Source organism: Saccharomonospora sp. CUA-673 (assembly GCF_001942305.1).
GTDB lineage: Bacteria > Actinomycetota > Actinomycetes > Mycobacteriales > Pseudonocardiaceae > Prauserella.
Genome location: NZ_MKKE01000003.1, coordinates 1 through 57,671, shown reverse-complemented (window position 1 = coordinate 57,671; position 57,671 = coordinate 1). Strand labels below are relative to the sequence as shown.

Below are 57,671 nucleotides of genomic sequence, written 5' to 3'. Positions count from 1 at the left end.
GGACGAGGGTGCGGGCGGTGTCGAGGTCGTCGGCGACGACCAGCACGGCGAACCCGTCGGCGATCAGCTTGCGCAGTCGCGTCGCGGTCCCGCCGTGGTGGACGACCGGGTCGGGCAGGAACGAACCGAGCAACGCGTTGCCGTGCTGCGGCGCCACGATCGGCGAATCGTCGTAAACGTACGGCTCGGCCATCCGACCGCTGTTGACCCGGTCGCGGGCCGCGCCGACGCTGTGGGCGAGCGCGAGCAGCAGCGCCCGCGTCCACCGGCGAATCCGGCTGGGCGGGACCATGAACCGGATCGTCGCCTCGGTGACGCGGAGGTTCTCCTTCGCCGCCGCATACCGTTCTGCGTGATAGGTCTCGACGAGCTGCGCCGGGGACTGTCCGTTGAGGACGGCGCCGATCTTCCACGCCAGGTTGTCGGCGTCCTGGATGCCGCTGTTCATCCCGCGCGAGCCGTAGGGCGGAAGCGCGTGCGCCGCGTCGCCGGCGAACAGGACGCGGCCGACGACGAGCTGATCGACGACCCGCTGGTGGAAACGGTAGGTGCTGACCCAGTCGATCTCGTACTCGACGTCCCCGATCACGGCGCGCACGCGCGCGTCGAACGTCCCGTCGCGGCGTTCGGCCTCGATGTCGGCGTCGGGGGGAAGCTGCCAGTCGATGCGCCACACGTCGTCGGGCTGCGGGTGCATGACCAGCTGCCGGCCCGGGTTGAACGACGGGTCGTAATGGAAGTGCCGTTCCTTGGCGAGCGGCAGGTCGGCCTTGATGTCGGTGATCAGGAACCGGTCGGAGTGCGTGTACCCCGTCCATTCGACCCCGAGGAGCTCGCGCATCGTGCTACGCACCCCGTCCGCGGCGACGACGTAGGCGAACCGCAGATCGTCGGCCGTCTCCTCCGGACCGTGGGCCCGCAACGTGACCGAATCCGCGTCCTGGTCCACCGCGACGACCTCGTGCCCCCACCGGAGTTCGCACAGCGGATGCCGCTCGACGGCCTCGGCCAGCACCTGCTCGATGCGGTACTGCGAGATGTTGACGAACGGTCCGAAGCCGGGGCCGCGCGGATAGGTCGTGCTGCGCATGACCTTGTCGCGGACATAGGTCCGGCCGATCGTCCAGGTCACGCCCTCGTCGGCGATCGGCTGTGCGCACCCCGCGCGTTCCAGCACCTCGAGGACGTCTCCCTGGATCAGGCACGCCTTCGACCCCTGTTTCACGAGGTAGGGCTTGCTGTCGAGCAGCACGCTCGACACGCCGGCGTCCGCGAGTCGCAGCGCCGCGATCATGCCGACCGGGCCCGCGCCGACGATCCCCACCTGCGCCGTGTGGACACTCATGACAGCTTCGCCGTCCTCTCGTCGGTGGCGGATTCGTCGGAGACGGTGTGGAACACCGGGATCTCGCGCACCGCGTTCAGGTACGGCGTGCCCTCGGTGTAGCCGGTACCCGTGGCCTCGCCCAACATCCGCACCGCGAGCCGGTAATGGGTGTTGCGCCAGCGCAGCAGCGTGTGGGCGAAGGAGGACATGGCGTCGCGGATGCGTTCCAGGCCGGCCGCGTCGACGTCCCCGGACGTCGCGATCTCCCGGTGCGCCTCGTCCAATGTGTACTGACCGTCGAGCACCCGCTGCCGTACGGCGGGCACCGAGAGATAGGCGGCCGAGTCCCGGCGTTCCGAGTCCGGGACACGGCACAGCGATTCGACGATCTTGTAGTTGTGCGACTGGATGGCGCTGGCGCCCTCGGTGAACTCGCGGAACGTGCGGAACGACTCGACCTGCATGGTCGCGAGCATCGAGAACAGCGGCGCCGATTCGCCGAGGGCCGTACTCGACTCGTTCAGGAAGTGCACCGCCCGCTCGACGTCCCGGCCGGCGAGCGCCTCGATCACCGCGCGCAGCTGCACGGTCAGCAACGCGAACGTGGTCTCGAACGACTGCAGCACCCGCAGGAACATGTACTCGTCGTGCGCCGTGTACACCGGCAGCACACTCAGCTCGATCGTGAGCCGTTCGACCTCGGAGCGGTCCACCAGCACGGCGTCGCTCGCCTGTCTGGCCAGCTCGGCGGGGCTGCTCGCGGTGAGCACGTGTTTGAGGTTCATGCGCTGCAACTTCGGCCGCAGCGCCCGGAGTCCGTGCTTGTAGCGCTTGGTCACCAGCTCCGGTTCGGGGCGCATGGCGGGCAACAACGTCGCGCCCGCCTCGGTCGCCTTCAGCTCGAAGGCGAGCACGTCGGCGAGCAGCTGGGCACCGACCCGGTCGCACCGGGTGCGGGCGAACGGCGCCTGGGCCACCGGGTCGTCCACGGTGGGCACCTGCAGCAGGGGAAGGCCGATGTACGAGGTGTAGTCGTACGTGCCGTCCTGTTTGTCCAACGCGGTGTCGAGGAACGCCGCAAGCGTCTGCACGAGGGGCCACGGCCCCGGGATCGTCGGCAACAGCGTGCGTGCCTGCTCCAGCAGCCGCAGCATCTCCTCGTCGACGAAGTGCTTGCCGACCTCGTGGTAATGGCTGCGCACGTGGTCGTACGGGAAGGTGTGAATCTGGGGACTGCGTAACCAATGTCTCAACTCATGGGCGCACATGGTTCCTCACCGTCGGGTTGTCCTGGCCGGTGACGGCGACGCGGAGTCGCGGAGTTCGGCCAGTGCCGAACACAGCGCATCGACGTCATCGGCGTTGTTGTAGTAGTGCAGGGCGATGCGTACGACCTCGCCGCGTGGAGCGACGGAGATCCCGCGTTCCTCCAGGGCGAGGCCGAGTTTGGCCGGATCGTGGGCACGGAGCCCGAGGTGCGCCCCACGCGAGGGGCGGGGCAGGATCTCGACGTCCTCGCCGTGGGCGCGCAGCCGGTCGGCGGCCAGCTCGGCGAGGTCGTGCACGTGGTCACGGACCTGCTCGGGGTCGGTCTCGGACAGCAGCCGCAGACCGGCGCACGCCGCGTAGGCGGCCGGTACGGACGCGGTGCCGACGCGGTACCGGTCCGCGCCGTCGGCGAAGTCCAGGGTGGTGGGGTCGAACGCGAACGGATCGCGACGCCCGAACCAGCCCGTCAATCGCGGATCCCGGGCCGCGCCCGCAGGGTCGCGGACGTAGAGGAACGCGATCCCCGGGAGGCCGAGCAGGTACTTCATCGTGCCCATGACGAGGAAGTCGCAGTCCAGGGTCGACACGTCGACCGGTCCGCAGGAACCTGCCTGGTAGGCGTCGACGAACACCCGGGCGCTGCGGCCCTGGCGACCGCGACGATGTCCTCCACCGGCAGGCGCCTGCCCGCGCGATAGTCGACGAGCGGAACCGAGACCAGTCCCGTCGTGCGATCGATCGACGCGGCGTACTCGTCCACGCCGGCGTCGGCGGCGACGTGGCCGACCTCGGCCTCCGGGCGTTGGGCGAGCCAGACGTGGGAGATCGAGGGGAACTCGGCCATCGTGGACACGATCCGCCGCCGTGCGCCCCAGTCCATTGTGGAGGCCACCTGGAAGGCGCCGGTGGAGGCGTCGGGCACGATGGCGATCTGATCCTCGCGCGCACCCACGAACGCGGCGAACAACCGCCGCGCCTCGGCGATGCGTTCCTCGAACCGCTGCCACGGCGCACCGTGCGCCGCCATGTCGGCGAGCATGCACGTCAGCGCCGCGTCGAGGTCGGCCGACCGCGGGCCGAGGCTGCACCCGGCCAGATGCACCTGCTCACGCAGCACCGGGAACCGGGCACGGAAGGCCGCGGCGTCGAGAGGGGCCCGGGGACCGCGGGCCCCCGGATGCTCCCGCGTGCCCGTCGGGGGCGTCACCGGAGCCGTCATGAGTCCGCGAGGTGGTAGTCGCCCATCGGACCGGTGGCCGTCAGCTCGGTGCGGACCTCCCACAGCTGCGGGAAGAACTTGTACTCGATGAGCTTGGCCAGCGTGTCGACCTGGGTTCCCTGCGTGCCGATCGACTGGTTCCCGAGAACCCGGGTCAACACCTTGTAGTGGCGGACGCGCCAGATCGAGACGCGCTCGTCCCATTCGATCATCGCCTCGACCAGCTGGAGCTCCGGCGTCGCCCGCCGCGCCCGGTACAGCTCGGCCACGTCGAGCCCGCGGCTCTCGGCGAACACGGCGAAGGCGCGTGCCATGCCGTGGCCGGCCTTGTGCAGCGAACGCCAGCCGGGGGAGTCGGCACCGGAACCGTGCCCCAGGATCGTGCGAATCGTCTGGAAGTCCCACGGCGACAGGTGCCGCAACATCTCCAGGTGCTCCGTGATCACGTGGATCGCCAGCGCGGAGCGCTGGAGCAGTTCCGCCGCGGGGAGGAGATCGCCGTCCGGTACGCGCGCGGTGGCCTCGGTCAGGTCCGACACGGCGAGCTTCAACCACAGCTCGGTCGACTGGTGGACGATCTGGAACAGCAACTCGTCCCGATGGACGACCTCCTCCGGGGTGCGTTGCAGGGCGAGCAGGGCGTCGGTGCGCATGTAGCGCGCGTAGTCGTCCTTGCCCTCCCCGTCGAGGATCTGCTTCTCGTAGTTCCTCATGTCGCCGGCACCGCCTCGACCTGCTCGGCCCGCACCCGGAACGCGGTGGCCGTGGCGGTCAACGCCGTCACGACCTCGTCGCTCGAGGCGCCCCGGAACCGGAAGCGGCCGCCGACGTGCTCGTAGTAGGCGTCGGCGTCGGGAAGCACGGCACCCGGTTCGAGGACGACCTCGGCGTAGGGGCCGGGAGTGCGGCCGACCATCGGGGTCACGTCGGTGATGACACAGGGCCGCGTGGCCGGCGCCGGGACGAGCAGCCAGCCACCCACCCGGTCGCCGGACCCGGCCGGTGTCGCGGGGGGCGTCGGTGTTCGGCCGAGCTGCAGGTCGAACGCCGCGCGCATCAGGTCCCAGCCGTGCAGTTCGCGCCACAGCAAGGGGATCTCCGCGCCGCCGACCCGGGCGCGACCTCGAGGAAGGAACACGACACGCCCGCCTCGCCGGTGGAGACGAAGACCTCGAGGTGGAACGGGACCGACGAGCGGGTCAACGCGCCGAGGAAGTCCGTCGCGGCGGCCTCGACGGCCGCGACGACCTCGGGATCGTCCTCCTCGACGGAGCCGAGGAACGTGCCCTCGCGGAACCCGAGACAGGTGTTGACGTAGCGCGAGACCTTGCACGCGAGCAGACCGGACGGGGTGAAGACCCCGTCCACGTGGTGGATCGGGTGCGGGTTGAACTCCTGGACGAGCATCGGGACGGTCGGCGGGGCGAGCGCGTCGAGCTCCGCCGGTCCCGACAGCACGGTGACCCCGGCGCTCGAGCTGCCGATGCGTGGTTTGAGCACGAGCGGCCAGCCGACCCGTTCACCCATGGCACGGATGTCGAAGAGATCGGCGGCCACGGTGAAGCGCGGCACCGGCAATCCCGCTTCGGCGATCGCGCGGCACATCGCCAGCTTGTCGCGGAAGACGAGCAGATTCTCGGGCCGGTCGCCGACGACCCCGTAGTCCACCCGCAGCTGCGCGCCGACGAGCAGGTCGTCCTCCTTGAGCGCCACGATGCGGTCCGGGATCCCGTGCCGGCCGACCAGCGCCGCGGCGGCGGTGCGCACCTGGTCGAGATCGTCGGTGGCGTCGACGATCTCGACGTCGGTGGCGGTCGCGGGCACCGACCCCAGGCCGACCTCGGTGCTGATGTAGGTGACGTGATGGCTCGCGTGGTCGAGGTACTCGGCGTACTCGGCATAGTGCTCGCGCCATCGGTTGATGACGATGACGTGAGCCGGTGCCGTGACCGGGTCTGGTCTGGACATGAGGTGGGACGGTCCCCTCGGATGACGGCACAGCCGGGCGGCTGTGGGTGGCGGCTCGGGGTAGTGATGCGGCTCGGGGCGGGCGGCGGGGTTCGTGGGTCGGGGCCGGTCAGGACGGGGTGGTGAAGACGCAGGTTCCGCGGGTCTCCTTGTTGGAGTACGAGACGATCGCGCCGTGCTCGGGCCGCAGCGCACGGACGAAGCCGCCCGCATGGCCGTCGGGGTCGACGAACAGACCCCAGTTGGCGACCCATTCGGACGGCTCGCCGGTGTCGGCGTCCAGCACCGTCTCGGTGGCCGGGCGCACGCGCCGCTGCACGACGAGATCGCCCCTGCCACCCGCGGTGGCGTCGTGCAGGACGGCGGCCCACTCGTCGTCGGACACGTCGTGGCCGACGACCGTGCCGACACCGCCGTAGCCGGTGCCCGGCTTGACGACGAGGTCCTCGCGTTCGCTGCGGCAGCGTTCGACAAGCTCGTCGAGGTCACCCGGGTCCGTGCCGCTCTCGACGCCGGGTGACAGCATCCGGGTCCAGGGCACGATGCGGTCGACCAGCGCGCGTTCGGTCGAGGACAGACCGCTGCTCCGGACCGCCGGATCGTGCAGCAGTCCCAACGCGGCCTTGCTCGCGAACGCCGCGGCGGACAACGGGGTGAACAGGGCGGTGCCCTCGGCGTCGAGGATCAGCTCGAGCGCTCGCCTGCCCGACGCGTCGGACACCAGCTCGCCGGCCACGAAGTAGCGGAGGATGACGTCGACGGGCTCGTCCCGCAGCGTCACCTTCCCGCCGCGGCTGCCGAGGTCGTCGAGCTCACCGAGCAGCAGCCGGATGCCGACGGTGGCCATGGCTTCCTGGATCGCCGCGAACACGTGCTCGTGGGCGGCCAGACCGCCGTTGCATTCGATGAGCGCGACCGTCGGCTCGGCGTCCGTGACGGCGGCGCCCGCGCTTCGCAGCAGGTCGGCGACGCGGGGCAGCGGATCGACGAACGTGAGGTCGTGGGCCGCGGCGAACTCGGCGAATGCGGGAACCTCGAGGTACGCGCGGTTCAGCTGGGCGGTGTCGATGCCGCCGACCTCACTGCCGACGTTGAGCTCGAGGACGCGGAAACCCTCACCGTCGTGATAGGCGTCGGCACGGCCGTAGCGGGGCAACGGCTGTTCGGCGCCCTTGGTGACCAACTCGGCCAGGTCGGGGTGCATGCCGATCCGGGTGCAGAAGGCGGCGAGGTCGCCGCCGACCAGTCGGCCGGGCAGGTCGACGAGCAGGTCGAGGAGTGCACGGAGGTCGTCGCCGAAGCGGGAGGCCTCGGCCTCGGTGACCAGCATCGGACGGTCCAGCTGGAGCCCGCCGTACGACGCCCCGTACACGTCCGGAAGCTGCAGATTCCGTGCCGCCCGGCGCAGCGCGGAATCGTCGTGGCAGGCGGTCACGTAGCCGCGAGTCGCACCGTTCGCGGCCGCTTCCTTCACAGGGGAAAATTTCACGAGGTTTCCGTTCAGCAGGGTTCCGTTCACGAGGACTCAACCCCAGTAGTAGTCCGCGTTTTCCGGTGATTCAGGGCCGCGCCGCTTGTGGCGGAATGGCCCGTGATCGCCGTCGACTCGTTCTTAGCACCACGTTCCGGGCGTTCGCCAGAAACCCGATCAAATCACTCCGAATGGCCCATCCGGGCGGCTTTCGGGTCGCGCATCCCCTGGTCCGGGGCGGTCCGGTGGGCGAGGTGTGAACGGGGATTTCGCCGGAGAGCAACGAAACCGTGCTGCTCAACGGGGCCGGGTTCGGGTATGCGCGCCCGCCCGTGGAAATGGTGCTACCAATAATTCGCTGAAAGTAGTGCGCCGAACGGTCCAGTCGTTTCGTCGCACGCCGAGATTTGCGGATTAGTCGACTTTGTGGGATTTCCTTGTGCGCGTTAGTTCGTTCTTGGTGGTTTCGGTGAATATCGATCGAAGTGGCACCGTTTCGTTACCGATTGTGTCATCTCGATTCAGACCTTGTGGGGTGGTGCGGTTCGACATTCCACTGGTATCCGCACCGTGTCAGCACCTTGCGTCGCCGTGTTGGCACCTCGCGTCGCCGTGTTGGTATCTGGCGTGGCCGTGTTGGCACCTCGCGCGGGCGTGTCAGCAACTCGCGTGGTCGTGTTGGCGCCTGGCGTGGCCGTGTCAGCACGTCGTGTCGCCGTGTCAGCAACTCGTGTCGCCGTGTCAGCAGTTCACGTGGCTGTGTTGGCATCCCACGGGGCTGTGTTGGCAGCTCGTGGTGCTGTGTTGGGGTTTTGGGGGTTGGGGTAGGTGCCTCGCCGGCGGGCAGGTCTCCGGGATGGTGGGGCGGCTTTGCCGCTGGGCGAAGTGTTATCCCGTCGACTTCCGGTTTTGGGTATCACACTGCAGTCAGGGCGCAAGGGTTTCGGGTTTCGCTGCGGTTTCGTTTTGGGTTGCGCCCTGACTGCAGTGTGATGGTTGCTTTTTAGGTCGACGGGATGACACTTCGCTGGGGCGGATTTGTGTGTGGGGTCTGGGGTGGTTGGCGGGGTTGCCTTGCTTCGCTTCGGCGGGTTCGGTATTTGGGGTGGGGTGGTGGGGTTACTTTGCGTGGTGATTTTTTGTCATGCTTGTAGGTGGTGGTTCTCGATCAGTTGTTCGGTAACATTGGTTGCGTGACGGATGTTGAGGGGATCGTTGAGTCGGCTCGCGGGGTTCTTGCGCTGCGGGCTCGGGCTGATGCTGCTGAGGTGGAGTTTCTTGCTTCGCTCGATGACGGTGCGTCGTCGGATTCGGTGGAGCGGCGGTCGTTGGCTGAGGCGTTGGCGCCTGAGCTTCGACTGTCGCCGCAGGGCGTGTTAGATCGGATTCATACCGCGCTTGCTTTGACTTATCGGATGCCTCGGCTGCTTTCCGCTATGCGGGAGGGGCAGGTTGATCGGTATTGCGCCGAGCGGGTGTTGAATACTGTTGCTCCGGTTTCTGATTCTGATGCTCTTGAGGTTGATCGGTTGCTGGAGGAGAAGCTTTCTCGGCTGTCTCTTACTGCGTGGCAGCCTCGGAATATGGCTTGGCATGCGTCGCAGATCGTCAAGCAAGTCGATCCCGGTGCCGAGACTGCTGCCGCTCGCATGGCCCACTCAGGGCGGAAGGTCACGCTCGACCACGGGGTCTACGCCCAGTCACGCCTGTCGGCCGATCTGCCGTCCGACGTTGCCTCCGCCGCGTACGCCCGCGTTGATGCGATGGCTCGCAAGCTTCGGCTCTCGGTCTCGTCGCGCAATCTCGACCAGCTTCGCGCCGACGTGTTCGCCGACCTGCTCCTGGGCAACGATCCCGGCGTCACCGTGCCCCAGTCGGCGGCGATGGTTTACCTGCACATGCCGATCGACACCGCCCTCTCGATGTCCGAGACCGGGGCGTCCATCGATGGAATCGGACCCGTCCCCGCCGCGTACGCGCGGGAGATCATGACGAACCCGAAGTCGGTGTGGCGGAAGGTGCTGTGCGACCCGGCCACCGGCAACCCCGTTGACCTTGGCCGCTCGTCGTATCGCCCGAACTCGACGATCCGCAAGGTCGTCGAAGTCCGCGACCGCATGTGCGTCGTGCCATGGTGTCGGCGGCCCGCACGGCACTGCGACTTCGACCACCAGCAGCAATGGGCACGGGACGGTGGCTCGACCTCCACGGACAACGCGGCACCCCAGTGCCGCAAACACCACCGGCTCAAGAACGCACCCGGCTGGATCCACACCTACGATCCCACCCGCGGCACGTCCTCGATCACCACACCCCTCGGCGCCACCTACACCGACAAACGCGAAACCGTCCTCCCACCCCGATCGCCCGAGCCCGACGACCCACCGCCACCCTCCTGAACCGGGCCCGCCGCCACCGACCCGACACGACACGTCTCGCGTGGCGGCTTAGTCTTCAACCATGTCTCGTGCGTCGCTGGACAAGGATCCTCGCGAGGTCGCCGCCATGTTCGACGGCGTTGCGGCCGGGTACGACCGTGCCAACTCCGTGATGACGTTCGGCTTCGACCGGCGATGGCGGGCCACCACGGCCGGGGCGCTGGACGCGCGCGAAGGGGAACGGGTCCTCGACCTGGCCGCCGGCACCGGCGTGTCCACCGAGGAGTATGCGCGCGACGGGGCCTGGTGCGTGGCCGCCGACTTCTCCCTGGAAATGCTGCGCAACGGGCGCAACCGAGGCGTGCCCATGATCGCCGCGGACGCGCTGCGGCTGCCGTTCACCGACGAAGCCTTCGACGCGGTGACCGTGTCGTTCGGGCTGCGGAACTTCGTCGACACCAAGGCGGCGCTCGTGGAGGCCATGCGCGTGGTCAAACCCGGCGGGCGACTCGTGATCTGCGAGGTGTCGACACCGACGTTCGCGCCCATCCGCTTCGTCTACCGGCGCATCGTGCTGCGCATCCTCACCTGGCTCGGCAAACGCGCCGCATCCAACCCCGACGCCTACGGCTACCTCACCGAATCCATGCTGACCTGGCACGACCAACGCACCCTCGGCGAAATCATCGCCTCCGCGGGCTGGACCAAGGTCGAATGGCTCAACCTCATGTTCGGCGCCGTCGCCATCCACCGCGCCCGCAAACCCGAAGCCGACACCACGGAACAGCACACGGAACAGCACACGGAACAGCCACAGGCCGACACCTGAGAGACCGGACACCACTGCTCAGCGGCCCGGCAACGTCCTGGGAGACTGGACCCATGAGTCAGGATGCCGAGGTCATCGTCGTCGGGGCCGGTCCCGCAGGTGCGACCGTCGCCACGTACCTCGCCCGCGCGGCGTCGACGTGCTGCTGCTCGAGAAAACCACCTTCCCCCGCGACAAGGTGTGCGGCGACGGGCTGACCCCGCGCGGCGTCAAACAGCTCATCGACCTCGGCCTCGACATGAGCCCCGAAGCGGGCTGGACGTACAGCAAGGGCCTGCGGATCATCACCGGCGACCTGCACCTGCAGCTCGACTGGCCCGACCTCACCAGCTACCCGCCCTACGGCATCTCCCGCACCCGCCACGACTTCGACGAACTCATCGCCCACACCGCCGTCAAAGCCGGCGCGCGACTGCAGGAACGCACCACCATCACCGGCGCGATCACCGACGAACGCACCGGCCGCGTCATCGGCGTCGAAGGCAAACACGGCCCCGACAAACAACCCGTCCGCTACCACGCACCCCTCGTGCTGGCCTGCGACGGCGTGTCCGCCCGCCTGGCCCTGTCCGTCGGCATCGACAAGAACGAGAAACGCCCCATGGGCGTCGCCGTCCGCCGCTACTACGAGAGCCCGCGGCACGACGAGGAATACATCGAGGGCCACCTCGAACTGTGGGACCGCGCCGACCCCGCCAACCCCAAGCTGCTGCCCGGCTACGGCTGGGCGTTCCCCCTCGGCGACGGCACCGTCAACGTCGGCCTCGGCATGCTGTCGACGTCCTCGTCGTTCCGCAACATCGACTACCGCCAGCTGCTGCGCTCCTGGCTCGACGGCACCCCCGAGGAATGGGGCTACCGCGAGGAGAACGCCGTCGGCAAGATCGGCGGCGCCGGCCTGCCCATGGGCTTCAACCGCACCCCGCACTACCGCGACGGGATGCTGCTGCTCGGCGACGCGGGCGGCATGGTCAGCCCCTTCAACGGCGAAGGCATCTCCGCCGCCATGGAATCGGCCCAGCTCGCCGCCGAACACGTCATGCAGGCCCTCGCGCGCCCCGAGGGCCCCTCCCGCGAACGCGCACTCGCCGGCTACCCGCGCGCCGTCGCCGACCTCATGGGCGGCTACTACCGCCTCGGCAACGCCTTCGCCACGCTCATCGGCAAACCCAAGATCATGCGCGCAGCCACCAAATACGGCCTGCGGATCAACCCGATCATCCCGCTCGTCTACAAGGGACTGTCCGGCTGCTACGACGCGAAGGGCGGCGACCTCGTCGACCGCATCATCGCCGCCGCCGCACGCGCCACCCCGAGCGCGTAACTCCGGACCCGCAACCCGACCCCCGCCCGCGCGGGGGAGGCCTCGCGTCGGCCAGAACCCGACGAAACGCCCTGCGTGGGATAGATCACGTCGCTTTTCATGATCCACATCGCGACTGTCCTCGCGATCAGTTTTGCGCTGGTAGTGGGCCATTCGGCGGCGTCGGACCCCTGCTGACCTGGCTGTCAACTTAGGTCGTCCTTAGAAAGAAGGGGCTAGCGACAGCCTGTGACTCGAGTCCTACACTGGCCCCATGCTTTGTGAAGCGCTTCACAACCGCCTAGGAGAGCTTGTGAAGGATTTCACGACGTCAGGGGACGGGTCGTCACGAACCGCGCTCGCGCGGCCACGGACAAGGCTGTGACCTGCATCCCTGACGAAGCTGTCCGGGTGTAGCGCGAGTCACGACCCGGACCCACGCAGCACACACAAGTCCGAACGCAACGACGCGGAAAGGATGGTGCCCGCAGTGAACGTCACGTTCGCGTCGGCCGGTCTCGCCTCGGCGAGTCACGCCCCGGCCGAGCACGTGCAGGCCGCCATCGGGTCCATCGGACCCACCCAGGCCCAGGTGCTGGCTCAGGAAGGGGCCGCCAGCATCGGGATCTACCTGCCCCTGGTGTTGCTGCTCGTCCTCGCCGCCGCGTTCGGCGTCGTCTCCGTGCTGCTGGGTCCGCTCGTCGGCCCGAGTCGCTACAACAAGGCCAAGACGGCCGCCTACGAATGCGGGATCGAACCGTCGCCGCAGCCCGTCGCGGGCGCGGGCCGGATGCCGGTCGCCTACTACATCACGGCGATGCTGTTCATCCTCTTCGACATCGAGATGGTCTTCCTCTTCCCGTACGCGGTGGCCGCGGACGCGCTGGGCCTGTGGGGCCTCGGTGCGGTCGCGCTGTTCATCGCGACCTTCTTCATCGCGGACTTCTACGTGTGGCGCCGCGGCGGCTTCGATTGGAACTGATGCGCCATGGGTCTTGAGGAAAAGCTCCCCAACGGAATCCTGCTCGCGAGCCTGGAGGGCGTCGTCAACTGGGCGCGCAAGAACTCCATGTGGCCCGCGACGTTCGGTCTCGCGTGCTGCGCCATCGAGATGATGACCAGCGGCGGGTCCCGCTACGACATCGCCCGGTTCGGCATGGAGCGCTTCAGCGCCACCCCGCGCCAGGCCGACCTGATGATCGTCGCCGGCCGGGTCACGCAGAAGATGGCGCCCGTCCTGCGCCAGATCTACGACCAGATGCCCGAGCCGCGCTGGGTCCTGGCGATGGGCGTGTGCGCCTCGTCGGGCGGCATGTTCAACAACTACGCGGTCGTGCAGGGCGTCGACCACATCGTGCCCGTCGACATGTACCTGCCCGGTTGTCCGCCGCGGCCCGAGATGCTGCTCGACGCGATCCTCAAGCTGCACGCCAAGGTCCAGGACGAACCGCTGAACGCCCGCCGTGCGCAGCTGCGCGCCGAGAGCGGCGCGAAGACCGAGATCGTCCCGTCGTCCATCAAGTACGCGAAGAAGTAGGCCGGCGATGTCGAAACCCGAACCCGACCAGAATCCCACCACCGACCAGAACCCCGTCACCGGCGGCGAGAACTCCAGTGCCGAACGCCCCGAGGGCGGTCTCGAGCCGCACGGCGCAGAACCGGCCCGTCTCGTCGCGGGCCGCGAGCGCAGCGGCATGTTCGGCGTCTCCGGCAGCGGTGACACCTCCGGCTACGGCGGATTGCGCCTGCCCGCCTACTCGCCGCCGCCCGCGGAACGGCCCTACGGCGGCTGGTTCGACGACTTCGTCGACGAGTTCCTCGCCGCGCTGCGCGAGAACGGCGTCCCCGCCGAGGCGATCCTGCAGATCACGGTCGACCGCGGCGAGATCACCTTCTACCTCGCCCGCGAGCACCTCGTGGCGACGTGCCGGGTGCTCCGCGACGACGAGGGCCTGCGGTTCGAACTGTGCAGCTCGGTGTCCGGTGTGGACTACGGCGAGGACGTGCCGCAGCGGTTGCACTCGGTGTACCACCTGCTGTCGATGACCTACCGCAGGCGCATCCGCCTCGAGGTGGCCGTCGACGTGGACGACCCGCACATCCCGTCCATTGTGGAGGTCCACCCGACCGCCGACTGGCACGAGCGGGAGGCCTACGACATGTTCGGCATCGTCTACGACGGCCACCCCGCGCTCACCCGAATCCTCATGCCCGACGACTGGGAGGGGCATCCGCAGCGCAAGGACTACCCGCTCGGCGGAATCCCGGTCGAGTACAAGGGCGCGGAGATCCCGCCGCCGGACACGCGGAGGTCGTACTCGTGACTACCAACCCCACCGAACAGCACCGCACCGAACAGCCCCAGCCCGCCGAGGCGCGCGAGACCACCGAGGGTCCGGTGTACACGGTCAGCGGCGGCGACTGGGACGACGTGCTGACCGACGCCAGCCACGACGAGCGCATGGTCATCAACATGGGCCCGCAGCACCCGTCGACGCACGGCGTGCTGCGGCTGGTCCTGGAGATGGAGGGTGAGACCGTCACCCAGCTCCGCTCGGTCATCGGCTACCTGCACACGGGGATCGAGAAGAACTGCGAGTACCGCACGTGGACGCAGGGCGTCACGTTCGTGACCCGCATGGACTACCTGTCGCCGCTGTTCAACGAGATGGGCTACTGCCTGGCGGTGGAGAAGCTCCTCGACCTCGAGGTGCCGCGCCGGGCGCAGCTGTTGCGGGTGCTGCTGATGGAGATCAACCGCATCGGCTCGCACTTCGTCTACATCGCCACCGGCGGCATGGAGCTCGGCTCGACGACGGCGATGACCCTCGGCTTCCGCGAGCGCGAAGAGGTGCTGCACCTGCTCGAGCACCTCACCGGTCTGCGGATGAACCACGCGTTCATCCGGCCCGGCGGGCTCGCGCAGGACATGCCCGACGACTTCGTCGAGAAGGTCACCGAGTTCTGCAAGACCATCGACGAACGGCTGCCGTCCTACGACAAGCTGTTCACGGGCCAGCCGATCTGGCGCAACCGGCTCAAGGGGGTCGGCTACCTGCCCGTCGACGCGTGCCTCGCGCTCGGCGTCACCGGGCCGGTGCTGCGGTCGGCGGGCGTGGCGTGGGATCTGCGCAAGACCGACCCGTACTCCTGCTACGACGAGTTCGACTTCGAGGTGCCGACCTCGACCGACGCGGACTGCTGGGCGCGGTACCTGCTGCGCATCGAGGAGATGCGCCAGTCGCTGCGGATCATCCGGCAGGTGCTGGACAAGCTCGAGCCGGGACCGGTGATGGTCGAGGACCGCAAGGTCGCCTGGCCGGCGCAGCTGTCGATCTCCGCGGACGGCATGGGCAACTCGCTCGACCACGTCCGCAAGATCATGGGCCAGTCGATGGAATCGCTGATCCACCACTTCAAGCTCGTCACCGAGGGCTTCCGCGTGCCGCCGGGCCAGGTCTACTCGACGGTCGAGTCGCCGCGCGGGGAGCTCGGTTTCCACCTCGTCTCCGACGGCGGGACGCGGCCGTTGCGCGTCCACGTGCGCGAGCCCAGTTTCGTGAACCTGCAGTCGATGCCCGCGATGTCGGAGGGCGGCCTGGTCGCCGACGTCATCGCGGCCGTCGCCTCGATCGACCCGGTGATGGGGGGAGTGGACCGATGAGCACCGAACCCTTCGGTGAGGACACCGTCGCCGACGCCAGGGAGCTGATCGCGCGGTATCCGGAGTCGCGGTCGGCGCTGCTGCCGCTGCTGCACCTCGTGCAGTCGGTGCAGGGCTACGTGAGCCAGGAAGGCATCGCGTTCTGCGCGCAGCAGCTGGGACTGTCGGAGGCCGAGGTGTCGGCCGTCGCGACGTTCTACACGATGTACAAGCGCAAGCCGTGCGGTGAGCACCTGGTGAGCGTCTGCACGAACACGCTGTGCGCGGCGATGGGCGGCGACGCGGTCTACCAGAAGCTGCAACGGCACCTCGGTTCCGACGACGAACCGCTCGGCCACGAGCAGGTCGCCGGAACGCCCGGCGAGCCCGGCTCGATCATGCTCGAACACGCCGAATGCCTCGCCGCCTGCGACCTGGCACCGGTGCTGCAGGTCAACTACGAGTACTTCGACAACCAGACCGAGCAGAGCGCCGTCGAGCTGGTCGACGCGTTGCAGCGCGGCGACAAGCCGGCCCCCACGCGCGGGGCGCCGCTGTCGGACTTCAAGACGGTCGAGCGTCGCCTCGCCGGGCTGCTGCCCGACGCCGACGACGAGTACTGGTCCGATGTGGACGGTCCGTCGCAGGCCGTGGAGACGGTGCGCGGCGCGCAACTGGCCGCGGATCGGGGTTGGACGGCGCCGGCGATGTCGGACGACGTCCCCCTGCCGGAGGTGGAGGCGAAATGAACGACCATCGCGCTCTTTCCGTTCGTGGAGCCGACCGGGTGCGGGTGTCCCGCAGGACTCAGGTGGAGGCGAAATGAGTGACCTGGAGGAGACCGACCCGGTGACGCCGGTGCTGACGAAGCGGTGGTTGTCGCCGCAGTCGTGGCGGCTGGCGACCTACGAGAAGCTCGAGGGTTACACCGCGGTGCGCAAGGCCCTGGCGGGTACGCCGGAGCAGGTCGTGCAGATGGTGAAGGACTCCGGGCTGCGCGGCCGTGGCGGTGCGGGTTTCCCGGCGGGCGTGAAGTGGGGCTTCATGCCGCAGAACGAGGACAAGCCGCACTACCTGGTCATCAACGCCGACGAGGGTGAACCGGGCACGTGCAAGGACATCCCGCTGATGATGGCCGATCCGCATTCGCTGATCGAGGGCTGCATCATCGCGGCGTACGCGATGCGCTCGCACCACTGCTTCATCTACATCCGCGGTGAGGCGTTGCATCCGATGCGGCGGATGTACGCGGCGGTGCGGGAGGCCAAGGAGGCGGGCTACCTGGGCCGCGACATCCTCGGTTCGGGTTTCGACCTGGAGATCACGGTGCACGCGGGCGCGGGCGCCTACATCTGCGGTGAGGAGACGGCGCTGCTGGACTCGCTCGAGGGCAGGCGGGGGCAGCCGCGGTTGAAGCCGCCGTTCCCCGCGGCCGCCGGTCTGTACGCCGCGCCGACGACGGTGAACAACGTCGAGACGATCGCGACGGTGCCGTTCGTCATCAACGGCGGTTCGGACTGGTTCCGGCAGATGGGCAGCGAGAAGTCGCCGGGTCCGAAGATCTACTCGATCTCCGGGCACGTCGAGCGGCCCGGTCAGTACGAGGCCCCGCTCGGTACGACGCTGCGGGAACTGCTCGAGATGTGCGGCGGCATGTCCGATGGCATTCCGCTGAAGTTCTGGACGCCGGGCGGTTCGTCGACGCCGCTGTTCACGGCCGAGCACCTCGACGTGCCGCTGGACTTCGAGGGCGCCGCGGAGGCCGGGTCGATGCTCGGCACCACCGCGGTGCAGATCTTCAACGAGACGGTGTCCGTGCCGTGGGCGGTCATGAAGTGGACGCAGTTCTACGAGCACGAGTCGTGCGGCAAGTGCACGCCGTGCCGGGAGGGCACGTTCTGGTTGGCCCAGATCCTCGAGCGGATGGTCGCGGGCAAGGGCACCGAGGCCGACATCGACACGTTGCTCGACGTCTGCGACAACATCGGCGGCCGCTCGTTCTGCGCGCTGGGCGACGCCGCGGTGAGTCCGATCCAGAGCGGCATCAAGTACTTCCGTGACGAGTTCCTCGCGTTGTGCGAGTCGAACAAGCGTGAGTTGGTTGGAGCACAGGCATGACCACGGCGCCGGAATCCCGACAGGCACCGACCCCCGCCGAGGTGGTGGTGCCGGAGGGGCACGTCAAGCTCGTCGTGGACGGCCAGGAGGTCGTCGCGCCGAAGGGCGAACTGCTGATCCGCACGGCCGAACGACTGGGCACGGTGATCCCGCGGTTCTGCGACCACCCGCTGCTCGACCCGGCCGGTGCGTGCCGGCAGTGTCTCGTCGAGGTCGAGGTGAACGGCCGGCCGATGCCGAAGCCGCAGGCTCGTGCACGATGACGGTCGCCGACGGCATGGTCGTCAAGACGCAGGAGACCTCCGCGGTCGCGGACAAGGCCCAGCAGGGTGTCATGGAGCTGCTGCTCATCAACCACCCGCTGGACTGTCCGATCTGCGACAAGGGCGGCGAGTGTCCGCTGCAGAACCAGGCGATGGAGCACGGTCGTGCCGAATCGCGGTTCGTCGACAAGAAGCGCACCTTCCCGAAGCCGTTGCCGATCTCGTCGCAGGTGCTGCTCGACCGCGAACGGTGCGTGTTGTGCCAGCGGTGCACCCGGTTCTCCGAGCAGATCGCGGGGGATCCGTTCATCGAGCTGCTCGAACGCGGGGCGCACCAGCAGATCGGTACCGCGGAGACGGCCGACGTGCTCGACGCCGCGTCGCGAACGTCGGGCGGGCAGCCGTTCCAGTCGTACTTCTCGGGCAACACGATCCAGATCTGCCCGGTGGGGGCGCTCACCAGCGCCCAGTACCGCTTCCGGTCGCGGCCGTTCGACCTGGTGTCGAAGCCGAGCGTGTGCGAGCACTGCTCGTCGGGCTGCGCGGAGCGCACGGACTACCGGCGCGGCAAGGTGATGCGCAAGCTCGCCGGCGACGACCCCGAGGTCAACGAGGAGTGGATCTGCGACAAGGGCCGGTTCGCGTTCCGCTACGAGGCGGCCGAGCAGCGCATCCGCAGGCCGCTCGTGCGCGACGCCGACAGCGGTGAGCTCGTCGAGGCGTCGTGGACCGACGCGCTGCGTGCCGCGGCCGCCGGACTGGCGAAGGCCCGCGACGGCAAGGGTGTCGGCGTGCTGCCGGGCGGCCGGCTGACCGTCGAGGACGCCTACGCCTACAGCAAGTTCGCGCGCGTCGCGCTGGGCACCCACGACATCGACCACCGTGCCCGCGCGCATTCGGCGGAGGAGCTGGACTTCCTCGCCGCACACGTCGCAGGCGGCCCGCGGGTCGACGACGGCGGCGTGACGTTCACCGACCTCGAGAACGCGCCGCTCGCGCTGTGCGTCGCGTTCGAACCCGAGGAGGAGGCGCCGGCGGTCTTCCTACGCCTGCGCAAGGGCGCCCGCGCGAAGAACATCCAGGTGTTCCACATCGGACAGTGGAGCTCGCCCGCGGTGTCGAAGACGTTCGGCGAACTGCTCGCGTGCCCGCCGGGCGGAGAGGCCGGTGCCGTCGACGGCATCCCGGAGCACGCGCCCGACGTCGACGAGGGACTGCGTACCGACGGGGCCGTCGTGCTCGTCGGCGAACGCGCCGCCGAGGTCCCGGGGCTGCTGACCGCGGTGCACCGGCTGGCCGAACGCACCGGCGCGCGGATCGCGTGGATCCCGCGCAGGGCGGGCGAACGCGGTGCCGTCGAGGTCGGCGCGCTGCCGGCGCTGCTGCCCGGCGGCAGGCCCGTCACCGACGCCGCGGCCCGCGCCGCCGTCGAGTCCCACTGGGGCCTGGAGGCGGGCGCGCTGCCCGCCGCGCCCGGCCGGGACACCACGGGCATGTTGAACGCCCTGGTCACCCGCGACCTCGACGGTCTGCTCGTCGGCGGCGTCGACCTGGACGACCTGCCCGACCCGGCGCTCGCGCGGAAGGCACTGGACGCGGCGTCGTTCGTGGTGTCGCTGGAGATGCTGCCCAGCACCGTCACCGCGTACGCGGACGTGGTGCTGCCGGTCGCGCCGGTCGACGAGAAGAACGGCACGTTCGTCAACTGGGAGGGCAGGCGCCGGCCGTTCACCGTGACCCTCGAGGGCACGGGCGCGCTGCCGGACTGCCGCGTGCTCGACACCCTCGGCGTCGAGATGGACGCCGACCTGTTCACCCAGACCCCGGCCGCCGCGCTCGGCGACCTCGACCGTCTGCCGGTCGACCCGGCGCGGGCCGCCGCACCGGACCACCCGGCGGGCGAACCGCCGAAACCCGGTGAGGGGCAGGCGTTGCTGGCCACATGGCGCCAGCTCATCGACGACGGATCGCTGCTCATCGACGAACCCGCCCTGGCCGGCACGGCCCGCCGGGTCGTCGCGCGCATGTCGCAGGCGACCGCCGACGGACTCGGTGAGCACGTGACCGTCTCGACCGACCGCGGTTCGGTGACCCTGCCGATCGAGGTGGCCGACGTGCCCGACGGCGTCGTGTGGCTGCCGGGCAACGCGCCCGATTCGAAGGTGCGCGCCACGCTCGGCGCGGGCCACGGCGCGCTCGTCGACATCGCAGGAGGCACGCGGTGACCCTCAGTTCACACCTGCCGCTGCTGGCCGAGGCAACGCAGGAACCGATCAACCGGGCGGAACTGCTCGCCGACGACCCGTGGTGGCTGATCCTGCTCAAAGCGGTCGTGATCATGCTGATCGGGCCGGTCTTCACGGTCGTGCTGATCGTGGGCGAGCGCAAGATCGTCGGCCGCATGCAGAACCGGCCCGGCCCGAACCGGGTGGGCCCGGCGGGCATGCTGCAGTCGCTCGCGGACGCCATCAAGCTGCCGTTCAAGGAACAGGTCATCCCCGACACGGCCGACCGGAAGATCTACTTCCTCGCGCCGGTGATCGCGGTGGTGCCCGCGTTGGTCGGCCTCGCCGCCATCCCCTTCGGCGGCGAGGTGACGATCTTCGGCGAACGCACGGTGCTGCAGCTCGTGGAGCTTCCGGTCAGCGTGCTGCTCGTGCTCGCGGGCGCTCGATCGGCGTGTACGGCATCGTGCTCGCCGGCTGGGCCTCCGGTTCGCCGTACCCGCTGCTCGGCGGGCTGCGGTCGGCGGCGCAGGTCATCTCGTACGAGATCGCGATGGGCCTGTCGATCATCGGCGTGGTGCTGTACGCGCAGTCGATGGCCACCAGCGGCATCGTCGCGGCGCAGGCCGAGAGCGGCTGGTACTTCTACCTGCTGCTGCCGAGCTTCGTCATCTACATCATCTCGATGGTCGGCGAGACCAACCGCGCCCCGTTCGACCTGCCGGAGGCCGAGTCCGAGCTCGTCGGCGGCTTCCACACCGAGTACAGCTCGATGAAGTTCGCGATGTTCTTCCTCGCCGAGTACACGAACATGGTGATCGTCTCGGCGTTCGCGACCACGCTGTTCCTGGGCGGCGGCATGTTCCCGTTCTTCGGGCCCGACGCCGCGATCAACCAGGCTGGTGGCCGCTGCTGTGGTTCTTCGCGAAGATGTGCATCCTGCTGTTCGGCTTCATCTGGCTACGCGGCACGCTCCCACGGTTCCGCTACGACCAGTTCATGAAGCTCGGCTGGAAGGTCCTCGTACCCGCCGCGCTCGTGTGGCTGCTGCTGATCGCCGCGGTGCGCGCCCTGCGCAACGCCGAGGGCATCTCGACGGGCCAGCTGCTCATGATCGGCGGCGTCGTCATCGTCGTGATCGTCCTGCTGACCCTGTTGATCCCCGAGAAGCAGCCGCCCGAGGACGAGGGCCTGGTCACCACCACCGGCGGCGGGCACCCCGTGCCACCGCTCGACCTGAAGGTCCCCGAGTCCACGCCACGGCAGAAGGCGCTCGAGGCACGGCGCCGGTCCGAGGGCACGAAACAGACGGAGCTGAGCTCATCGGGCTCGGGCTCGTCCGAACGCTCGAAGGAAGGAGAGCCCGATGGGAATCTTTGATCCGCTGAAGGGCTTCGGCGTCACCTTCGGGATGATGTTCAAGAAGGTCGCCACCGAGGAGTACCCGGAGATCGGCGCCCCCGCCGCACCGCGGTACCACGGCAGGCACCAGCTGAACCGGCATCCCGACGGTCTGGAGAAGTGCGTCGGCTGCGAGCTGTGCGCGTGGGCGTGCCCCGCGGACGCGATCTTCGTCGAGGGTGGCGACAACACCGAGGAGGCCCGGTACTCGCCGGGCGAGCGGTACGGCGCGGACTACCAGATCAACTACCTGCGCTGCATCGGTTGCGGTCTGTGTGTCGAGGCGTGCCCGACGCGGTCGCTCACGATGATCAACTTCTACGAGCTCGCCGACGACAACCGCCAGGACCTCATCTGGACCAAGGAGGACCTGCTGGCCCCGCTGCTGCCCGGCATGGAGCAGCCGCCGCACCCGATGCGTCTCGGTGACGACGAGCAGGACTACTACGTGGGCGGTCCCGAGCTCGCTCGCGGGCGCGGGGTTCCCGAGCAGTCCACTGTGGAGACGGACACCGAGGAGGCCGTCCGGTGACGACATTTCTCGCTCAGGCGGGCGCCGACGCGACCGTCTCCACCGGCGAGGCCGTCGCGTTCTGGGTGCTCGGCCCGATCGCGGTCGCCGGCGCCTGGGCATGATCTTCATGCGCAACGCCGTGCACTCGGCGTTGTGGCTCGTGCTCACGATGCTGTCGCTGGGCATGCTCTACATGGTTCAGCAGGCGCCGTTCCTCGGCTTCACGCAGATCATCGTCTACACCGGCGCGATCATGATGCTGTTCCTGTTCGTGCTGATGATGGTGGGCCGGGAGTCGTCCGACTCGGTGATCGAGGTCCTCAGAGGACAGCGGCTCATGGCGGCGCTGCTCGGCGTCGGCATCGCCGGCGTGCTCGCGGGCGCGTTGACCCGCGCGCTGTCGGAGGTTCCGCCCGCCCAGCCGATGAACCCGTGGGAACCCGACGGCGGCGGCGCGGGCGGACTGGCCCGCGTGATCTTCCAGGACTACCTGTTCCCGTTCGAGCTCACCTCGGCGCTGCTGATCACGGCCGCAATGGGCGCGATGGTGCTGGCCTTCACCGACCGGCACTCCAAGCAGGGCAGGCGCAGCAGCGTGATCTCGTCGAGGCGCGGTTCCGCGGCGAGTACGAACGGCCCTCGCCGAAGCCGGGGCCCGGTGTGTTCGCGACGTCGAACTCGGTCGCCACACCCGCGTTGTTGCCGGACGGGTCGATCGCGCCGGAGTCGCTCTCGGACCTCATCGAGTCGACCCCGACCGCGCAGCTGCAGGCCCACCGGGAGCACCTCGCCGCGGTCGAGCACCGCGCGGCCATCGACGCGGACACCGCCGGCAGCGACTCGGCCGACCCGGACTCCGGTGAGGCTGCCGACGCGGACGCCGGTACCGACACCGCCACGGACGCCGACGGCTCCGAGCGCGGCGGGGAGGGCAAGGCATGACCCCGACGTACTACCTGCTGCTGTCGGCGCTGCTGTTCACGATCGGCGCGGTCGGCGTGCTGGTGCGGCGCAACGCGATCGTCGTGTTCATGTGCATCGAGCTGATGCTCAACGCCGTGAACCTCTCGCTCGTGACGTTCGCGCGGATCAACGGCGACATCGACGGACAGGTGATGGCCTTCTTCGTGATGGTCGTCGCCGCGGCGGAGGTCGTGGTCGGACTCGCCATCATCATGGCGATCTTCCGCACCCGCCGATCGGCGTCCATCGACGACACGAACCTGCTGAAATACTGACAGGGCTAGGGGCAAGTTGTGATCGCATCATCGTGGCTGCTGGTCGCGTTCCCGGCGCTCGGTGCGCTCGTACTGCTGGTCGGCGGTAGGCGCACCGACGCGTGGGGGCACCTGCTCGGCTGCGCGACCGTCGCGGCGTCCTTTGTGTACGGTCTCGCGCTGTTCTTCTCCGAGTCGCTCACGCAGGCGGCCGACACGACCCTGTGGTCGTGGATCCCGGTCGAGGCGTTGCAGGTGGACTTCGGACTGCGCATCGACCCGCTGTCGATGACGTTCGTCCTGCTGATCACGGGTGTGGGTCTGCTGATCCACGTCTACTCGATCGGCTACATGTCCGACGACCGCGACCGGCGGCGCTTCTTCGCGTACCTGAACCTGTTCGTCGCGTCGATGCTCGTTCTCGTGCTGGGCAACAGCTTCGTCATGCTGTACCTCGGCTGGGAGGGCGTCGGTGTCGCGTCGTACCTGCTGATCGGCTGGTACACCGGCCGCCCGGCGGCGGCGACCGCGGCGAAGAAGGCGTTCCTGATGAACCGCGTCGGCGACGTCGGTCTCGCGATCGCGATCTTCCTGATGTTCTCCCACATCGGCAGCACCAACTACGCCGAGGTGTTCGCCGGCATCGGCGACGTCTCGCCGGGTGTGGTCACGGCGATCGCGCTGCTGCTCCTGCTCGGTGCGTGCGGTAAGTCGGGCCAGTTCCCGCTGCAGGCATGGTTGCCGGACGCGATGGAGGGCCCGACCCCGGTGTCGGCGCTGATCCACGCGGCGACGATGGTCACCGCAGGCGTGTACCTGATCGCCCGTGGCGCGCCGATCTACAACCTCACCGAGGACGGCAGGCTCGTCGTCGCCATCGTGGGTGCGTTCACGCTGCTGCTCGGCTCGATCATCGGCTGCGCCTACGACGACATCAAGAAGGTGCTGGCCTACTCCACGGTGAGCCAGATCGGGTACATGATGCTGGCCGTCGGGCTCGGCCCGTTCGGCTATGCACTGGCCATCGCGCACCTGCTGACGCACGGCTTCTTCAAGGCCGGGCTGTTCCTCGGCGCCGGGTCGGTCATGCACGCCATGAACGACGAGGTCGACATGCGCAAGTTCGGCGGCCTGGCACGGAAGATGCCGATCACCGCCGTCACGTTCGGCCTCGGCTACCTGGCGATCATCGGATTCCCGTTCCTGTCGGGCTTCTTCACCAAGGACGCCATCATCGAGGCGGCGTTCGGCCAGGAAGGCTGGCGCGGCTGGGTGTTCGGCGGTACGGCACTGCTGGCCGCGGGCATCACGGGCTTCTACATGACCCGCCTGATGCTGCTGACGTTCTTCGGCAAGCCGCGCTGGGAGGGGCAGAAGTCCTCCGACGGCCGCGAGTACCACCCACACGAATCGCCGCCGACGATGACGGCACCGATGATCGTGCTGGCGTTCGGTTCGGTCGGCGCCGGTGCGTGGCTCATCGGCGGGGGCACGCTCGCCGAGTTCCTCGCCCCGTCGGTCGGCGCGCTCGCCGAGAGCCACGACGGTGTGCTGCCGCACGCGATCATCCCGTGGTTGACGGTGCTGATGTCGGGTCTCGGCGTGCTCGGCGCGTGGGCGCTGTTCGGCCGCAGGTCCGCGGAGGACTCGCCGCGACTGGCCGTCGAACGGCCCGAGGGCGTGGCCTGGCCGGTGCGCGCCGCGCGTAAGGACCTGTACGGCAACACGCTCAACGAGGCGCTCGTCGCCACGCCGAGCCTGTGGCTCACACGGTTCGCGGTGTTCCTCGACAACCGGGGCGTCGACGGCGCCGTCAACGGACTCGCCGCCGCGTTCGGCGGCGGCTCCGGGCGACTGCGCCGGATGCAGACCGGTTTCGTCCGCTCGTACGCGCTGTCGATGCTCGGCGGAACGGTCCTGATCGTCGGCGCACTTCTGTTGGTGAGGTTCGGATGACCTGGCTGCTCGTACTGATCCTGCTGCCACTGCTCGGTGCGGTGGCCGTCGCCCTCCTGCGCAAGGACGACCGACTCGCCACGATCACCGCGTTCACGGTGTCCATTGTGGAGCTGGCGCTGATCGTTCCGCTCTGGCTCAGCTACGACCCGGGCGGCGACCGGCTCCAGCAGGTGTCGTCGATGGAGTGGATACCCGCGTTCGGGGTGCACGTCTCCTTCGGCATCGACGGCATCGCCCTGCTGATGATCGCGGTCATCGCGCTGCTCGTGCCGATCGTGATCGCCCTGCTGAACTCGACGGACAAACTGCCCGAGGGCAAGGACGTCGGCGGGTTGCTGTCGCTGGTGCTCGTGCAGCAGTCGCTGACGATCGCCGTGTTCGCCGCGACGGACGTGTTCCTGTTCTACGTCCTGTTCGAGATCATGCTCATCCCCATGTACTTCCTCATCGGCGGCTACGGCGGGCCGAAGCGGCAGTACGCGGCGGTGAAGTTCTTCCTCTACTCGTTCCTCGGCGGCCTGATCATGCTGGCCTCGGCGATCGGGGCCTACTCGCTGGCCTCCGACGAGCTCGGCCAGGGCACGTTCGACTGGGCCACGCTCGTGGCCGTCGTCAGCGAGGCGCCGCTGGAGACGCAGATCTGGATCTTCCTCGGCTTCTTCCTGGCGTTCGCGATCAAGGCGCCGCTCGTGCCGTTCCACACCTGGCTGCCCGACGCGGCCAGCCAGGCCCCGGTCGGCGTGACGGTGCTGCTGGTCGGCGTGCTCGACAAGGTCGGCACGTTCGGCTTCCTGCGCTACAGCCTGCCGATGACCCCGGACGCCAGCGCCGTGCTCGCCCCGGTGGTCCTCGTGCTCGCCGTGATCGGCGTGATCTACGGGTCGATGCTCGCCGCGGGACAGACCGACATGCGCCGGTTCGTGGCGTACGTGTCGATCGCCCACTTCGGCTTCATCGCGCTCGGCATCTTCGCCTTCACGCAGCAGGCCGTGGTCGGTTCGGCGACGTACATGCTCAACCACAGCCTCGCCACCGGCATGTTGATCCTCGTGCTCGGCATCATCGCCCGGCGCGGCGGCGACACCCGCATCTCCGCCTACGGCGGCATGGCGAAACTGACGCCGGTGCTGGCGGCGATGCTGTTGATCGCGGGCATGTCCGCGTTGTCGCTACCGGGCACCAACTCGTTCATCAGCGAGTTCCTGGTGCTGCTGGGCGCCTTCGAGGCCCGGCCGGTGTTCGCGATCATCGCCACCGTCGGCATGGTCCTGGCCGCGGCCTACGTGCTGTGGTTGTACCAGCGGATCATGACCGGACCCGTCCGCGGCGACGCCCTCGTGGGCGCCTCACCGGGGCCGGGTGCGGTGCAGACGCCGGAGAAGGGCGCCCGCAAGACCATCCGCGACCTGGGCGGCAAGGAGATCGCGGCACTCGCGCCGCTCGTGGTGTTGATCATCGGTCTCGGCTTCTACCCCAAGCCCGTGCTGGACACCGTCAACCCGTCGGTCGAGCAGACCATCACCGCGGTGCAGGAAAGGTAACCGGCCATCGTGAACCCGTATCTCGCGCAAGTGGAGACCATCGACGCGCCCGGAATCGACTGGGGCGCGATCATGCCGATGGTGATCGTGCTCGGCGCCGCGTGCGTCGGAGTGCTGATCGAGGCGTTCGTGCCCAAGCACCAGCGCTGGTCCGGACAGGTCGTTCTCACGCTCGGGTCGATCGGCGCCGCGGGCATCGCGCTCGGGGCGTACGTGTCGAACCGGCCCGAACACGGCATCACCACGTTGGCGGGCACGCTCGCCATCGACGCGCCCGCCCTGTTCCTGTGGGGCACGCTGCTGGCCCTCAGCGTGGCGGCGGTGCTGATGATCGCCGACCGGAGCGTCGAACCCGGCGGCGCGTTCGTCGCCCAGGCCGGCATCGCGCCCGGCACGGTGCAGGACCGCGCCCAGGTGCAGTCCACCGGCATGCAGACCGAGGTGTTCCCGCTCGCCCTGTTCGCGCTCGGCGGCATGATGGCGTTCACCGCGGCCAACGACCTGCTGACGATGTTCATCGCCCTCGAGGTGCTGAGCCTGCCGCTGTACCTGATGTGCGGCCTCGCGCGCAGGCGCAGGCTGCTGTCGCAGGAAGCGGCCGTGAAGTACTTCCTGCTCGGCGCGTTCGCCAGCGCGTTCTTCCTGTACGGCCTGGCGATGCTGTACGGCTACGCCGGTTCGGTCAACCTCGCCGACATCGCCAACGCCTCCGCGGGCACCGACCGCTCCGACACGCTGCTGTTCGCCGGTCTGGGCCTGCTGCTGGTCGGCCTGCTGTTCAAGGGCTCGGTCGGCCCGTTCCACACGTGGACCCCGGACGTCTACCAGGGCGCCCCGACCCCGGTGACCGCGTTCATGGCGGCGCTGACGAAGGTCGCGGCGTTCGGCGGCATCCTGCGGGTGCTGACCGTGGCGTTCGAGGCCACCAGCTGGGAATGGCGCGGCGTGCTGTGGGCGGTCGCGATCATCTCGATGGCGATCGGCGCGGTGCTCGGCCTCACGCAGACCGATCTCAAGCGGATGATCGCCTACTCGTCCATCGCGCACGCCGGGTTCCTGCTCATCGGCACCATGGCGCTCACCGACGAGGGTCTGTCGGGCACGCTGTTCTACCTGCTCGCCTACGGCTTCACCACGCTCGCCGCGTTCGGCGTGATCTCGCTGGTGCGCGACTCGTCCGGTGAGGCGACGCACCTGTCGGCATGGGCGGGGCTGGCGAAACGCTCGCCGCTGCTGGCGGGCGTGTTCACGTTCCTGCTGCTCGCCCTCGCCGGTATCCCGCTGACCAGCGGGTTCGTCGGCAAGTTCGTCGTGTTCTCCGCGGCGCTGTCCGACGGGATGGCCCCGCTGGTGGTGATCGCGTTGCTGTTCAGCGCGGTCGCGGCGTTCTTCTACCTGCGGGTCGTGGTGCTCATGTACTTCTCCGAACCGGCCTCCGACGGGCCGACGGTGAGCGTGCCCGGGGCGTTCACGACGGCGTCGATCGCGCTCGGCGTCGTGGTGACGCTGCTGCTGGGCGTGCTGCCCACGTTCGCCCTGGACTGGGCGGGAGCGGGAGGTTTCGCCCTCGGCAGCTGAACCCGCGGCGCGCCCGAGGGTGTGCCACGGGTTACCGGCAGGTGCCGGCGCGGTGTCGCGGGTCACGTCTGAGCAGGGCTGATGCGTGATCGCACCGGAACGACTTGCCAGTAGGCTGGGGCCGATTCTCCGGCCGGTGCCTGTTCGGTGGTGAGCCAGCGCGGGCCGGAGCTGGAGGACCGGACGGCCCGGAAGGGCCGAGTGCCGAAGGGGCGGGAGCGAGCAGTGTCAGTGCGTGACGGCGCCACGGAGAGCGGCGCGCTTGAGGATCTGCGGGCCTCGGTCGGGCTGCAGATCGCCGACGAGGCGCTGCTGACCGACCTCGCCGGCGGGCTGGGCGCCGTGGAGAACGTGCTGCACGAGGTCGTACGCAGCGACGTCGCCGAGGTCCACGAGGCGGCCCGGCACCTGGTCGAGGCCGGGGGCAAACGTTTTCGTCCCCTGTTCACGCTGTTGGCGGGCCAGTTCGGCACAGGGGGACGCGACGCGGTGGTCACCGCGGCCGCCGCCGTCGAGCTCGTGCACCTGGCGACGCTGTACCACGACGACGTCATGGACGAGGCGACGATGCGCCGCGGCGCGGAGAGCGTCAACGCGCGCTGGGACAACACGGTCGCCATCCTCACCGGCGACTTCCTGTTCGCCCACGCCTCGCGGCTGGTCGCCGACCTGGGCACGGACGCCGCGCGGATCATCGCCGAGACGTTCGGCGAGCTGGTCACCGGTCAGATGCGCGAGACCGTCGGGCCCGCCGAGGGCGAGGACCCCATCGAGCACTACCTGACCGTCATCGGCCAGAAAACCGGGTCGCTGATCGCCACCTCCGGCCGTTTCGGCGGGATGCTTTCCGGCGCCCCCGACGAGTACATCGAGGCGCTTCGCCGATTCGGCGACATCATCGGCACCGCATTCCAGATCTCCGACGACATCATCGACATCGATTCCCCGTCCGCCGAACTGGGTAAATCGCAGGGCACGGATCTGCGCGAGGGCGTGAAGACGTTGCCGATGCTGTACGAATTGTCGGAGGACAAGCCCGACCCGAGACTGTCGGAGCTGCTCAGCGGCCCGATCTCGGGTGACGCGGAGGTGTCGGAGGCGCTCGAACTGTTGCGTTCGTCGCGGGGACTGGCACGCGCACGGGCCACTCTTTCAGGCTACGCTCAGCGCGCGAGGACGGAGCTGGCGGCGCTGCCGCCGTCTCCGGCGCGGGATGCCTGCGAATCGGTCGCCGATTACCTCGTCGCACGAACCCACTGAGGGAGGACGCCGCACCAATGTCCATTTTCGGGCAGGTCTGGGTGTTCAGCGCGATCGCATTCGTGCTGGGCGCCTTCCTGGCCTGGGTCTTTCTGGTCCGTCCGGCGAAGAAGCAGGTCAGAGCCCTCGAGACGAGACTCGCGGCCAGGGAGGCCGATCTCCGTCGCATCTCCGAGCCCGCGCTCGGGGCCCCCGCGGCGAGACCGGGCCGGAACGACCCCTTCAGCGACGCCGACGAGGCGCTCGCCACCGGTGACGTGGCCGTCGGCGGCTTCGACGGCCAGGGCTTCGACGGCTACGACGCCTTCGACGGCGGTTACGACGCCGAGCGTCGGCCGGAACCCGAGACGGACTGGCCGGAGCGCAACAGCCTCGCCGGCGTCGGCGGCGGCGACACCTCCTACCTGGGCGCCGACGGCCGCGACGACTTCGACCTCGCCGATCGACCCGAGGACCTCGAGGTGCCCGGCGAGCGGTACGACGACGAGTCCGCCGACGAGCGCGGGGCGTTCGAGGAACGCGGCGCTGTCGACGAGCGGGGCGCTGTCGAGGAGCGAGGTGCCTTCGAGGAGCGCGCCTTCGACAGCCGGGGCGTGTTCGACGACCGCGAGGACCTCCCGTACGAGGACCGGTCCGAGGACGACGGGTTCGACGAGCCCGGCAGCGAGGACGCGACCCGCTTCGTCGCCCCGGTCCCCGGCCCCACCGCTGACTCCGACCCGGCCCCGGACTCCGCGCCCGAACCGGACGCCACGGAGACGACCCAGCTGATCGGATCGGACGCCCAGCCGCACCTGGCGGCGGTGTCCGACTACGAACCGCCCGCCGAACCGGCCGAGCCCGCCGCGACGGCGGAGTCCGGCGACCACGGCCAGGCCCCCGAGCAGTCCTCCGACCGACCGATCGGTTCGGGACTGACCATGGGACCGCCGTTCACGCCGGTGACGTCGTTCGAGGCGACCAAGGAGTTCCCGGTCGGCGGTGACCGGTCCGGTATCGACCCGTCCGTCGAGCCCGAGGCCGATGTCGCTGCGTTCGAGGGATTCGAGGGCCCGGCGGGTTCCGAGGCTCCCGAGTCCTCCGACGCTTTCGAGGACCCCGGGACCTTCGAGTCCGAGGTGCGCCGCGACGGTCCTCCGCAGAAGCGGCCCGGCAGTCTGTTCGAGCCCGGCGCGGTCGACACGTTCGCCGCCGACAGCGGCGGCCCGGCCGCCGGCGCCGAGGCCGCCGACCCGGACGTCGAGGGCGCCACGGGCGACCTCGGCGGTGCGGACGTGCCCGGCGGCGTTCCCGGCGGTGTCGCCGGTGACGTGTCGGGTGATGTGCCCGCCGATCCGCCGGCGTACGCGTTCGGCGGCGGTCCGGCCGAGGGGTCCGACGAGGATCCGAACGAGTCGACGAACATCCTGCCGAAGCGGACGCCGCGACAGCGCCCGCCGGGCGGTTTCGACACGCCCAAGCCGATCCAGCCGTCGATGCGGGCCATCGCCCGCCGCGAGCCCGACGCCGACGTGCAGAGCGGTTCGCTGTTCGAACCGTCGAGTGCCGGGCAGGGCGGCGGTGCCCCCGCGGCCGAACCGGTCTTCGACGACCAGACCGGCCAGACGGGTCAGGTGCCGGCAGCGGGCCAGGCGACCGGTGACGTGCAGGATGAGCGGCCGGAGATGACGCGGTTCGTCACGCCCACGGGCCAGGTGCCGACCAACGGTCGGCACGGCACGCAGGCGGCCGATCAGGAACACGGTCGGGACGCAGCCGCCGCGCCCGACGAGCAGGGCGGTGAGCCGGAGAACCTGCACGCAGGTCCGTTCGGCCCCGGCTCGGCGATGCCGCTGCCGGGTGGGGAGAGCCCGTCGCCGGACTTCACGGTGAAGGCGAGTGTCACGGCGCTGCGCTACGTCACCGACGCGTCCCCGCAGTACCCGCGCATGGTCGCCGAGGTCTGGTTCCGCAGCCCCGCCGACGCCGAACGAGTAGGTTTCCGGCCCCTCACCTGACGACGGCCACGGGTAGCTCGCGGGCCGGGCTCGTCGCCGCCCGTGGTCAACGGTCGGTGTTCGGCTCGCCCACAGGCTCCCCGGCCGAAGGTAGATCCGGCAGTTCGGGGGAGGCGGTGTCCAGCGGCACGGCTCCGGATCGGACCAACCCGAGTTGCACGCGAGGCCGGGTCGCGACCGCGTCCAGAGCCCAGTCGACGGCGACCCGCAGCCGATTGGCCGGCATGGCCGCCAGGTGATACCCGCGCGTGACCGTCTTGGCAGGCAGCCCGGAGAGCGGGATGTGCAACGGGTTCGCGGCGGCCTTGCGGGCACCGAGGTCCACGACGAAACCGAGGTCGCGGTGCCGGTAGGCGGCGGACGTTCCGTGTCCCAGCGAGGCGAGGACGTTGCGGGCGGCGAGCTTTCCCTGCCGGACCGCGTGCTGCGCGGTCATCGGGGTGAGCTGTTCCGGGTGGTGCGGATCGGTGACCGCGGCGGCGTCGCCGCACGCGAACACGTGAGGGTAGGAGGGCACCGACAGGTGCTTGTCGACCACGAGCCTGCCCTGCTGGGTTTCCAGGCCGAGCGATTCCACGAGCGGATCGGGACGGACTCCGACGCACCAGACCAGCGACCGTGTCCGGACGAACTGATCGTTGCTGAGCGTGACGCCATCGCCGGTGCTCTCGGTGATCGACGTTTCCGTCAGGATCTCGACTCCACGCTCCCGGAGGACCTCGTCCGCCGTGCGGGACAGCCGCCGGTCGAGCTCGGGCAGCACGCGCGGTGCGAGGTCCAGCAGCTTCCAGCGCATCGGCTGATCGCGCAGTTCCGGGTGCCGCGCGGCCAACGTCTCGGTGAACGACGGGCCCTGCGCGGCGACCTCGGTTCCGGTGTAGCCGGCGCCGACCACGACGAAGGTGCAGCGAGCGTCGCGCTCCTTCGGGTCGTCGGTCATGGCCGCCAGTTCGATCTGTCGCGTCACGTGGTCCCGGAAGTACAGCGCCTCGGGGATGCCGCGGAAGCCGTGCCCGTGCGTGGCCACTCCCGGGATGGGCAGCAGCTTGTTGACACTGCCGGCGGCCAGCACCAGCCGGTCGAAGGACAACGAGTCCGTGTTGCCCTCGGGGTCCTCGTAGGACAGTTCCTGCCGATCCGGGTCGATCGCGGTGACGTTACCGAGGACCAGCCGCACGTTCGGCAGCGTTCCGGGCAGCGAGTTCGTGATCGAGCGCGGATCGAGGATCCCCGATCCGACCTCCGGCAGGAGTGGAACGTACAAGAAGTAGTCGGTGGGGTTGACGAGAACGATCTCGACCTCGTCGTGATCCACATTCTTCGTCAGGTGCTGCGCAGCGTGATAGCCCGCGAATCCACCACCGACGATCACCACTCGGGTTCGTGCCATCGGCGCCCCTTCGACGAGTCAGTGTGCGGCCCGAGTCCTTCCCGGTCCGCCCTTCGCCGAAACCGGCTCTACGCGCGGCGGCGCGCTCGACGTCCGTGTTACCCCCAACGCAGTCGAGGGCCCCACGGTCGTCGCCGTGGGGCCCTCGACTGCGTGTGAAACCCGGGGTTACTCGACTGTCCAGGTGTCCTTGCCGGTGAGGAGGGCCTGGAGGTCGGCGGGCTTGGCCTGCTGGGCCTGCTCGACCTGGGCGCGTGCCTGGTCGTCGTAGGTCGGCCGGTTGACCTGACGGAAGATGCCGGTCGGCGTCATGTTGAGGTTCTGGTCGCCGATGCGCGACAGCGCGAACGCGTACGCCGTGTCCTCGATCGACGGGTCGTGCACGACGAGGTTGTCCGCGCCGATGTCGGCGACCTTGCCGACATCGAAACCGCCGTAGCCGCTGGAGGTCACACCGAGCTCGCCCTCCGGGCCGAACGTGATCGGCTCACCCGGCGTCAACGGGATGATCCGCTGCGCCGCCTCGTCGGAGTCCTTCAGCACCTCGAACGCGCCGTCGTTGAAGATCGGGCAGTCTGGTAGATCTCCACGACCGCGCTGCCCCGGTGCTGGGCCGCCGCCGTGAGCACCTCGGTGAGGCCCTTCTTGTCCGAGTCCACGCGCGGCCCACGAACGTCGCCTCCGCGCCCAGGGCCAGCGACACCGGGTTGAACGGCGTGTCCACCGAACCCATCGGCGTCGACTTGGTGACCATGCCCTGGTCGGACGTCGGCGAGTACTGGCCCTTCGTCAGACCGTAGATCCGGTTGTTGAACAGCAGGATCTTCAGGTTGACGTTGCGGCGCAGCGCGTGGATCAGGTGGTTGCCGCCGATGGACAGCGCGTCACCGTCGCCGGTGACGACCCACACCGACAGGTCCGGCCGCGTCGTGGCCAGACCGGTCGCGATCGACGGCGCACGGCCGTGGATCGAGTGCATGCCGTAGGTGTTCATGTAGTACGGGAACCGCGACGAGCAGCCGATCCCCGAGATGAACACGATGTTCTCGCGCTTGAGACCCAACGTCGGCAGGAACGACTGGATCGTGTTGAGCACGATGTAGTCGCCGCAGCCGGGGCACCAGCGCACTTCCTGGTCGGACTTGTAGTCCTTGGCCTTCTGCGGTTCGTCGGTCGACGGGACCAGATCGAGCCCGCCGAGGCTGGGCAAACCCAAATCGGTAGCGGTCATTTCGCCGCCTCCGCGGTAAAGAGTGCGTCGTCGGTCATTCTGCCGTGACCTCCCTGATGGTGTCGGTGAAGACGCCCTCGAGCTCCTCGGCCTTGAAGGGCAGTCCCGCGACCTTCGTGTAGGACTGGACGTCGACGAGGTACTTGGCGCGCAACAACATCGCGAGCTGGCCGAGGTTCATCTCCGGCACGATCACGCGGTCGTAGGACGCGAGCACCTCGCCGAGGTTGGCGGGCAGCGGGTTCAGGTGCCGCAGGTGTGCCTGCGCGATCGGCAGGCCCTTCTTGCGCACCCGGCGGGCCGCGGCGCCGTTCGGGCCGTACGTCGATCCCCACCCGAGCACCAGCACGCGCGCCTTGCCGCCGCTGGGGTCGTCGACCTCGACGTCCGGGACGTCGATGCCGTCGATCTTCGCCTGGCGCAGGCGCACCATGTGGTCGTGGTTGTCGGGGTCGTACGAGATGCTGCCCTTGCCGTCGGCCTTCTCCAGACCACCGATGCGGTGCTGCAGACCGGGCGTGCCCGGGACGGCCCACTCGCGGGCGAGGGTCTCCGGGTCGCGCATGTACGGCCAGTGCTCACCGGAACCGTCGGGCGCGTTCGGTTCGGACGCGAACTCGACCGACAGGTCCGGCAACGTCGACACGTCGGGGATGAGCCACGGCTCGGAACCGTTGGCGATGGCGCCGTCGGACAGCAGCAGCACCGGCGTGCGGTACGTCAGCGCGATCCGCGTGGCCTCGAGCGCGATGTCGAAGCAGTCCGCGGGCGTGGCCGGCGCGACGATCGGCACCGGCGACTCGCTGTTGCGTCCGAAGTAGGCCTGCAACAGGTCGGCCTGCTCGGTCTTCGTCGGCAGACCGGTCGACGGGCCGCCGCGCTGCACGTCGATCACCACGAGCGGCAGCTCGGTCATCACGCCGAGGCCGATCGTCTCGGCCTTGAGCGCGATACCCGGCCCGGACGTCGAGGTGACGCCGAGCGCGCCGCCGTAGCTCGCGCCGAGCGCGGCGCCGACACCGGCGATCTCGTCCTCGGCCTGGAACGAGGTGATGCCGAAGTTCTTGTACTTCGACAGCTCGTGCAGCACGTCCGAGGCCGGCGTGATCGGGTAGGTGCCCAGCAGCACCGGCAGCTTCGCCTGCTGACCGGCCGCCACGATGCCGTAGGCCAACGCCGTGTTGCCGGTGATCTGGCGGTACGTGCCCGCCGGCAGCTTCGCGGGCGCGACCTCGAAGGTCGTGCCGAACGCCTCGGTCGTCTCGCCGTAGTACCAGCCGGCGCGGAAGGCCAGGATGTTCGCGTCGGCGATCTCCGGCTTCTTCGCGAACTTCTCGCGCAGGAACTGCTCGGTGCCCTCGGTCGGCCGGTGGTACATCCACGACAGCAGACCGAGCGCGAACATGTTCTTGCAGCGTTCGGCGTCCTTCTTGCCGAGGCCGGTGCTCTCGAGCGCGCCCTGCGTCAGGGTCGTCATGGCGACCTCGTGGACCTCGAAGCCCGTCAGCGTGTCGTCCTCGAGCGGGTTCGACTCGTAGCCGACCTTCGTCAGGTTCCGCTTACCGAACTCGTCGGTGTTGACGATGATCGTGCCGCCGCGGGGCACGTCGCCGAGGTTGGCCTTCAACGCCGCCGGGTTCATCACCACGAGCACGTCGGGGCGGTCGCCGGGCGTGAGGATGTCGTAGTCGGCGAAGTGCACCTGGAAGCTGGAGACACCGGGGATGGTGCCCTGGGGTGCGCGGATCTCGGCGGGGAAGTTCGGCAGGGTGGCCAGGTCGTTCCCGAAGGCAGCGGCTTCGGAGGTGAACCGGTCACCCGTCAGCTGCATGCCGTCGCCGGAGTCGCCGGCGAAGCGGATGACGACGCGGTCGAGCTGGTTGACCTCCGTCTGACGGGTCGCCGACAGCGCGCCCGAGTCCTCGGTGGCGCTGCCGTTCGCACTCGTGCTCATGGGCCAGGAAATCCTTCTCTCACGATCTGGCGCGCCCCAGCGCGCAATACCTCGAGGTTACTGGTTGTTTTCAGGGCGAGTGCTGGGGTGTGATTTGGCTTACCTCACTTGCGGCGGGGGTGCAGCGGGCCTCCCACGCGCTGGGAAACCGGGCCGTCTCGGCCCGGTCGAGGACCCCTCGTTCGTCGGGTCACTGCCCCGGGTCGGGCGAGCGTTCCAGCAGCGTGGACAGGACCACCGTCGAGACCGTGCGGTCGATGATCTCCAGACCGCGGAGTCGTTCGAGCGCCGACTCGAGGTGGTGGATGTCGGCGGCGCGCAGGTGCACGATCGCGTCGGCCGCACCGGAGACAGTGTAGGCCGCGACCACCTCGGGCAGCGGCTCGAGATGCGAACGGATGCGGGCGGGTGCGACATTGCCCTGACAGTGGACCTCGACGAACGCCTCGGTGCCCCAGCCGAGGGCCTCCGGGTCGACGACCGCCGTGAAGCCGCGCAGCACGCCCTCGTCGAGCAGCCGGTCGACCCGGCGTTTGACCGCGGGTGCCGACAGGCCGACGACCTTGCCGATCTCGGCGAAGCTCGCGCGGGCGTTCGCCACGAGGCAGGAAACGATTCGCTGGTCCAGAGTGTTCACACGCAATGATTAGCATACTCATGCGCAACCATGGTCGATTGTTTGCGCATCCGGGTGGTTCTACATTCGAAGCATGTCGGACGCTCCCGCGCTGCCCGTGCGCATCCCCACGCCTCGTCACTACCTGATGTGCCCGCCGCGGCACTTCGCCGTGGAGTACTCGATCAACCCGTGGATGGATCCGAGCCGTCCCGTCGACGTCGATCGTGCCGTGCGGCAGTGGACGACACTGCGCGATCTGTACCGCGAACTCGGCCACACCGTCGACGAGGTGCCGCCGCAGCCGGGCCTGCCCGACATGGTGTTCGCCGCCAACTCCGGAACGGTCGTCGACGGCCGCGTGCTCGGCTCGCGGTTCCGCGCGCCCGAGCGCGCCGCCGAGGCCGAGCACTTCCGCCGTTGGTTCGTCGAGCACGGTTTCCGCGACGTGACGATGCCGCGGCTGATCAACGAGGCCGAGGGCGACTTCGCCTGGACCGGCGGGTTGCTGCTCGCCGGCACCGGATTCCGCACCGACCCGGGCGCGCACGCCGAGGCGCAGGAGACGTTGGGTGTCCCGGTCGTGTCACTGAACCTGGTCGACGAGCGCTACTACCACCTCGACACGGCACTGTTCGTGCTGCAGTCGGAGGCCGACGGGGTGCGCGCGCAGGTCGCCTACTACCCGGAGGCGTTCTCGCCGGGGTCGCAGCGGGTGCTGCGCCGGCTGTTCCCCGACGCGGTGATCGCCACGGCCGCCGACGCCGCATGCTTCGGACTCAACGGCATCTCCGACGGCCGGCACGTGATCCTGCCGGTCGAGACCGAGACGACCGGTCTCGCCGACCAGCTCAGCGCCCGCGGCTACGAGGTCCGCTACGTCGACATCTCCGAACTCCGCAAGGCCGGCGGCGGCCCCAAGTGCTGCACCCTGGAAATCCGCAAGTAACCACCTCGCCGTGTCAGCACCCCACGTCGCCGTGTCAGCACCCCACGTCGCCGTGTCAGCAATCCGCGTCGCCGTGTTGGCAGTTCGTGGACGCCGCTACGTCGGCGCGTCGGGGCTCGCGGCGGTCTCGGCGGCGTCGGTGGCGCGGCCGGCGGTGACGCGGAGGAGGTCGAGCTTGCCGGCGTCGGGCGTGCCGACGGCCGCGGTGTAGGTGACCATCCGGAGGTCGGCGCCCGGGGCCAGGAGGACGTCGCAGTCGAGGCGGATCTCGCCGACCTCGGGGTGGTGGATCGTCTTCCGTTCGCTCGCGTGCCGGGCGGCCGACGCGGTGTCCCAGTGGCGGGCGAAGGCGTCCGATTCGGCGCGGAGGTCCCGGACGAGGCGGGCGAGCCGGACGTCGGCGGGGTAGCGGGACATGGCGTCCTTGAGGTCGGCGACGATCGACGCCTCGAATGCCTCGGGCCCACGTTCGCTCTCCACGGGCGGAGGGTCGGGTCCGAACAGGACGCGAGCCAGGTTGCGCGCCTCGACCTGCACCGCGGACGGGTCGCCGTGCAGCGCGCACCACAGGTCGTTCCACCACACCAACGTCCAGTCCGCCGTGAACACGCCGATCGGGACGTCGCCCAGGCGCACGGCGAGCCGCTGGATGCTCGCCGGAACGTGGGCGCTGATCGTGCCGTCCTGCGGCGGCAGCAGCCCGGCGCCGCGATGGAGCTGGTCGCGTTCGTCCCGGGACAGCTGCAGGGCGCGGGCGAGGGCGTTGACGACCTGGGCGGACGGGTTCTGCGCCCGGCCCTGCTCGAGCCGCACGATGTAGTCGACCGACAGTCCGGCCAGGTGGGCGAGTTCCTCGCGGCGCAGTCCGGGCGCGCGCCGGCCGCCCGTCGCGGGGAAGCCCGCGTCGACGGGGAGAGCCGGTCGCGCCAGCGGTGCAGGAGCTCGCCGAAGTCGGACACGCCCCCATTCTGCGGCGCCGCGGCCGCCGGAGCCTGCGTACTGCCAGTCCCAGGGACGGCGAATCCCAGGGACCTCCGGGTCACTGGTCGGCGGCGGCGCGGCCGTGGAGGTTGGGGTGTGTACCGCCGACGTCAGGGAGGGCCTGTCATGGAGCACACGATCGTGATGACCGGAGCGAGCCGGGGGATCGGCCGCGTCGCCGCCGAGCACCTCCTCGACCGGTCGCCGGACGCGCACCTCGTCGTCCTGGTGCGGGAGCCCGGGGCGGAGGCATCCGACAACAACGTCTTGCAGGTCGCGGCGGACCTGAACTCGGTGCGGAGCGTCCGTGCGGCGGCGGTCGAGATCGCGGGCCGGCTCGATCGCGGCGAGCTGCCGCCGCTGCGGCACGTCGTCGGCAACGCGGGCGTGCAGTACACCGACGACCTCACCGCGGGTCCGGAGGGGATCGAGTCGACGTTCATGGTCAACGTGCTCGCCAACCACATCCTGGTCCGGACCCTCGAGGACCGCGTCGCCGACGGAGGGCGGATCGTGCTCACGGTCAGCGACACGCATGTCGGCGACCTCCGGCACAACCTGGGGATAGTGCCCGGTCCCGTGTGGCAGGACCCCGACGTTCTCGCCCGGCCACGGGCCTTCCGCCGTCCCGAGACGGTGGCCGCGGGGCGCAGGGCGTACTCGACGAGCAAACTCGCCGCGATCCACCTGGTCCACGAGTACGCGCGCCGGCTGCCGCCGGAGTCGACGTGATCGCCTACAACCCGGGCTTCGTCCCGGGTACGGCGCTCGCCCGGCACGCCGGTCCGGTCGACCGGTTCCTGATGCGCCGTGTCCTGCCGCTGCTGACCCGCACCCCGTTCGGCACGCGTCCCGGCGAGGCGGGCCGCCGCCTGTCCGACGTCGTCCTTGGCACCATCGCGGCGTCGTCCGGGTCCTATGTGGACCGGGACGCGGTCGGTCCTTCGTCGGACGAGTCCTACGACCCGCGACGCGAACAGGAGTTGTGGGAGACCATCGAACGCCTACGCACTCTCGACGCCGCGAACTGCCAACACGGCGACGCAGAACGCTGACACGGCGACGCAGAACGCTGACACGGCGACGCAGGATGCTGACACGGCGACGCAGAACGCTGACACGGCGACGCAGGATGCTGACACGGCGACGCCAGGTGCTGACACGGCGGCGGTTATGCGGGGGTGCGGCGGCGGGCGAGGAGGCCTCGGCGTGGGGCGAGCAGCAGGGTCAGCAGGAACAGGGCGCCGCTGGTGAGGCCGATGGTGCCGGGGATGGACGTGTCGAACGAGACGGCGAGCGCGTGTCCACCGGCCGAGGCGATCCAGCCGCACAGCGCGGCGACGACGAGCATCGCGCCGAGCCGCGTCGTCAGCAGCCGCGCGGTCGAGGCGGGCACGACGAAGAACGTGATCACCAGGATCGCGCCGACGCTGTCGAACGCCACCACGGCCACCCCGGCGACGGCGACGAGCAGCACCTGGCCGATCAGCCTGCCGCGCAGCCCGGCCAGTTCCGCGAACGCCGGGTCGAACGCCGCCGCCTGCAACGGCCGCCAGAGCGTCGCCACCAGTGCGAGCACCGCGACCGTCGCCAGCCCGGTGATCACCAGCGACCGGGGGACGTCGGCGCCGAACAGTTCCATCGTGCGCAGGGGAGCGAACGTCAGATCGCCGTAGATCGCCGAGTCCAGGTCGATGTGCGCACCCGAGGCGAACCGGCTGATGCCGAGGATCCCCAACGAGAACAGCGCCGGGAACACGAGCGCCAACGCGGCGTCCGACTCGACGACGCCGGTGCGTTTGAGCCAGTCCGTGCCGAGCACGCACAGCACGCCGAACGCCGTCGCGCCGACGACCGTCCACAGTGATGCGCGGTCGCCGGTCAGCAGGAAGATCAACACGATGCCGGGCAGCACCGCGTGGCTGACGGCGTCGGGCAACAGTGCCTGGCCGCGCAGCACGAGGAACCCTCCGAGTACCGCGCACGACGTCGACAGCAGCCCGGCGATCACCACGATCATCACGTCATCCGGAGACACGCACGCGCCCCCTTCTGATCCGGGCCAGCACGCCGCGCCGCGGGGCCAGCACCACCGACAGCACGGCCAGCGCCGTCGCGAGCAGCACGATCACCGGTCCGGCCGGCAACTCCGCGCGGCCGGCCGTGACGCCGCCGACCGCGCCGCTCGCCGCGCCGATCAACCCGGACAACGGCATGAGCGTCGCGAGTGTCGTCGTCAGCTGCCGGGCGGCGACGACCGGGGCGACCAGCAGCGCGACCATCAGGATCGCCCCGACCGTCCGCACGCCGAGCACGACGGCCAGGGCCAGCAGTCCGGTGCTCGCGGCGTCGACGACCCACGTGCGCACCCCCGCGACGGCCGTGAACCCGGGGTCGAACGTGGCCGACCGCAACAGCCGGAACCCCAGTCCGACGGCCACGACCGCCACGCCCGCGAGCACCAGCGCCACCACGATGTCGCGTTCGACCATGCCGGCGGTCTGACCGAGCAGGTACTCGTCGAGCCCGGCCTGCCCCGCGTCGCCGGTGCCGGCGATGCCGGTCAACAGCACGATGCCGAGCGTCAGCGACACCGACAGCACGATGCCGATCGCCGCGTCCGACCGCATCCGGCCGGTGCGTTCGAGCGCGATCATGGCGAACGCCGCGATCGCCGCCGAGATCGCGGCGCCGAGCAGCAGCAGTTCGGGCACCTTGGCCCCGGTGACCAGGAACGCGACCGCGACGCCGGCGAGCGTGCCGTGGCTCATCGCGTCGCCGAACATGCTGCGCTGCCGCAACACGGCCAACGGTCCGAGGAGCCCGGCGACGAACCCGACCACGGCCGTGCCGGCGACGACCACCGCGTCCGGATAGGACAGTGGCAGGACGTCGAGGAACTCTCCGAGACTCATCGCGCGCTCACCGCGCCAGCGGCGCCATGCCGTAGGCGCGTTCGAGGTGCTCGGTCGTCAGGACGTCGTGCGGATCGCCCGCGGCCACGACCGTGCCCGCCATCAGCACCGCGTGGTCGAAGTGGGTGAGCACGTCCCGCAGGTCGTGGTGCACGGCGATGACCGACGCCCCGCCGCGGCACAGGTCGGTGAGGATCCGCAGCAGCGTTGCCTCGGTGCGTGCGTCGACGGCGGTGAACGGCTCGTCGAGCACGATCAGGTCCGCGCGCTGCGCGAGCGCCCGCGCGAGGAACACCCGCTGCCGCTGCCCGCCGGACAGCTCGTCGAGCGGACGGTCGGCCAGTTCCGCGACACCGACCTGCGCCATCGCGTTCGCGACGAGCTCGTCGTCGGCCTCGGTGAACCGACGCAGCCAGCCGCGATGCGGGTACCGGCCCATCTCGACGACCTGCACCGCGGTGATGGGGAAGTCCTTCGCGACGCTGTCGGACTGCGGCACGTACGCCACGCGCGTGCGCACCTTCCGCAGCGGCTCGCCCAGCCACCGCACCGTGCCGCGCACCGACGGCACCAACCCGAGGGCCGCCTTGACCAGCGTCGACTTGCCCGCGCCGTTCGGTCCGACGATCGCGCTGAGCACCCCGGCGGGGATCTCGACGTCGACACCGCTCAGCACGGGCCTGCCGCCGTACGAGGCGCCCAGGTTCTGCAGCCGCAGTGCGGGGGTGGTGGTCGCCGGAGCGTCGGTGCTCATCCGAGGCCCTCCTCGAGCGTGGTCGCGTTGGCGTGCAGCATGCCGACGTAGCTGCCGTCGGAGCCGGTGGAGTCGGAGTGCAGCTCGCCGCCGACGTCGATGTCGCCGCCGCGTTGCCGCGCGGCGGCCAGCATCGATTCGACGGTCTGCGGCGACACGCTCGTCTCCAGGAACACCGCGGGCACGCCGTCGCGGGCGAGCAGCGCGGCGACCCGGTCGACGTCGGCGGTCGTGGCCTCCTGCTGGGTCGAGATGCCCTGGATCGCCACGACGTCCACGCCGAACGCGTCGCCGAAGTAGCGGAACGCGTCGTGCGAGGTGACGAGCGTGCGGTTGGCGGCGGGGATGCGCTCGATCGCCGCGCGGATGTCGGCGGCCGTGCGGTCGAGCTCGGCGCGGTAGTCGGCGGCGCGGCGGTGGTAGTCGGCGGCGTTGGCCGGGTCGAGCTCGGCGAGGTGCTCGGCGACCGCGTCGACCGCGTGGGCCCAGCGGTGCGGGTCGTGCCACACGTGCGGATCGTGCTCCTCCTCGGGAGCCGACCCCGCGGGCGGGCTCAGCAGCTCGTCGTCCGGCACGGCCTCACCGGCGAACAGGACGGGCTTGCTGCGCGCGACGTCCTGGAGCGTGTGCTCGAGCGCGCCCTCGAGGTACAGGCCGACGGCGATCACCGAATCGGCACGGCGCATCTCCCGCAGGTCGCCCGCGCGCGCCTGATAGAGATGAGGGTCGACGCCGGGGTTCATCAGCCGCAGCGTGTCCACGTCGTCCCCGCCGACGTGGCGCACCGTGTCGTCGAGGAACGTCGTCGTGGTGACGAGGCGGAGCTTCGCGTTGTCGGACGTCGGCGGCTGGAGGGCGTAGCCGACGGCTGTGGACAGCGCCAGGACGAACACCACACCGAGCGCCACGAGCGCGCGGCGATCGCGTCGGCGCGCACGCCGACGCCGCCGTGCGGCGCTCTGCGCGTCGCCCGCGATGTCCATGGTCACCCCTCAGGTTTCGGTCTGCCGAACTCTACGGTACGCCGGTCCGAAACCGGTGTGGGGTGTGGCGGGACGCACCCTGTCGCACCCTGTCGCGCCCTGCCGAAGTGCCCTGGTCACAGCGTCCGAAATAGACTCGCACGGCTGCGGGCGGAGGAACTCCGCACCCGCGTCGTACGTTGTTCGGCCGAGGAGCAACCGATTTCGGTGACCGCGGCGAGCGGGAGGAGGGTGAGCCGGTGCACAAGCACCACAACGGTCTCAAGACGGCGCTGCTGCTGGGGCTGATGAGCGCGCTCATCATCGGGATCAGTGGCCTGTTCGGCAGGGGTGCGTTGGTCATCGGCCTGCTGATCGCACTCGCGATGAACGGCTACGCCTACTTCAAATCGGACAAACTGGCGTTGCGGGCGATGCGCGCCCAGCCGGTGTCGCAGGCCCAGCAGCCTGCGATGTACCGCATCGTGCGGGAGCTGGCCACGCAGGCGCGACAGCCGATGCCGCGCCTGTACGTCAGCCCGACGCGCGCACCCAACGCGTTCGCCACCGGGCGCAACCCGCGCAACGCCGCCGTGTGCTGCACCACGGGCATCCTCGACATCCTCGACGAACGCGAACTGCGCGCCGTGCTCGGCCACGAGCTCGCGCACGTCTACAACCGCGACATCCTGATCTCGTCGGTCGCGGGCGCGCTGGCCAGCGTCGTGAGCTTCCTGGCCAACATGGCGATGTTCGCGAGCTTGTTCGGCGGCAACCGTGAGGGCGGGGCCAACCCGATCGCGATGCTGCTGTTGGCGATGCTCGGACCGGTCGCGGCCGGCATCATCAAGATGAGCGTGAGCCGCTCGCGGGAGTATCAGGCCGACCAGTCGGGCGCCGAGTTGACCGGCGATCCGCTGGCGTTGGCCTCGGCGCTGCGCAAACTCGAACAGGGCACGAACGCGGCCCCGCTGGCGCCGGATCCCAAGGTCGCCTCGCAGTCGCACCTGATGATCGCGAACCCGTTCCGCCCCGGTGAGCGCATGTCCCGCATGTTCTCGAGCCACCCGCCGATGGAGGACCGCATTCGCCGCCTCGAGGAGATGGCCCGCCGCGGCCTCTGACGCGTGTCGTCCGGTGACAACACGGCGACGCGAGTTGCTGACACGGCGACGCGAAGTGCTGACACGCCCGCGCAGGATGCTGACACGGCGACGTGGGGTGCTGACACGGCGCGTGTCAGGCGGTGGCGCCTGCGGCTTTCGCGATGTCCATGACGTAGTCGCCGTAGCCGCTCTTGGCGAGCTTCGCGCCGAGGCGGTGGCACTCGTCGGCGTCGATGTAGCCCATGCGCAGCGCGACCTCCTCGAGACACGCGATGCGCACGCCCGTCCGGTGCTCGAGCACCTGCACGAACTGGCCAGCCTCGAGCAGCGAGTCGTGCGTGCCGGTGTCGAGCCACGCGAACCCGCGCGAGAGCTCGACCAGCCGGGCGCGACCCTCGCGCAGGTACGTCATGTTGACGTCGGTGATCTCCAGCTCGCCCCGGGGCGACGGGCGCAGGCCGCGCGCGATGTCGACGACCTGGTTGTCGTAGAGGTAGAGCCCGGTGATCGCCTTGTTCGACCGCGGCGCGGCCGGTTTCTCCTCGATCGACAGCAACGTGCCGTCGGCGGCGATCTCGCCGACACCGTAGCGCTGCGGATCCTTCACCGGGTAGCCGAACAGCACGCAGCCGTCGAGGTCGGCGACCTCGGCCTGCAACGTCCGCGAGAAACCCTGGCCGTAGAAGATGTTGTCGCCGAGGATCAGCGCCACGTCGTCGTCGCCGACGAAGTCCGCGCCGATGACGAACGCCTCCGCGAGACCGTTCGGCGCGGCCTGCTCGGCGTACGACAGCTCCAGGCCCAGCTGGCGACCGTCGCCGAGCAGCCGCTGGAAGTTCGGCAGGTCGGCAGGCGTGGAGATGATCAGGATCTCGCGGATGCCGGCGAGCATCAGCACCGAGACCGGGTAGTAGATCATCGGCTTGTCGTAGACGGGCAGCAGCTGTTTCGACACCGCCTGCGTGATCGGGTGCAGCCGCGTCCCGCTGCCGCCCGCCAGGACGATGCCCTTCATCGCCGACCCTTCCGCTCGCCCGTCACCGGGTGCCTGTCACCTGCTCGGGTCAGCGTACCGACTACCGCGACGGCCCGGTCCCGAAGAACACCTGACAGCCCGCGTCGGTGCGGTCGGCCGTGAGCTGCAGCACCGTGTCGCCGTCGTCGACCGGCAGCAGCGACGGGCTGTAGTTGGGGCACGGGTCGTCGACCGGGTTGGCCACCTCGACCGGCGCGGGCACCTCGTACCAGGGGCCCTCGCCGAGGTTGTCGTTGGCGAGGATCGTCTTCCCGTTGCCCTCGCCCGGCTCGCCGTCGCCGTTCACGTAGATCTGGCCGATGAGCAGGATGCGCGTGCCGTTCGGGCCGCCCGGGAAGACCGAGAACGTGGGGGAGTGCTCGAAGTGCCTGCCCTCGGGGGTGCCGACCTGCGTGCCCGGCCGGGTGGGGTCGCCGAAGTCGGCGCCGTCGTCGGAGATCTTGAAGTACGGATCGCAGAAGCGCTCCCCGAAGTTGCAGATCTCGTAGCTGTAGAAGTGCCGGCCGTCGGGCAGCTCGCGCACGATCGGCATGCCCGGCCTGGCTTCGAACGGCTGCACCGCGACCGTCGTCCTCGGCTCGTTCCAGTTGACCAGGTCGGTGGTGGACATCTGGGCGTTGAACTGGTCGAACTCGTCGCCGCGTTCGTCGGAGTAGTGCATCTGCAGCGCGCCGGTCGAGTCGATGTTGAACTCCGGCTCCCACACGCCCGGCCTGCCACTGGAGGTCACCGGTTCGGACACGAAGTCCCAACTGCGGCCCGTGTCCTCGCTCGCCCACACGCGGATGCCGATCTCGCGGTCGGCGCCCGCCTTCTGCCGGTAGCTGGCCGCCCACAGCAGGGTGCCGGCGTCGTAGGAGCCGACGTCCTGCGGCAGCTCGTACAACGTCCCGCAGCACATGCCCTTGCCGGCGATGCCCTCCGGATCGCGCACCTCGCCGACCTGCTCGAACGTGGCGCCCTCGTCGGTGCTCTCGTAGATCGGGGCGTAGAAACCCCAGCCGTCGTTGCTGGTGAGCGAGGCGAGGATGCGGCCGTCGTGGCCCGCGCCGCCGTGCTCGGTGCGGATCACCCGCGGATACGAGCCGTAGGCGTCGTGGAGCAGCTGCCGATCGGCGCCGTGCGCCACCGCCGGCGCGACGGTCAGGCACAACACGATGCTGAGCAGGACGCTGGGCAGGCCGGCGAACAGCCTGCGCATTCCGGACTTACGCACTGAAAACCCCCGGTCTCGGACGGTGACCGGGGGATTCAAACACGATCAGGTGATACCACGTCAACGGTTGACGCGATGTTCACGAAGATGTGCGGGTGGGTTACCTGTAATTGGTGAACTGCAACGCGATGCCGAAGTCCTTCTCCTTCAGCAGCGAGATCACATCCTGCAGGTGATCCTTCTTCTTGCCCGACACCCGCAACTGGTCGCCCTGGATCTGAGCCTGCACACCCTTCGGCGCCTCGTCGCGGATGTACTTGGAGATCTGCTTCGCCTTGTCCTGCTCGATGCCCTCGACGATCGTGCCGGACACCTTGTACACCTTGCCGCTCACCGCCGGCTCGCCCGCGTCGAACGCCTTCATCGACACGCCACGCTTGACCAGCTTCTCCTTGAACACGTCGACCGCGGCCTTCACCCGCTCCTCGGTCTCCGCCTCCACGGTGATGGCGTTGTCCCCCGACCACGCCACGGACGCGCCCGTGCCCCGGAAATCGAACCGGGTCGACAGCTCCTTGGCCGCCTGATTGACTGCGTTGTCCACCTCCTGGCGGTCGACCTTGCTCACCACGTCGAACGACGGATCCGCCACGCTGCACGCACCTCGCTGATAGCTGCTTCTCTGGGTCGAACGGACGGGCCGCGCACACGCCCCGCACCGCAAGGGTAGTCACGAGGCCACCCGGGTGAGGGTCGGGCGGGCGCAGGCGGTACGCTGTGTCCTTGCCGGACGAGCTCCGGCACCCGGCGGGTTGCCCGAGCGGCCAAAGGGAGCTGACTGTAAATCAGCCGGCACAGCCTTCGGGGGTTCGAATCCCTCACCCGCCACTCGCTCGAAGGCGCCCCCTGCTTGTCGCTGGGGCGCCTTCGCTTGTTTCGAGCTTCGTCATCGTTTTTGGGGGCACGGCCCCCAAACCCCGTCCGGGGAGTGCCCCGGACCCCCATCCCGGTGGTCCCGTTTGGTGGGTCCCGAGGGCCCCATAGTTGCGTTGAACGCGACTAATCTTCCCTTCGCGGTCCGGAGTGCCGGCTGATTTGCAGTCAGTTCCCGACTGGGTCGGGGACATCCGAGTCGGCCCGCGGTGCGGTGGGTATCCGACCGGCATGTTCGTACGTCGGATCCTGGAATCGACCGAGTCGCTGCGTGCCGTGGACGGACCGGCGGCCACCGTCCAACGCTCGGTGCGGCGCGTGCTCGGCCGCGGTGGTCTCGACCGGTTCCTTCGTGGTTCCTGGTTGGGGCACCCGGTGCACCCGTTGCTGGTGGCCGTGCCGATCGGGGCGTGGACCTGCTCCGCGGTGTTCGACATCGGTTTCGATCAGCCCGTGGCCGCCCGCCGGCTCATCCTCGTCGGACTCGCCGCCACCCCACCCACGGTGGTGACCGGGCTGGCCGACTTCTCGCGGCTGAACCCCACCCAGCGGCGGGTCGCCCTCCTCCACGCCGGAGCCAACGTGGTCGCCGCCGGCCTCTACGTGCGCGCCGTGACGTGCCGGAACCGGTCGGCGAGCCGCGTCTGGGCATGTGCGGGCCTGGCGGCACTCGCCGCGGGCGGCGCGCTCGGCGGGCACCTGTCGTACGCGCTGGGAGCCGGCGTCGGCCGCTGGCAGCAGACGGCCGCGCAATCCGGGCGCAATCCGGACCGGCATGAGTACGACCCGGCCAGGGCGGGTAGCGCTCAGTGGTGAACCGTCTGCTGGCGATCTACCTGAACGACCAACTCGCACTGGGCACGCTGTGGCGCGAGCTGGCACGCCGCTCGGCACACAGCAACCACGACACCGAGTACGGCGAGGCCCTCACGCAGGTGGCGCAGGGCATCGCCGAGGACGTCGACACCTTCCGGGTGATCATGGAGCGGCTGGGCGTGCGCATCAACCCGGTGAAGACCGGCCTCGCCGTGGCCGCCGAACGCGTGGGACGGCTCAAACCGAACGGCAGGCTGCGGTCGTACTCGCCGCTGAGCCGGTTCGTCGAACTGGAGATCCTCGTGATGGGTATCCGGGGCAAGAAACAGCTGTGGACGACGCTGCGTGACCTGGCCGGCCTCGGCTCGCGCCTGCCCGACATCGACTTCGACGACCTGATCGCCCGCGCGGAGCGGCAACGGGCCGAACTCGAACCGTGGCGCGGGCAGGCAGGCCGCGACGCGTTCACCACGTAACGGCCCGCCGCGTCAGCGGCAGTGGCGAAGGACCCCACTGATGGCCTCCGCCTCGGCCTGGTCGACCGTCAGGTCGTAGCGCTGCTTGATCTGCACCCACTTGTCGACATAGCCACAACGGTCCTCGTCCGGCAGCCAGGTCGCCGGGTCCTGGTCACCCTTCGAACGGTTCGAACTCGCCGTCACCGGCACCAACACGTCCGGATCGTTCGCGTACTCCTCGCGCTGCTCCCGCGTCCAGTCCCGCGCACCCGACCGCGCGACCTCCGCCAACGGCACCCAGTGATCGATGTCCAATGCGGACGCATCCGAGACGACCTCGCCGTCGTAGACACTCGTCCACTCCCCGGACACCGCACAGCCGTCCCCGACACGCACGTTCCGGCCCGCGTCCTGCAACGCCGCGTCGCGGGCGTCGCAGCCGTCGCCGACCGACGTCCAATGTGGCCAGTCGTCCCGGTCGTAGTGCGCCCCCGTGTCCTCCGGCGCCACCGTCAACGCCGACAGATCCGCCTCACCCGTACCGGTGCCCGCCTCCGACGCGAAGAGATCCCCGTGCTCGAGCAGGTAGTAGCCACCCGCCACCAACAGCGCGACCAGCAACGAACCCAGCGTCTTCGGCGCGCGGGCACGGGAACGGGAGCGGGTACGGGAACGCGTGGACATCGACGGCCTTTCACCAGGGGAACCGAGAACCGGCACAGATGATCTTGCCTCGCCCCCTGTACGGGACATCAGCCGCTCCACCGATCGCGGCTGACCCAAGGGCCCCATGGTTGCGTTGAACGCGACATGGCCCTTGGGAGCTGGGGCATGTCTCACGTCACCCGGCGGGGCGCCTCGGCGGGCCGGGGCGGCGGACGTGCGGCACCATCGGCGCGAGGAACACCCGAGAGCACGAACGCTGGAGGAACATCCGCGTGTCCACGCCACCGCTGCCCGCCGAGGCCGTCGAACTGCTGCGCCGCCCCAACCCCGCCGTCATGGCCACGCTCCGCTCGGACGGCGCGCCCGTCTCGGCCGCCACCTGGTACCTGTGGGAGGACGACGGCCGCGTGCTGGTCAACCTCGACGAGGGCCGCGCCAGGCTCAAGCACCTGCGCCGCGACCCGCGCGTCACCCTGACCGTCCTGGACGAGAACTGGTACACGCACGTCACGCTGATCGGCCGCGTCACCGAGATCCGCGAGGACGACGGGCTCACCGACATCGACCGCCTCGCCACGCACTACCTCGGCGCCCAGTACCCCGACCGCGTCCGCACGCGCTACAGCGCCTGGATCGAGGTCGAGCGCTGGCACGGCTGGGGCGCCCACCGCGACAGCGACCAGGCCACCGTCTGACCCCGCCGGCCCGGTCGCTCAGGTGGGGCGGCCGGGGACTGTGATGAGGGGGCGGATGCGGGAGGCGTCGTCGAGGAAGCCGGTGACGGCGTCGCCGAGGGCGCGGACGGCCTTGGACGGTTCGACGTCGCGGCGGTGCGCCAACCGCACCGTGCGGGTGAGGCCGGGCGCGGTGAACCGGGTGATGCGGAACCGGTCGTCGACCACCGTGCTCGGCACCACGGCCACGCCGACGCCGGCGCGCACCAGCTCCAGCACGGCGTCCATCTCGCCGCCCTCGACGGCGAACGTCGGCTCGAAGCCCGCGGCGCGGCACGCGGCGACGGTGGTGTCGCGCAGGTCGTAGCCGCGGCGGAACATCACCAGCGGCAGCCCGTCGAGTTCGGGCACGCCGATCCGCCGCGCGGGCACCGGCGCGGGCGCGTCCTTCGCCGAGATGACCACCAGCTCCTCGACGAACAGCGAGCGCGCGGCGATGCCGGGGTCGCGGCGCCGGTCCCGCGAGTCGATGATCATCGCCAGGTCCAGCGTGCCCTCGGCCAGGGCGACCTGCAGGTCCCGCGATCCGCTCTCGTGCAGCACCAGCTCGACGCCGGGGTAGTTGCGGCGGAATGCGGCCAGCGTCGCGGGCAGCACGCCGGTGCACAGGCTCGGCGTCGCACCCAGGCGCACCCGGCCGCGTTCGAGGCCGTCGAGTTCGCGGATCGCCCGGTAGGCGCCCTCGGCCTCGCCGAGGATGCGACGAGCGATCGGCAGCAGCGCCTCACCGGCCTCGGTGAGCGTCACCCGGCCCCGGCCGCGGTGGAACAGCGGCGCGCCGACGTCCCGCTCCAGCGCCCGCACCTGCTGCGACAGCGACGGCTGCGCCACGCGCATCTGCTCCGCCGCCTTCGTGAAGTGCCGGGTCTCCACGACGGCCAGGAAGTACGACAGTTGCTGGAACTGCATACCCACACGATAGACGGAACCTATCGCCGGTAGAGCTTCTATGTCTTTGACCTCTGAACATGTCCGGTTCTAGCGTCAATGTCGTGGAAGCCAAGACAGCGGTGTCGACAAAGCCACCGTCAGCCCGGCCACCGAAACCACGGTCGACCAAGCGGCCGTCGGCGCCGGTGGCGTTCTGGCGCTCGACGATCGGCAAGAAGACGGTCATGGCCGTCTCCGGACTGCTCTTCGTGCTGTTCCTGCTGGCACACATGCTGGGCAATCTCAAGATCTTCGCCGGGGCCGCGGAGTTCAACGAGTACGGCATGTGGCTGCGCACGCTCGGCGAACCGATGCTGTCCTACGGCTGGTTCCTGTGGATCCAGCGGGTGGTGCTGCTGGTCGCACTGGTGGCGCACATCGTCGCGGCCGCCCAGCTGAGCCTGCGCGACCGCAGGGCCCGGCCGGTGCGCTACACCCGCGGCCAGCGCGTCAAGGCCACGTTCGCGACCCGGACCATGCGCTGGGGTGGGATCATCCTGGCGTTGTTCATCGTCTGGCACATCCTCGATCTGACGGTCGGCGCGGTGAACCCGGACTTCCGCTACGGCGAACCGCACCACAACGTCGTCGTCGGCTTCGAGGTGTGGTGGATCAACGTCATCTACATCGTGGCGATGGTGATGCTCGGCCTGCACATCAACCACGGTTTCTGGAGCGCCGCCCAGACCCTCGGCGTGAACCGGCCCGCGCGCCAGCGGGTGATCAAGACGATCGGGTCGACGTTGGCGGTCGTGCTCACGGTCGGGTTCGTCATCGTGCCCGTGGCCGTGATGACAGGAGTGGTGAGTTGACCATGCGTTACACCATCGGCGAGGACATCGCCGACACGAAGGCCCCCGGTGGCCCCATCGAGGAGCGCTGGGACAAGCGCCGGTTCGAGGCGGGCCTGGTCAATCCGGCCAACCGGCGCAAGCACACGGTGATCGTCGTCGGCACCGGGCTCGCGGGCGGCTCCGCGGGCGCGACGCTGGCCGAGCAGGGCTACCACGTCGTGCAGTTCTGCGTGCAGGACTCGCCGCGCCGGGCGCATTCGGTGGCCGCGCAGGGCGGGATCAACGCGGCCAAGAACTACCGCAACGACGGCGACTCGGTGCACCGGCTGTTCTACGACACGGTCAAGGGCGGCGACTTCCGCTCCCGCGAGTCCAATGTGTACCGGTTGGCGCAGATCTCCGAGCAGATCATCGACCAGGCCGTGGCGCAGGGTGTGCCGTTCGCGCGCGAGTACGGCGGACTGCTCGACACGCGCTCGTTCGGCGGCGTGCAGGTGCAGCGCACGTTCTACGCCCGCGGGCAGACGGGCCAGCAGCTGCTGCTCGGCGCGTACCAGGCGCTGTCGCGGCAGATCGCCGCCGGCACCGTGGAGATGCACCCGCGCACCGAGATGCTCGACCTCGTCGTCGTCGACGGCAAGGCGCGCGGGGTGGTGGTGCGCGACCTGGTCAGCGGGCGGATCGAGACGCACCTGGCCGACGCCGTCGTCCTCGCCACGGGCGGCTACGGCAACGTCTTCTACCTCTCCACCAACGCCAAGGGCTCCAACGCCACGGCCGTCTGGCGCGCCCACAAGCGCGGCGCCTACCTGGCCAACCCGTGCTACACGCAGATCCACCCGACGTGCATCCCGCGGTCCGGCGAGCACCAGTCGAAGCTGACGTTGATGAGCGAGTCGCTGCGCAACGACGGGCGCATCTGGGTGCCCCGGCGCAAGGGCGACGACCGGCGCCCGCCGACATCCCCGAGTCCGAACGCGACTACTACCTCGAGCGGATGTACCCGGGCTTCGGCAACCTCGTGCCGCGCGACATCGCCTCGCGTGCCGCGAAGAACCGCTGCGACGAGGGCTACGGCGTCGGCCCCGGCGGGCTCGGGGTGTACCTCGACTTCGCCGACGCGGTCGAACGGCTCGGCGCGGCGACCATCGAGGCGCGCTACGGGAACCTGTTCGACATGTACGAGCGGATCACCGCGGAGGATCCGTACCGCGTGCCGATGCGGATCTACCCGGCGATCCACTACACGATGGGCGGGCTGTGGGTCGACTACGACCTGGAGAGCACCATCCCCGGGCTGTTCGTCATCGGCGAGGCCAACTTCTCCGACCACGGCGCCAACCGGCTCGGCGCGTCGGCGCTGATGCAGGGCCTGGCCGACGGGTACTTCGTACTGCCCACGGCGATCAACGACTATGTCGCCAAGGGCGGTTTCGACCCCGTCGCCCCGGACGACCCCGCCGTGCGCGAGGCCGAGACGGCGGTGCACGACCGCATCCGGAGCCTGCTCGACGTGCAGGGCACGCGCACCGTCGACTCGTTCCACCGCGAACTCGGCATGCTGCTGTGGGACCACTGCGGCATGGCCCGCAACGCCGACGGCCTGCGCACCGCGCTGGAGCGCGTGCCCGAGCTGCGCGCCGAGTTCTGGCGCGACGTGCGCATCCCCGGCAGCGGGGAGCGGCTCAACCAGGAACTGGAGAAGGCCGGCCGGGTCGCCGACTTCCTCGAGTTCGCCGAGCTGTTGCTGCTCGACGCGCTCGAACGGGAGGAGTCGTGCGGCGGGCACTTCCGCGAGGAGCACCAGACCTCCGGCGGCGAGGCGCAGCGCGACGACGACCGGTTCAGCCGCGTGTCCGCATGGGAGTACGGCGAGACTCCCGTGCTGCACAAGGAAAACCTCGAATTCTCCTACGTTCGCCCGACCCAGCGGAGTTACGCATGAAGCTCACCGTTCGCATCTGGCGCCAGGCCGGACCCGACGCCGAGGGCGAGCTCGTGACCTACGCGGTCGACGACCTCAGCCCGGACATGTCGATGCTGGAGATGCTCGACGTGCTCAACGAGCGGCTGGTCGAGGGCGGCGAGGACCCGGTGGCCTTCGACCACGACTGCCGCGAGGGCATCTGCGGCACGTGCGGTGTGGTGATCAACGGGCGGGCACACGGACCGGAGAAGACCACGGCGTGCCAACTGCATCTGCGGTCGTTCGACGACGGCGACGTGATCGACGTCGAACCGTGGCGCGCGTCGGCGTTCCCCGTCGTCAAGGACCTCGTCGTGGACCGGTCGGCGTTCGACCGGATCATCGGCGCGGGCGGTTACGTCAGCGTGCCCACCGGCAGTGCCCCCGAGGCGCACGCGACGCCGGTGGCCAAGGACGACGCGGAGCTCGCGTTCGACAACGCCGCGTGCATCGGCTGCGGCGCGTGCGTGGCGGCGTGCCCCAACGGCTCGGCGATGCTGTTCACCGCGGCGAAGGTCGCGCACCTCAACGTCCTGCCGCAGGGCGATCCCGAACGCGACGAGCGGGTACTCAACATGGTCGAGACGATGGACGACGAGGGCTTCGGCGGCTGTACCAACGTCGGCGAATGCACCGTGTCGTGTCCGAAGGGGATTCCGCTGGACAGCATCGCGAGCCTGAACCGCGAGTTCTTCCGCGCGTCCTGGCGCCGCTCCCGCTGACGCTCCTGCGCCGGCGTTCGAGGGGTCGCGGCGAGCTCTGCCGATCTTGCCGGCGGGGGAGTAGCGTGCGGCGCATGGCCAAGGTGGACAGTGTCGAGGAGTATCTCGACGGCTTCGACGGCGGGATCCGCGCGCACCTCGATGCGGTGCGCGCGCTGATGAACGAGACCGCGCCGACCGCGACCGAGGCGATCCGCTGGGGCAGCCCCGCGTGGCTGCACCCTCCGGGACGATTCTGTTCATTCTCAACGGCCACGCGAAGCACATCGGCATCGCGTTCACGCCGAGCACGCGCGAGCGTTCGCCGGCGAGCTCGACGGGTACGACCTCGGCAAGGGCACGGTCAAGATCCGTGCGACGCAGGAGGTGCCGCTCGACGTGCTCCGCCGGATGATCGAGTACCGCGTCCGCGAGCACGAGGACGACGGCGTGCTGTGGATGTGATCAGCCGCGCGGTTGGGCGGCGTCGCTGACCGGGGCCTCCCAGATGCCGACGATGGCGTCGATGAGGCCCTCGGCCGCCTCGCGCCACGTCGCGCGGGGTGTGGGCAGATCGCGGGCGATCGCGCGTTCGCGGTCGGCGGCCATGTGCACCATGAGATGCTTCGTGATGTCCGCGCGCTCGGCGCGCACGGGCGCGGGCAGGTGCGTCACGCAGCGGTGCACCCCGTCGATCGTGGTCTGCAGCGCCGCGTCGAGGGCGTTGGTGTCGTCGAGGACCGCCTGCAGCGTCGGATCCGTGACGAGCTGGGCCTTGAACCGCGCCTGCCACGTCGGCCGGCCCAGTTCGGCCAGATGATCGGTGACCGGCAGGACGACACAGGCCACCCAGTCGCGCAGGGTCGGGTTCGCGCCCAGCTGTGCCACGTAGGTCGCGCGCCGCCGCCGCTGCGCCGTCAGGTGCCGGTCGACCAGCGCCGCGATCAGGTCGTGCTTCGTGCCGAAGTGGTAGTGCACGGCCGCGTTGTTGCCCTGGCCCGCGGCCTCGCTGATCTGCCGGTTCGACACGTTGTAGACGCCCCGTTCGGCGAACAGCCGCTCCGCCGTGCTCAGGATCGCGTCGCGGGTCGCCTGCGCGCGGTCGTCGCGTGCCACCGATCCGTCGGATGTCGTCACCACGTAACCCTCCCCGCTGCGACGTTCCCCTGCGAACGTCGCGTCTCACGCCCCTGTCCCTTACTACGATCGACTATTACGACAGGTCACGGACGTGCACTCTAATGGGTGACGGCGGATATGTGGCATTACCGCCTTTCGGATACGTGTCGCGTCCGTTAAGCGCCGGTGCCGAGCATCCGCTCCCGGTGTTGCGGGCGTGGGTGCAGTGGGCGTGCATTATCGAAACCCCAGGTTACAGACGTTTCGGCGACCGCGTGCTCGGTGATCGAACCGGTACCGCGCGTGACAACGGAGTTGTGTCAAGCAGTTGCTTTACGGTCGCATTGGGTGGTAAGTACTCACTGTCTACTCACTCATACGGAGGAATCTGTGAGGCTGTGGAAGCGACGGACCGAGCCTGCTGAGCGCGAGGTCGGCCGCCCCTCGGCAGCCACGGGTGCTGCTTCTCCGGACTCGTCCGCGACGTCGGCCTCCGGGGCTCCTCTCGCGTCGGGTTCGAGCACCTCGGGTTCGGGCGGTCCGGGCTCGACGGCTCCGGGGCCGGGCTCGACGGCGCAGGCGTCCGGTGCGGCGTCGTTGTCGCCGGCGGCCGTCGCCGCGGCCCAGGCGCTGTCGGCGCCGTCGTCCGTCGGCACCCGCGCCGTGCGCGGACGCATCCAACGCGGCGGCGCGACGGCGCAGGCCCTGCCCGCCGCGGTCACCACGATCACCGCGTACCGGCGGGACGGCTACGTCGTCGCCAACACGATCAGCCAGGACGGGGCCTACCTGCTCGAAGGGTTGCCCACCGAACCGCTGACGCTCGTCGCCGTCGAGCATCCGTCGGTGCACGAGGAGGTCGTTGTCCGCGCGGGCGACCAGCAGCACGACATCGCGCTTCCCGCGTTCCCCCGGAAGGACCTGGCCTGACCATGCGCAACGAATTCCCCGCGTGGCCGCAGGAGGAACCGGCCGCCAACGGCGCCGGACTGCCGGTCAACGGCCAGGGCCACGGTGTGAACGGTGGTGGCGCGAACGGTTCCGACGGTGCGTCCGGCGGGCAGGCCGGCGCCGCGCACCGCCCGGACCCGTACGCCGACCTGCAGGTGACCGCCAACGACGTCCTCGCGGGTGTCGTGCACGGCGGCAGCCGGCCGCTCGCCGACGTGACCGTGACCGTCACCGACCGCACCGGTTCGCAATGCGCGCGGGCCGTCACGGACGCGGGCGGGGTCTTCCGCGTGCCCGGACTCGAACCCGGCAGCTACGTCCTCGTGTTCGCACGCGCCGGCTACCGGCCGCAGGCGACCGTCGTGCCGCCCGGCACCGTTCCGTCGCGTTTGGACATCACACTCGAACCGACCGCCGGTGTGCACGGCGCCGTCCGCGACCGGGTCGCCGGCCGGCCGATCCCCGGCGCGACCGTCACCGCGATCGACGAGAACGGCGAGGTCATCGGCAGCACGGTGTCCGATGAGGACGGTCGCTACCTGCTCGGCGGCGTGCACGCACCGCAGATCACGCTCGTCGCCGCGGCGCCGCTGGCCGACCCGGTCGCCACCGTCGTCACGCTCGACGGCCCGAACACCGCGGTCGACCTCGAACTCGAGATGCGCGGCGCGCTGTCCGGCGTGATCACCTCCGGCGGCTGGCCGCTGTCCGGCGTGCGGCTGCTGCTGCGCAACGGGGACGGCGCCGTCGTCAGCTCCACCGTCAGCGACGACGCCGGCCGCTACCGCTTCGGCTCCGTCGTCCCCGGCGCCTACACCGTCACCACCGCCCCCGCCGAACCCGCCGTCATCACCATCGGCCCCCACGCAACCCTCGTCGACCTCGGGGTGGGGGTATCGGTGGGGAGTTAGCTCCCCACGTCGCCGTGTTGGTGTTTCGCGTCGCCGTGTCGGCGTTTCGTGGACGTCGTGTCAGCGTTCTGTGGCGTGGTGTTGGCGATTCATGTCGGTGTTTTGGCGTTTCGTGGCGTGGTGTTGGCATTCTGCGCGGGCGTGTCAGCAACTCGCGTCGCT

45 protein-coding genes, 1 tRNA gene and 8 pseudogenes (1 of these 54 running past the window's edge) are annotated in these 57,671 nt (G+C 69.8%); 32 read left to right on the top strand and 22 right to left on the bottom strand.

Annotation, left to right across the window (positions count from 1 at the left end):
• The 7 genes and pseudogenes from BJF85_RS01875 to BJF85_RS01850 all read right to left on the bottom strand — a co-directional run.
• Positions 1-1,345 carry the 5' portion of an FAD-dependent monooxygenase gene (locus tag BJF85_RS01875; protein WP_075845497.1) on the bottom strand. 359 nt of this gene lie to the left of the window's left edge, so 1,345 of the gene's 1,704 nt are visible here — the first part of the coding sequence; it begins with the start codon at positions 1,343-1,345; its stop codon lies beyond the left edge, outside the window.
• Positions 1,342-2,529 (bottom strand): hypothetical protein, encoded by a 1,188-nt coding sequence (locus BJF85_RS01870; protein ID WP_222844422.1) that lies wholly within the window; start codon positions 2,527-2,529, stop codon positions 1,342-1,344. Before BJF85_RS01870 ends, BJF85_RS01875 begins: the two co-directional genes overlap by 4 nt.
• 72 nt (positions 2,530-2,601) lie before the next feature.
• Positions 2,602-3,623, bottom strand: a pseudogene (locus BJF85_RS01865) (aminotransferase class V-fold PLP-dependent enzyme).
• A gap of 188 nt (positions 3,624-3,811) precedes the next feature.
• Positions 3,812-4,528 (bottom strand): tryptophan 2,3-dioxygenase family protein, encoded by a 717-nt coding sequence (locus BJF85_RS01860; RefSeq protein ID WP_075845495.1) that lies wholly within the window; start codon positions 4,526-4,528, stop codon positions 3,812-3,814.
• Positions 4,525-4,905 carry a hypothetical protein gene (locus BJF85_RS28650; protein WP_222844421.1) on the bottom strand — a complete coding sequence of 127 codons (381 nt, stop codon included), beginning with the start codon at positions 4,903-4,905 and terminating at the stop codon, positions 4,525-4,527. Before BJF85_RS28650 ends, BJF85_RS01860 begins: the two co-directional genes overlap by 4 nt.
• Positions 4,872-5,783 carry an acetyl-CoA carboxylase biotin carboxylase subunit family protein gene (locus BJF85_RS01855; protein WP_222844420.1) on the bottom strand — a complete coding sequence of 304 codons (912 nt, stop codon included), beginning with the start codon at positions 5,781-5,783 and terminating at the stop codon, positions 4,872-4,874. Before BJF85_RS01855 ends, BJF85_RS28650 begins: the two co-directional genes overlap by 34 nt.
• Positions 5,784-5,892: 109 nt before the next feature.
• Positions 5,893-7,302 (bottom strand): hypothetical protein, encoded by a 1,410-nt coding sequence (locus tag BJF85_RS01850; RefSeq protein ID WP_222844419.1) that lies wholly within the window; start codon positions 7,300-7,302, stop codon positions 5,893-5,895.
• Between the two features lie 1,106 nt (positions 7,303-8,408).
• On the opposite strand from BJF85_RS01850, the gene BJF85_RS01845 reads away from it, so the two are divergent.
• The 19 genes and pseudogenes from BJF85_RS01845 to BJF85_RS30975 all read left to right on the top strand — a co-directional run.
• Positions 8,409-9,653 carry an HNH endonuclease signature motif containing protein gene (locus BJF85_RS01845; protein ID WP_083665839.1) on the top strand — a complete coding sequence of 415 codons (1,245 nt, stop codon included), beginning with the start codon at positions 8,409-8,411 and terminating at the stop codon, positions 9,651-9,653.
• A gap of 61 nt (positions 9,654-9,714) precedes the next feature.
• Positions 9,715-10,461 carry a class I SAM-dependent methyltransferase gene (locus tag BJF85_RS01840; RefSeq protein ID WP_075845494.1) on the top strand — a complete coding sequence of 249 codons (747 nt, stop codon included), beginning with the start codon at positions 9,715-9,717 and terminating at the stop codon, positions 10,459-10,461.
• Between the two features lie 53 nt (positions 10,462-10,514).
• Positions 10,515-11,785, top strand: a pseudogene (locus BJF85_RS01835) (geranylgeranyl reductase family protein).
• 550 nt (positions 11,786-12,335) lie between these two features.
• Positions 12,336-12,746, top strand: coding sequence for an NADH-quinone oxidoreductase subunit A (locus tag BJF85_RS01830; protein WP_255375327.1), 411 nt, complete (start codon positions 12,336-12,338; stop codon positions 12,744-12,746).
• Between the two features lie 6 nt (positions 12,747-12,752).
• A complete protein-coding gene (locus BJF85_RS01825; protein ID WP_075845493.1) occupies positions 12,753-13,301 on the top strand; it encodes an NADH-quinone oxidoreductase subunit B family protein in 549 nt (182 codons plus the stop codon).
• A gap of 7 nt (positions 13,302-13,308) precedes the next feature.
• Positions 13,309-14,088 carry an NADH-quinone oxidoreductase subunit C gene (locus BJF85_RS01820; protein WP_075845492.1) on the top strand — a complete coding sequence of 260 codons (780 nt, stop codon included), beginning with the start codon at positions 13,309-13,311 and terminating at the stop codon, positions 14,086-14,088.
• On the top strand, positions 14,085-15,428 hold the full coding sequence (locus tag BJF85_RS01815; RefSeq protein ID WP_075845491.1) for an NADH-quinone oxidoreductase subunit D: 1,344 nt from the start codon (positions 14,085-14,087) through the stop codon (positions 15,426-15,428). Before BJF85_RS01820 ends, BJF85_RS01815 begins: the two co-directional genes overlap by 4 nt.
• Entirely contained in the window at positions 15,425-16,156 is a 732-nt protein-coding gene (nuoE, locus tag BJF85_RS01810; protein WP_075845490.1) for an NADH-quinone oxidoreductase subunit NuoE, read from the top strand. The genes BJF85_RS01815 and nuoE overlap by 4 nt, the downstream gene beginning before the upstream one ends.
• 73 nt (positions 16,157-16,229) lie before the next feature.
• Positions 16,230-17,525 (top strand): NADH-quinone oxidoreductase subunit NuoF, encoded by a 1,296-nt coding sequence (gene nuoF / locus BJF85_RS01805; RefSeq protein ID WP_075845489.1) that lies wholly within the window; start codon positions 16,230-16,232, stop codon positions 17,523-17,525.
• Positions 17,522-20,013: pseudogene (locus tag BJF85_RS01800) on the top strand (NADH-quinone oxidoreductase subunit G). The gene nuoF and the pseudogene BJF85_RS01800 overlap by 4 nt, the downstream one beginning before the upstream one ends.
• Positions 20,010-21,393: pseudogene (gene nuoH / locus BJF85_RS01795) on the top strand (NADH-quinone oxidoreductase subunit NuoH). Before BJF85_RS01800 ends, nuoH begins: the two co-directional pseudogenes overlap by 4 nt.
• Positions 21,380-21,946 (top strand): NADH-quinone oxidoreductase subunit NuoI, encoded by a 567-nt coding sequence (nuoI, locus tag BJF85_RS01790; protein ID WP_075845488.1) that lies wholly within the window; start codon positions 21,380-21,382, stop codon positions 21,944-21,946. Before nuoH ends, nuoI begins: the two are co-directional and overlap by 14 nt.
• Positions 21,943-22,870 (top strand): annotated as a pseudogene (locus BJF85_RS01785) (NADH-quinone oxidoreductase subunit J). Before nuoI ends, BJF85_RS01785 begins: the two are co-directional and overlap by 4 nt.
• Complete coding sequence (gene nuoK, locus BJF85_RS01780) at positions 22,867-23,166, top strand: NADH-quinone oxidoreductase subunit NuoK (RefSeq protein ID WP_030533804.1); 300 nt, start codon at positions 22,867-22,869, stop codon at positions 23,164-23,166. The pseudogene BJF85_RS01785 and the gene nuoK overlap by 4 nt, the downstream one beginning before the upstream one ends.
• An 18-nt stretch (positions 23,167-23,184) precedes the next feature.
• Complete coding sequence (gene nuoL / locus BJF85_RS01775) at positions 23,185-25,101, top strand: NADH-quinone oxidoreductase subunit L (protein ID WP_075845487.1); 1,917 nt, start codon at positions 23,185-23,187, stop codon at positions 25,099-25,101.
• Entirely contained in the window at positions 25,098-26,645 is a 1,548-nt protein-coding gene (locus BJF85_RS01770; protein WP_075845486.1) for a NuoM family protein, read from the top strand. The genes nuoL and BJF85_RS01770 overlap by 4 nt, the downstream gene beginning before the upstream one ends.
• A 6-nt stretch (positions 26,646-26,651) precedes the next feature.
• Positions 26,652-28,223: an NADH-quinone oxidoreductase subunit NuoN gene (gene nuoN, locus BJF85_RS01765; RefSeq protein WP_075845485.1), complete on the top strand. Its 1,572-nt coding sequence runs from the start codon at positions 26,652-26,654 to the stop codon at positions 28,221-28,223.
• 225 nt (positions 28,224-28,448) lie between these two features.
• Positions 28,449-29,483: a polyprenyl synthetase family protein gene (locus BJF85_RS01760; RefSeq protein ID WP_075845484.1), complete on the top strand. Its 1,035-nt coding sequence runs from the start codon at positions 28,449-28,451 to the stop codon at positions 29,481-29,483.
• Positions 29,484-31,282: 1,799 nt separating this feature from the next.
• Positions 31,283-31,480 (top strand): annotated as a pseudogene (locus tag BJF85_RS30975) (hypothetical protein); the annotation flags it as partial.
• 46 nt (positions 31,481-31,526) lie between these two features.
• Here the strand turns inward: BJF85_RS30975 and BJF85_RS01750 are convergent.
• The 4 genes and pseudogenes from BJF85_RS01750 to BJF85_RS01735 all read right to left on the bottom strand — a co-directional run bounded on the left by BJF85_RS01750 (position 31,527) and on the right by BJF85_RS01735 (position 36,692).
• Entirely contained in the window at positions 31,527-32,870 is a 1,344-nt protein-coding gene (locus BJF85_RS01750) for an NAD(P)/FAD-dependent oxidoreductase (RefSeq protein WP_075845482.1), read from the bottom strand.
• A gap of 168 nt (positions 32,871-33,038) precedes the next feature.
• A pseudogene (locus BJF85_RS01745) lies at positions 33,039-34,101 on the bottom strand (2-oxoacid:ferredoxin oxidoreductase subunit beta).
• A gap of 34 nt (positions 34,102-34,135) precedes the next feature.
• Complete coding sequence (locus tag BJF85_RS01740) at positions 34,136-36,055, bottom strand: 2-oxoacid:acceptor oxidoreductase subunit alpha (protein WP_075845481.1); 1,920 nt, start codon at positions 36,053-36,055, stop codon at positions 34,136-34,138.
• 190 nt (positions 36,056-36,245) lie between these two features.
• A complete protein-coding gene (locus tag BJF85_RS01735; RefSeq protein WP_075845480.1) occupies positions 36,246-36,692 on the bottom strand; it encodes an Lrp/AsnC family transcriptional regulator in 447 nt (148 codons plus the stop codon).
• Between the two features lie 73 nt (positions 36,693-36,765).
• Here BJF85_RS01735 and ddaH point away from each other — a divergent pair, with 73 nt between their 5' ends.
• Positions 36,766-37,620 carry a dimethylargininase gene (ddaH, locus tag BJF85_RS01730; RefSeq protein WP_222844418.1) on the top strand — a complete coding sequence of 285 codons (855 nt, stop codon included), beginning with the start codon at positions 36,766-36,768 and terminating at the stop codon, positions 37,618-37,620.
• Positions 37,621-37,716: 96 nt separating this feature from the next.
• Here ddaH and BJF85_RS01725 read toward each other — a convergent pair whose 3' ends face one another.
• On the bottom strand, positions 37,717-38,736 hold the full coding sequence (locus BJF85_RS01725; RefSeq protein ID WP_369822049.1) for a helix-turn-helix transcriptional regulator: 1,020 nt from the start codon (positions 38,734-38,736) through the stop codon (positions 37,717-37,719).
• Here BJF85_RS01725 and BJF85_RS01720 point away from each other — a divergent pair.
• Positions 38,728-39,333: an SDR family NAD(P)-dependent oxidoreductase gene (locus tag BJF85_RS01720; RefSeq protein ID WP_255375322.1), complete on the top strand. Its 606-nt coding sequence runs from the start codon at positions 38,728-38,730 to the stop codon at positions 39,331-39,333. The two genes, BJF85_RS01725 and BJF85_RS01720, sit on opposite strands and share 9 nt — an antisense overlap.
• Entirely contained in the window at positions 39,330-39,656 is a 327-nt protein-coding gene (locus BJF85_RS29405; protein WP_255375321.1) for a hypothetical protein, read from the top strand. The genes BJF85_RS01720 and BJF85_RS29405 overlap by 4 nt, the downstream gene beginning before the upstream one ends.
• Positions 39,657-39,772: 116 nt before the next feature.
• Here the strand turns inward: BJF85_RS29405 and BJF85_RS01715 are convergent, their stop codons facing one another.
• The 4 genes from BJF85_RS01715 to BJF85_RS01700 are packed head-to-tail and all read right to left on the bottom strand — an operon-like array spanning position 39,773 to position 43,253.
• Positions 39,773-40,639: a metal ABC transporter permease gene (locus BJF85_RS01715; protein ID WP_075845479.1), complete on the bottom strand. Its 867-nt coding sequence runs from the start codon at positions 40,637-40,639 to the stop codon at positions 39,773-39,775.
• Positions 40,626-41,516: a metal ABC transporter permease gene (locus BJF85_RS01710; protein ID WP_075845478.1), complete on the bottom strand. Its 891-nt coding sequence runs from the start codon at positions 41,514-41,516 to the stop codon at positions 40,626-40,628. The genes BJF85_RS01715 and BJF85_RS01710 overlap by 14 nt, the downstream gene beginning before the upstream one ends.
• A 7-nt stretch (positions 41,517-41,523) precedes the next feature.
• The gene (locus tag BJF85_RS01705) at positions 41,524-42,270 is read right to left on the bottom strand and encodes a metal ABC transporter ATP-binding protein (protein WP_075845477.1); all 747 of its coding nucleotides are present in this window, start codon (positions 42,268-42,270) and stop codon (positions 41,524-41,526) included.
• Positions 42,267-43,253, bottom strand: coding sequence for a metal ABC transporter solute-binding protein, Zn/Mn family (locus BJF85_RS01700; protein WP_075845550.1), 987 nt, complete (start codon positions 43,251-43,253; stop codon positions 42,267-42,269). Before BJF85_RS01700 ends, BJF85_RS01705 begins: the two co-directional genes overlap by 4 nt.
• Before the next feature lie 239 nt (positions 43,254-43,492).
• Here BJF85_RS01700 and htpX point away from each other — a divergent pair, with 239 nt between their 5' ends.
• Complete coding sequence (gene htpX, locus BJF85_RS01695; RefSeq protein WP_075845549.1) at positions 43,493-44,356, top strand: zinc metalloprotease HtpX; 864 nt, start codon at positions 43,493-43,495, stop codon at positions 44,354-44,356.
• Positions 44,357-44,471: 115 nt separating this feature from the next.
• Here the strand turns inward: htpX and rfbA are convergent, their stop codons facing one another.
• The 3 genes from rfbA to BJF85_RS01680 form a co-directional block, all read right to left on the bottom strand.
• Positions 44,472-45,353 (bottom strand): glucose-1-phosphate thymidylyltransferase RfbA, encoded by an 882-nt coding sequence (gene rfbA / locus BJF85_RS01690; protein WP_075845476.1) that lies wholly within the window; start codon positions 45,351-45,353, stop codon positions 44,472-44,474.
• Between the two features lie 61 nt (positions 45,354-45,414).
• The gene (locus BJF85_RS01685; protein ID WP_369822048.1) at positions 45,415-46,590 is read right to left on the bottom strand and encodes an exo-alpha-sialidase; all 1,176 of its coding nucleotides are present in this window, start codon (positions 46,588-46,590) and stop codon (positions 45,415-45,417) included.
• Positions 46,591-46,690: 100 nt separating this feature from the next.
• Positions 46,691-47,182, bottom strand: coding sequence for a YajQ family cyclic di-GMP-binding protein (locus BJF85_RS01680; RefSeq protein ID WP_075845474.1), 492 nt, complete (start codon positions 47,180-47,182; stop codon positions 46,691-46,693).
• Between the two features lie 154 nt (positions 47,183-47,336).
• Here BJF85_RS01680 and BJF85_RS01675 point away from each other — a divergent pair.
• From BJF85_RS01675 to BJF85_RS01665, 3 genes are all read left to right on the top strand, one after another.
• Positions 47,337-47,418, top strand: a tRNA-Tyr gene (locus BJF85_RS01675).
• Positions 47,419-47,694: 276 nt separating this feature from the next.
• Positions 47,695-48,279 (top strand): DUF2231 domain-containing protein, encoded by a 585-nt coding sequence (locus BJF85_RS01670; RefSeq protein WP_075845473.1) that lies wholly within the window; start codon positions 47,695-47,697, stop codon positions 48,277-48,279.
• A complete protein-coding gene (locus tag BJF85_RS01665; protein ID WP_075845548.1) occupies positions 48,276-48,755 on the top strand; it encodes a hypothetical protein in 480 nt (159 codons plus the stop codon). Before BJF85_RS01670 ends, BJF85_RS01665 begins: the two co-directional genes overlap by 4 nt.
• A gap of 12 nt (positions 48,756-48,767) precedes the next feature.
• On the opposite strand, the gene BJF85_RS01660 is transcribed toward BJF85_RS01665, so the two are convergent.
• A complete protein-coding gene (locus BJF85_RS01660; protein ID WP_075845472.1) occupies positions 48,768-49,421 on the bottom strand; it encodes an HNH endonuclease family protein in 654 nt (217 codons plus the stop codon).
• Between the two features lie 254 nt (positions 49,422-49,675).
• Between BJF85_RS01660 and BJF85_RS01655 the strand changes: the two genes are divergently transcribed.
• Entirely contained in the window at positions 49,676-50,098 is a 423-nt protein-coding gene (locus BJF85_RS01655) for a PPOX class F420-dependent oxidoreductase (RefSeq protein WP_075845471.1), read from the top strand.
• Positions 50,099-50,116: 18 nt separating this feature from the next.
• Here BJF85_RS01655 and BJF85_RS01650 read toward each other — a convergent pair whose 3' ends face one another.
• Positions 50,117-51,046: a LysR family transcriptional regulator gene (locus BJF85_RS01650; RefSeq protein WP_075845470.1), complete on the bottom strand. Its 930-nt coding sequence runs from the start codon at positions 51,044-51,046 to the stop codon at positions 50,117-50,119.
• A 206-nt stretch (positions 51,047-51,252) separates the two neighbouring features.
• On the opposite strand from BJF85_RS01650, the gene BJF85_RS01645 reads away from it, so the two are divergent.
• From BJF85_RS01645 to BJF85_RS01635, 3 genes and pseudogenes are all read left to right on the top strand, one after another.
• Positions 51,253-51,879: a succinate dehydrogenase cytochrome b subunit gene (locus BJF85_RS01645; RefSeq protein ID WP_255375326.1), complete on the top strand. Its 627-nt coding sequence runs from the start codon at positions 51,253-51,255 to the stop codon at positions 51,877-51,879.
• 2 nt (positions 51,880-51,881) lie between these two features.
• Positions 51,882-53,806 (top strand): annotated as a pseudogene (locus BJF85_RS01640) (fumarate reductase/succinate dehydrogenase flavoprotein subunit).
• Entirely contained in the window at positions 53,803-54,549 is a 747-nt protein-coding gene (locus tag BJF85_RS01635) for a succinate dehydrogenase/fumarate reductase iron-sulfur subunit (RefSeq protein WP_075845468.1), read from the top strand. The pseudogene BJF85_RS01640 and the gene BJF85_RS01635 overlap by 4 nt, the downstream one beginning before the upstream one ends.
• 444 nt (positions 54,550-54,993) lie before the next feature.
• Here the strand turns inward: BJF85_RS01635 and BJF85_RS01625 are convergent, their stop codons facing one another.
• Positions 54,994-55,665, bottom strand: a complete 672-nt coding sequence (locus BJF85_RS01625) for a TetR/AcrR family transcriptional regulator (protein WP_139320415.1) — start codon at positions 55,663-55,665, stop codon at positions 54,994-54,996.
• A gap of 372 nt (positions 55,666-56,037) precedes the next feature.
• Between BJF85_RS01625 and BJF85_RS27000 the strand changes: the two genes are divergently transcribed.
• Positions 56,038-56,577: a hypothetical protein gene (locus tag BJF85_RS27000; RefSeq protein WP_139320414.1), complete on the top strand. Its 540-nt coding sequence runs from the start codon at positions 56,038-56,040 to the stop codon at positions 56,575-56,577.
• Positions 56,578-56,579: 2 nt separating this feature from the next.
• The gene (locus BJF85_RS01610; RefSeq protein WP_075845464.1) at positions 56,580-57,509 is read left to right on the top strand and encodes a collagen binding domain-containing protein; all 930 of its coding nucleotides are present in this window, start codon (positions 56,580-56,582) and stop codon (positions 57,507-57,509) included.
• Positions 57,510-57,671: the final 162 nt, after the last annotated feature.

Bases quoted from the DNA above. Each gene is read 5' to 3' on its own strand.
- nuoK (WP_030533804.1), top strand. From the start codon at position 22,867: ATGACCCCGACGTACTACCTGCTGCTGTCGGCGCTGCTGTTCACGATC.
- BJF85_RS01710 (WP_075845478.1), bottom strand. From the start codon at position 41,516: ATGAGTCTCGGAGAGTTCCTCGACGTCCTGCCACTGTCCTATCCGGAC.
- BJF85_RS01740 (WP_075845481.1), bottom strand. From the start codon at position 36,055: ATGAGCACGAGTGCGAACGGCAGCGCCACCGAGGACTCGGGCGCGCTG.
- nuoF (WP_075845489.1), top strand. From the start codon at position 16,230: ATGAGTGACCTGGAGGAGACCGACCCGGTGACGCCGGTGCTGACGAAG.
- BJF85_RS01840 (WP_075845494.1), top strand. From the start codon at position 9,715: ATGTCTCGTGCGTCGCTGGACAAGGATCCTCGCGAGGTCGCCGCCATG.
- BJF85_RS01825 (WP_075845493.1), top strand. From the start codon at position 12,753: ATGGGTCTTGAGGAAAAGCTCCCCAACGGAATCCTGCTCGCGAGCCTG.
- BJF85_RS01645 (WP_255375326.1), top strand. From the start codon at position 51,253: ATGGCCGTCTCCGGACTGCTCTTCGTGCTGTTCCTGCTGGCACACATG.
- BJF85_RS01660 (WP_075845472.1), bottom strand. From the start codon at position 49,421: ATGTCCACGCGTTCCCGTACCCGCTCCCGTTCCCGTGCCCGCGCGCCG.
- BJF85_RS01635 (WP_075845468.1), top strand. From the start codon at position 53,803: ATGAAGCTCACCGTTCGCATCTGGCGCCAGGCCGGACCCGACGCCGAG.
- nuoE (WP_075845490.1), top strand. From the start codon at position 15,425: ATGAGCACCGAACCCTTCGGTGAGGACACCGTCGCCGACGCCAGGGAG.
- BJF85_RS01650 (WP_075845470.1), bottom strand. From the start codon at position 51,046: ATGCAGTTCCAGCAACTGTCGTACTTCCTGGCCGTCGTGGAGACCCGG.
- BJF85_RS01855 (WP_222844420.1), bottom strand. From the start codon at position 5,783: ATGTCCAGACCAGACCCGGTCACGGCACCGGCTCACGTCATCGTCATC.
- BJF85_RS01610 (WP_075845464.1), top strand. From the start codon at position 56,580: ATGCGCAACGAATTCCCCGCGTGGCCGCAGGAGGAACCGGCCGCCAAC.
- BJF85_RS01750 (WP_075845482.1), bottom strand. From the start codon at position 32,870: ATGGCACGAACCCGAGTGGTGATCGTCGGTGGTGGATTCGCGGGCTAT.
- BJF85_RS01720 (WP_255375322.1), top strand. From the start codon at position 38,728: ATGGAGCACACGATCGTGATGACCGGAGCGAGCCGGGGGATCGGCCGC.
- rfbA (WP_075845476.1), bottom strand. From the start codon at position 45,353: ATGAAGGGCATCGTCCTGGCGGGCGGCAGCGGGACGCGGCTGCACCCG.
- nuoI (WP_075845488.1), top strand. From the start codon at position 21,380: ATGGGAATCTTTGATCCGCTGAAGGGCTTCGGCGTCACCTTCGGGATG.
- BJF85_RS01705 (WP_075845477.1), bottom strand. From the start codon at position 42,270: ATGAGCACCGACGCTCCGGCGACCACCACCCCCGCACTGCGGCTGCAG.
- BJF85_RS01700 (WP_075845550.1), bottom strand. From the start codon at position 43,253: ATGGACATCGCGGGCGACGCGCAGAGCGCCGCACGGCGGCGTCGGCGT.
- BJF85_RS01820 (WP_075845492.1), top strand. From the start codon at position 13,309: ATGTCGAAACCCGAACCCGACCAGAATCCCACCACCGACCAGAACCCC.
- BJF85_RS01770 (WP_075845486.1), top strand. From the start codon at position 25,098: ATGACCTGGCTGCTCGTACTGATCCTGCTGCCACTGCTCGGTGCGGTG.
- ddaH (WP_222844418.1), top strand. From the start codon at position 36,766: ATGTCGGACGCTCCCGCGCTGCCCGTGCGCATCCCCACGCCTCGTCAC.
- BJF85_RS01670 (WP_075845473.1), top strand. From the start codon at position 47,695: ATGTTCGTACGTCGGATCCTGGAATCGACCGAGTCGCTGCGTGCCGTG.
- BJF85_RS01860 (WP_075845495.1), bottom strand. From the start codon at position 4,528: ATGAGGAACTACGAGAAGCAGATCCTCGACGGGGAGGGCAAGGACGAC.